Origin of the sequence: Thermoanaerobacter sp. YS13 (assembly GCF_000806225.2) — a bacterium.
In the GTDB taxonomy this organism is placed as follows: domain Bacteria; phylum Bacillota; class Thermoanaerobacteria; order Thermoanaerobacterales; family Thermoanaerobacteraceae; genus Thermoanaerobacter; species Thermoanaerobacter uzonensis.
Genome location: NZ_JOOI01000002.1, coordinates 173,015 through 230,685, shown reverse-complemented (window position 1 = coordinate 230,685; position 57,671 = coordinate 173,015). Strand labels below are relative to the sequence as shown.

The 57,671-nt window shown below is 33.1% G+C and carries 57 protein-coding genes, 1 pseudogene and 1 other annotated feature (2 of these 59 running past the window's edge); of the genes and pseudogenes, 45 read left to right on the top strand and 13 right to left on the bottom strand.

Features of this window, described 5'->3' with window-relative positions; translation table 11 throughout:
* The 20 genes and pseudogenes from THYS13_RS08960 to nagA form a co-directional block, all read left to right on the top strand.
* Window positions 1-595 carry the 3' portion of a sugar ABC transporter ATP-binding protein gene (locus THYS13_RS08960; RefSeq protein ID WP_042834214.1) on the top strand. Its footprint begins 896 nt before the window's first position, so 595 of the gene's 1,491 nt are visible here — the last part of the coding sequence; its start codon lies beyond the left edge, outside the window; the stop codon is at window positions 593-595.
* Between the two features lies 1 nt (window position 596).
* Complete coding sequence (locus THYS13_RS08955) at window positions 597-1,553, top strand: ABC transporter permease (RefSeq protein WP_042834213.1); 957 nt, start codon at window positions 597-599, stop codon at window positions 1,551-1,553.
* Between the two features lie 82 nt (window positions 1,554-1,635).
* Window positions 1,636-2,559 carry a ribose ABC transporter substrate-binding protein RbsB gene (gene rbsB, locus THYS13_RS08950; RefSeq protein ID WP_042834212.1) on the top strand — a complete coding sequence of 308 codons (924 nt, stop codon included), beginning with the start codon at window positions 1,636-1,638 and terminating at the stop codon, window positions 2,557-2,559.
* Between the two features lie 408 nt (window positions 2,560-2,967).
* Window positions 2,968-3,810, top strand: coding sequence for a MurR/RpiR family transcriptional regulator (locus THYS13_RS08945; RefSeq protein ID WP_042834211.1), 843 nt, complete (start codon window positions 2,968-2,970; stop codon window positions 3,808-3,810).
* 13 nt (window positions 3,811-3,823) lie between these two features.
* Window positions 3,824-4,306 carry a PTS glucose transporter subunit IIA gene (locus THYS13_RS08940; RefSeq protein ID WP_009051942.1) on the top strand — a complete coding sequence of 161 codons (483 nt, stop codon included), beginning with the start codon at window positions 3,824-3,826 and terminating at the stop codon, window positions 4,304-4,306.
* Between the two features lie 147 nt (window positions 4,307-4,453).
* Window positions 4,454-5,830: a PTS transporter subunit EIIC gene (locus THYS13_RS08935; protein ID WP_042834210.1), complete on the top strand. Its 1,377-nt coding sequence runs from the start codon at window positions 4,454-4,456 to the stop codon at window positions 5,828-5,830.
* A gap of 48 nt (window positions 5,831-5,878) precedes the next feature.
* Window positions 5,879-6,964: a DUF871 domain-containing protein gene (locus THYS13_RS08930; RefSeq protein ID WP_042834209.1), complete on the top strand. Its 1,086-nt coding sequence runs from the start codon at window positions 5,879-5,881 to the stop codon at window positions 6,962-6,964.
* Between the two features lie 4 nt (window positions 6,965-6,968).
* Window positions 6,969-7,877, top strand: coding sequence for an N-acetylmuramic acid 6-phosphate etherase (gene murQ / locus THYS13_RS08925; RefSeq protein WP_042834208.1), 909 nt, complete (start codon window positions 6,969-6,971; stop codon window positions 7,875-7,877).
* A 166-nt stretch (window positions 7,878-8,043) separates the two neighbouring features.
* Window positions 8,044-8,976: a GntR family transcriptional regulator YhfZ gene (gene yhfZ, locus THYS13_RS08920; RefSeq protein ID WP_042834207.1), complete on the top strand. Its 933-nt coding sequence runs from the start codon at window positions 8,044-8,046 to the stop codon at window positions 8,974-8,976.
* 91 nt (window positions 8,977-9,067) lie between these two features.
* Window positions 9,068-9,442, top strand: coding sequence for a PRD domain-containing protein (locus THYS13_RS08915; protein WP_042834206.1), 375 nt, complete (start codon window positions 9,068-9,070; stop codon window positions 9,440-9,442).
* Window positions 9,439-9,801 (top strand): DUF2620 family protein, encoded by a 363-nt coding sequence (locus tag THYS13_RS08910; RefSeq protein WP_029688192.1) that lies wholly within the window; start codon window positions 9,439-9,441, stop codon window positions 9,799-9,801. Before THYS13_RS08915 ends, THYS13_RS08910 begins: the two co-directional genes overlap by 4 nt.
* Window positions 9,802-9,818: 17 nt before the next feature.
* On the top strand, window positions 9,819-11,102 hold the full coding sequence (locus THYS13_RS08905) for a YhfT family protein (protein WP_042834205.1): 1,284 nt from the start codon (window positions 9,819-9,821) through the stop codon (window positions 11,100-11,102).
* 54 nt (window positions 11,103-11,156) lie between these two features.
* The gene (locus THYS13_RS08900) at window positions 11,157-12,266 is read left to right on the top strand and encodes an amidase (RefSeq protein WP_042834204.1); all 1,110 of its coding nucleotides are present in this window, start codon (window positions 11,157-11,159) and stop codon (window positions 12,264-12,266) included.
* Window positions 12,267-13,166, top strand: a complete 900-nt coding sequence (locus THYS13_RS08895; RefSeq protein ID WP_042834203.1) for a phosphotriesterase — start codon at window positions 12,267-12,269, stop codon at window positions 13,164-13,166. It begins immediately after the preceding gene.
* A 3-nt stretch (window positions 13,167-13,169) separates the two neighbouring features.
* Complete coding sequence (locus THYS13_RS08890) at window positions 13,170-14,261, top strand: aminotransferase class V-fold PLP-dependent enzyme (protein WP_042834202.1); 1,092 nt, start codon at window positions 13,170-13,172, stop codon at window positions 14,259-14,261.
* Window positions 14,262-14,272: 11 nt separating this feature from the next.
* Window positions 14,273-15,469 carry a YhfX family PLP-dependent enzyme gene (locus THYS13_RS08885; RefSeq protein WP_042834201.1) on the top strand — a complete coding sequence of 399 codons (1,197 nt, stop codon included), beginning with the start codon at window positions 14,273-14,275 and terminating at the stop codon, window positions 15,467-15,469.
* Window positions 15,466-16,668 (top strand): phosphopentomutase, encoded by a 1,203-nt coding sequence (locus tag THYS13_RS08880; protein ID WP_042834200.1) that lies wholly within the window; start codon window positions 15,466-15,468, stop codon window positions 16,666-16,668. The genes THYS13_RS08885 and THYS13_RS08880 overlap by 4 nt, the downstream gene beginning before the upstream one ends.
* 70 nt (window positions 16,669-16,738) lie before the next feature.
* Window positions 16,739-16,969, top strand: a pseudogene (locus THYS13_RS08875) (electron transfer flavoprotein subunit beta); the annotation flags it as partial.
* Between the two features lie 6 nt (window positions 16,970-16,975).
* The gene (locus tag THYS13_RS14850) at window positions 16,976-17,047 is read left to right on the top strand and encodes an FAD-linked oxidase C-terminal domain-containing protein (protein WP_369819225.1); all 72 of its coding nucleotides are present in this window, start codon (window positions 16,976-16,978) and stop codon (window positions 17,045-17,047) included.
* 96 nt (window positions 17,048-17,143) lie between these two features.
* Window positions 17,144-18,310 (top strand): N-acetylglucosamine-6-phosphate deacetylase, encoded by a 1,167-nt coding sequence (gene nagA, locus THYS13_RS08870; RefSeq protein ID WP_042834198.1) that lies wholly within the window; start codon window positions 17,144-17,146, stop codon window positions 18,308-18,310.
* 27 nt (window positions 18,311-18,337) lie between these two features.
* Here the strand turns inward: nagA and THYS13_RS08865 are convergent, their stop codons facing one another.
* Both THYS13_RS08865 and THYS13_RS08860 read right to left on the bottom strand, forming a co-directional pair.
* The gene (locus THYS13_RS08865) at window positions 18,338-19,504 is read right to left on the bottom strand and encodes an aminotransferase class I/II-fold pyridoxal phosphate-dependent enzyme (protein ID WP_042834197.1); all 1,167 of its coding nucleotides are present in this window, start codon (window positions 19,502-19,504) and stop codon (window positions 18,338-18,340) included.
* Entirely contained in the window at window positions 19,501-19,989 is a 489-nt protein-coding gene (locus THYS13_RS08860) for an Lrp/AsnC family transcriptional regulator (protein ID WP_042834196.1), read from the bottom strand. The genes THYS13_RS08865 and THYS13_RS08860 overlap by 4 nt, the downstream gene beginning before the upstream one ends.
* Window positions 19,990-20,204: 215 nt before the next feature.
* Here THYS13_RS08860 and THYS13_RS08855 point away from each other — a divergent pair, with 215 nt between their 5' ends.
* The 4 genes from THYS13_RS08855 to THYS13_RS08840 are packed head-to-tail and all read left to right on the top strand — an operon-like array spanning window position 20,205 to window position 22,990.
* Window positions 20,205-20,447, top strand: coding sequence for a FeoA family protein (locus tag THYS13_RS08855; RefSeq protein WP_003869052.1), 243 nt, complete (start codon window positions 20,205-20,207; stop codon window positions 20,445-20,447).
* Window positions 20,448-20,465: 18 nt separating this feature from the next.
* Entirely contained in the window at window positions 20,466-22,436 is a 1,971-nt protein-coding gene (gene feoB / locus THYS13_RS08850) for a ferrous iron transport protein B (protein ID WP_042834195.1), read from the top strand.
* A 31-nt stretch (window positions 22,437-22,467) separates the two neighbouring features.
* Window positions 22,468-22,815 carry a nucleotidyltransferase domain-containing protein gene (locus THYS13_RS08845; protein ID WP_052210511.1) on the top strand — a complete coding sequence of 116 codons (348 nt, stop codon included), beginning with the start codon at window positions 22,468-22,470 and terminating at the stop codon, window positions 22,813-22,815.
* The gene (locus tag THYS13_RS08840) at window positions 22,799-22,990 is read left to right on the top strand and encodes a HEPN domain-containing protein (RefSeq protein ID WP_235603323.1); all 192 of its coding nucleotides are present in this window, start codon (window positions 22,799-22,801) and stop codon (window positions 22,988-22,990) included. The genes THYS13_RS08845 and THYS13_RS08840 overlap by 17 nt, the downstream gene beginning before the upstream one ends.
* A 141-nt stretch (window positions 22,991-23,131) precedes the next feature.
* Here THYS13_RS08840 and THYS13_RS08835 read toward each other — a convergent pair whose 3' ends face one another.
* From THYS13_RS08835 to nikR, 5 genes are read right to left on the bottom strand one after another with little or no spacing between them, the layout of a single operon-like run.
* Window positions 23,132-23,860 (bottom strand): energy-coupling factor ABC transporter ATP-binding protein, encoded by a 729-nt coding sequence (locus THYS13_RS08835; protein WP_042834194.1) that lies wholly within the window; start codon window positions 23,858-23,860, stop codon window positions 23,132-23,134.
* A gap of 10 nt (window positions 23,861-23,870) precedes the next feature.
* On the bottom strand, window positions 23,871-24,686 hold the full coding sequence (gene cbiQ / locus THYS13_RS08830; RefSeq protein ID WP_042834193.1) for a cobalt ECF transporter T component CbiQ: 816 nt from the start codon (window positions 24,684-24,686) through the stop codon (window positions 23,871-23,873).
* Window positions 24,679-24,996 carry a PDGLE domain-containing protein gene (locus tag THYS13_RS08825; protein ID WP_029688208.1) on the bottom strand — a complete coding sequence of 106 codons (318 nt, stop codon included), beginning with the start codon at window positions 24,994-24,996 and terminating at the stop codon, window positions 24,679-24,681. The genes cbiQ and THYS13_RS08825 overlap by 8 nt, the downstream gene beginning before the upstream one ends.
* The gene (gene cbiM / locus THYS13_RS08820; RefSeq protein ID WP_042834192.1) at window positions 24,993-25,685 is read right to left on the bottom strand and encodes a cobalt transporter CbiM; all 693 of its coding nucleotides are present in this window, start codon (window positions 25,683-25,685) and stop codon (window positions 24,993-24,995) included. Before cbiM ends, THYS13_RS08825 begins: the two co-directional genes overlap by 4 nt.
* A 17-nt stretch (window positions 25,686-25,702) precedes the next feature.
* Complete coding sequence (gene nikR, locus THYS13_RS08815) at window positions 25,703-26,119, bottom strand: nickel-responsive transcriptional regulator NikR (RefSeq protein WP_029688210.1); 417 nt, start codon at window positions 26,117-26,119, stop codon at window positions 25,703-25,705.
* Between the two features lie 185 nt (window positions 26,120-26,304).
* Here nikR and THYS13_RS08810 point away from each other — a divergent pair, with 185 nt between their 5' ends.
* From THYS13_RS08810 to THYS13_RS08775, 9 genes are all read left to right on the top strand, one after another.
* Window positions 26,305-26,871, top strand: a complete 567-nt coding sequence (locus THYS13_RS08810) for a PepSY domain-containing protein (RefSeq protein ID WP_235603321.1) — start codon at window positions 26,305-26,307, stop codon at window positions 26,869-26,871.
* Between the two features lie 242 nt (window positions 26,872-27,113).
* Complete coding sequence (locus tag THYS13_RS08805; RefSeq protein ID WP_042834190.1) at window positions 27,114-28,223, top strand: sodium ion-translocating decarboxylase subunit beta; 1,110 nt, start codon at window positions 27,114-27,116, stop codon at window positions 28,221-28,223.
* Between the two features lie 99 nt (window positions 28,224-28,322).
* Entirely contained in the window at window positions 28,323-28,457 is a 135-nt protein-coding gene (locus tag THYS13_RS14805) for an OadG-related small transporter subunit (protein ID WP_255356307.1), read from the top strand.
* Between the two features lie 143 nt (window positions 28,458-28,600).
* Window positions 28,601-29,071, top strand: coding sequence for a tRNA (uridine(34)/cytosine(34)/5-carboxymethylaminomethyluridine(34)-2'-O)-methyltransferase TrmL (gene trmL / locus THYS13_RS08800; protein WP_029688213.1), 471 nt, complete (start codon window positions 28,601-28,603; stop codon window positions 29,069-29,071).
* A gap of 18 nt (window positions 29,072-29,089) precedes the next feature.
* The gene (locus THYS13_RS08795) at window positions 29,090-30,259 is read left to right on the top strand and encodes a DNA polymerase IV (protein ID WP_042834189.1); all 1,170 of its coding nucleotides are present in this window, start codon (window positions 29,090-29,092) and stop codon (window positions 30,257-30,259) included.
* A gap of 1 nt (window position 30,260) precedes the next feature.
* Window positions 30,261-31,631, top strand: a complete 1,371-nt coding sequence (locus THYS13_RS08790; protein ID WP_042834188.1) for an MATE family efflux transporter — start codon at window positions 30,261-30,263, stop codon at window positions 31,629-31,631.
* Window positions 31,632-31,803: 172 nt separating this feature from the next.
* On the top strand, window positions 31,804-32,217 hold the full coding sequence (locus THYS13_RS08785; protein WP_042834187.1) for a bacteriohemerythrin: 414 nt from the start codon (window positions 31,804-31,806) through the stop codon (window positions 32,215-32,217).
* Entirely contained in the window at window positions 32,214-32,612 is a 399-nt protein-coding gene (locus THYS13_RS08780) for a bacteriohemerythrin (protein WP_042834186.1), read from the top strand. Before THYS13_RS08785 ends, THYS13_RS08780 begins: the two co-directional genes overlap by 4 nt.
* A 363-nt stretch (window positions 32,613-32,975) precedes the next feature.
* Window positions 32,976-33,704, top strand: coding sequence for a fumarylacetoacetate hydrolase family protein (locus tag THYS13_RS08775; protein ID WP_042834185.1), 729 nt, complete (start codon window positions 32,976-32,978; stop codon window positions 33,702-33,704).
* 2 nt (window positions 33,705-33,706) lie between these two features.
* Here THYS13_RS08775 and THYS13_RS08770 read toward each other — a convergent pair whose 3' ends face one another.
* Both THYS13_RS08770 and THYS13_RS08765 read right to left on the bottom strand, forming a co-directional pair.
* A complete protein-coding gene (locus tag THYS13_RS08770) occupies window positions 33,707-34,756 on the bottom strand; it encodes a DUF1646 family protein (RefSeq protein ID WP_082990402.1) in 1,050 nt (349 codons plus the stop codon).
* Between the two features lie 74 nt (window positions 34,757-34,830).
* Window positions 34,831-34,885: a sequence feature (sodium ion sensor (DUF1646 type); this cis-regulatory element may regulate processes involved in with the transportation of sodium ions), on the bottom strand.
* A 71-nt stretch (window positions 34,886-34,956) separates the two neighbouring features.
* Entirely contained in the window at window positions 34,957-35,952 is a 996-nt protein-coding gene (locus THYS13_RS08765; protein WP_082990401.1) for a sodium:calcium antiporter, read from the bottom strand.
* A 163-nt stretch (window positions 35,953-36,115) separates the two neighbouring features.
* On the opposite strand from THYS13_RS08765, the gene addB reads away from it, so the two are divergent.
* The 6 genes from addB (at window position 36,116) to THYS13_RS08735 (ending at window position 48,775) form a co-directional block, all read left to right on the top strand.
* Entirely contained in the window at window positions 36,116-39,577 is a 3,462-nt protein-coding gene (addB, locus tag THYS13_RS08760; protein ID WP_042834184.1) for a helicase-exonuclease AddAB subunit AddB, read from the top strand.
* Window positions 39,555-43,241 (top strand): helicase-exonuclease AddAB subunit AddA, encoded by a 3,687-nt coding sequence (gene addA, locus THYS13_RS08755; protein ID WP_042834183.1) that lies wholly within the window; start codon window positions 39,555-39,557, stop codon window positions 43,239-43,241. The genes addB and addA overlap by 23 nt, the downstream gene beginning before the upstream one ends.
* 10 nt (window positions 43,242-43,251) lie before the next feature.
* Entirely contained in the window at window positions 43,252-44,469 is a 1,218-nt protein-coding gene (locus THYS13_RS08750; protein WP_042834182.1) for an exonuclease SbcCD subunit D, read from the top strand.
* Window positions 44,450-47,983, top strand: a complete 3,534-nt coding sequence (locus THYS13_RS08745; protein WP_042834181.1) for an AAA family ATPase — start codon at window positions 44,450-44,452, stop codon at window positions 47,981-47,983. Before THYS13_RS08750 ends, THYS13_RS08745 begins: the two co-directional genes overlap by 20 nt.
* Before the next feature lie 112 nt (window positions 47,984-48,095).
* Window positions 48,096-48,344 carry a hypothetical protein gene (locus THYS13_RS08740; protein ID WP_042834180.1) on the top strand — a complete coding sequence of 83 codons (249 nt, stop codon included), beginning with the start codon at window positions 48,096-48,098 and terminating at the stop codon, window positions 48,342-48,344.
* Window positions 48,344-48,775, top strand: a complete 432-nt coding sequence (locus tag THYS13_RS08735) for a type II toxin-antitoxin system VapC family toxin (RefSeq protein WP_042834179.1) — start codon at window positions 48,344-48,346, stop codon at window positions 48,773-48,775. Before THYS13_RS08740 ends, THYS13_RS08735 begins: the two co-directional genes overlap by 1 nt.
* A gap of 10 nt (window positions 48,776-48,785) precedes the next feature.
* Here THYS13_RS08735 and ltaE read toward each other — a convergent pair whose 3' ends face one another.
* On the bottom strand, window positions 48,786-49,823 hold the full coding sequence (gene ltaE, locus THYS13_RS08730) for a low-specificity L-threonine aldolase (protein WP_042834178.1): 1,038 nt from the start codon (window positions 49,821-49,823) through the stop codon (window positions 48,786-48,788).
* A 209-nt stretch (window positions 49,824-50,032) separates the two neighbouring features.
* Between ltaE and THYS13_RS08725 the strand changes: the two genes are divergently transcribed.
* On the top strand, window positions 50,033-51,205 hold the full coding sequence (locus THYS13_RS08725; protein ID WP_042834177.1) for a MalY/PatB family protein: 1,173 nt from the start codon (window positions 50,033-50,035) through the stop codon (window positions 51,203-51,205).
* A 156-nt stretch (window positions 51,206-51,361) separates the two neighbouring features.
* Here the strand turns inward: THYS13_RS08725 and THYS13_RS08720 are convergent, their stop codons facing one another.
* The 3 genes from THYS13_RS08720 to THYS13_RS08710 are packed head-to-tail and all read right to left on the bottom strand — an operon-like array spanning window position 51,362 to window position 52,664.
* Window positions 51,362-52,024 (bottom strand): peroxiredoxin, encoded by a 663-nt coding sequence (locus tag THYS13_RS08720; RefSeq protein ID WP_042834176.1) that lies wholly within the window; start codon window positions 52,022-52,024, stop codon window positions 51,362-51,364.
* 14 nt (window positions 52,025-52,038) lie between these two features.
* Window positions 52,039-52,470 (bottom strand): Fur family transcriptional regulator, encoded by a 432-nt coding sequence (locus tag THYS13_RS08715; RefSeq protein ID WP_042834175.1) that lies wholly within the window; start codon window positions 52,468-52,470, stop codon window positions 52,039-52,041.
* Window positions 52,471-52,487: 17 nt separating this feature from the next.
* Window positions 52,488-52,664 carry a MarR family transcriptional regulator gene (locus THYS13_RS08710; protein WP_042834174.1) on the bottom strand — a complete coding sequence of 59 codons (177 nt, stop codon included), beginning with the start codon at window positions 52,662-52,664 and terminating at the stop codon, window positions 52,488-52,490.
* 323 nt (window positions 52,665-52,987) lie between these two features.
* On the opposite strand from THYS13_RS08710, the gene galT reads away from it, so the two are divergent.
* The 5 genes from galT to THYS13_RS08685 all read left to right on the top strand — a co-directional run.
* Entirely contained in the window at window positions 52,988-53,959 is a 972-nt protein-coding gene (gene galT / locus THYS13_RS08705) for a galactose-1-phosphate uridylyltransferase (protein WP_042834173.1), read from the top strand.
* Window positions 53,960-53,983: 24 nt separating this feature from the next.
* Window positions 53,984-55,561, top strand: a complete 1,578-nt coding sequence (locus THYS13_RS08700) for a hypothetical protein (protein ID WP_042834172.1) — start codon at window positions 53,984-53,986, stop codon at window positions 55,559-55,561.
* Window positions 55,554-56,720, top strand: a complete 1,167-nt coding sequence (gene glgA / locus THYS13_RS08695; RefSeq protein WP_042834171.1) for a glycogen synthase — start codon at window positions 55,554-55,556, stop codon at window positions 56,718-56,720. Before THYS13_RS08700 ends, glgA begins: the two co-directional genes overlap by 8 nt.
* 83 nt (window positions 56,721-56,803) lie before the next feature.
* A complete protein-coding gene (locus THYS13_RS08690) occupies window positions 56,804-57,424 on the top strand; it encodes a DedA family protein (RefSeq protein WP_042834759.1) in 621 nt (206 codons plus the stop codon).
* Window positions 57,397-57,671, top strand: partial view of a GNAT family N-acetyltransferase gene (locus THYS13_RS08685; protein WP_042834170.1) — the 5' end (the start) only. The gene runs 835 nt beyond the window's last position; the window shows 275 of its 1,110 coding nt (coding positions 1-275); its start codon is at window positions 57,397-57,399; the stop codon falls past the right edge of the window. The genes THYS13_RS08690 and THYS13_RS08685 overlap by 28 nt, the downstream gene beginning before the upstream one ends.

The following is a 57,671-nucleotide window of genomic DNA, read 5'->3' as shown; positions in this document are numbered from 1 at the left end:
ATTTGGTTTTTATAAGAAAACCTCAGGTAAAATTTATCTTGAAAATGAGGAGCTAAAGATAAATAATCCAAAAGATGCTATTGATAATGGAATAATATATTTATCTGAAGATAGAAAAAATGATGGTTTGATATTAAAGCATACTTTAAAAGAAAATATGACGCTTTCGGCATTAAAAAGTATTTCTGATTATATAGGTACTATTTACTATTCTAAAGAGAAATATTTAGTAAGCCAAATGATTGAAAAATTAAACATTAAGACCTCTTCAATAAATCAAAAAATATCTAAACTGAGTGGAGGAAACCAACAAAAAATTGCTATTGCCAAATGTTTATTGACAAATCCTAAATTAATAATTCTTGATGAACCAACTCGAGGCATTGATGTTGGAGCAAAAAATGAAATATATAAATTGATTAATAATTTAAAAAAGCAAGGTATTGGTATAATTTTAATATCTTCAGAATTGCCAGAGGTTTTGAATATTAGCGATAGAATTATTGTAATGCATGAAGGAAGGATAACAGGCGAAATACTTCATGAAGAAGCGACAGAAGAAAAGGTAATGTTAAAAGCTGTAGGAGGGGAATGAGTTGAATTTACCGGAAGAAAAAGTAACAAATATAAATATTAGCGAATTTTTACTCAAAGCAAAATCTTTGATAGGTTTAGTAGGGTTAATCGTTGTATTTTCAATATTATCACCAAGATTTTTAGATTATTATAATCTTACAAATGTTTTAAGACAGACTTCCCTAAATGCAATAATGGCTGTGGGTATGACGTTTGTAATATTAACAGGTGGAATAGACTTATCTGTAGGTTCTATATTAGCCTTTTCAAGCGCAATTACAGCTGGCATGTTAAAAGACGGTTTTCCATTAATTATAGCGGTATTAGCAGGTTTAATAATAGGTACCGGTTTAGGATTTTTTAATGGTTTTGTCATAATTAGATGGAATATACCACCCTTTATTGCGACATTTGCCATGATGACAATAGCAAGAGGTCTAACACTTGTATATACCAATGGACAACCAATAACGGGTTTAGGTGCGGCTTTTGGTTATATTGGCAACGGTTATATTGGGCCGATACCTGTACCAATAATTCTTACGGTTCTTATCTTTGCGGTAGGTTATTACATTTTAAAGAATAATAGACTTGGAAGATATGTTTATGCTACAGGGGGCAATATACAGGCTGCTAAATTGGCTGGTATTAATACTAACAATATAATTCTATTTGTGTATTCTTTAAGTGGCTTTTTAGCAGCAATAAGTGGTTTAATAATTACTTCAAGGTTAAATTCTGCAGCTCCAACAGCAGGGCAGGGTGCTGAACTTGATGCCATAGCTGCGGTTGTACTTGGAGGTACAAGTTTATCAGGTGGCGAAGGGGGAGTAATAGGTACTCTGATAGGTGCTTTGATAATAGGCATTTTAAATAATGGCTTAAATTTACTTAACGTTTCGCCTTTTTATCAGCTTATAGCTAAAGGTGCAGTAATATTACTTGCTATAGCATTAGACAAGAAAGAAAGTAAATAAAGGGGGTGTTTTAGAAAGACTTTAATTTAAAAACAAAAAATTTTAAAAATTAAAAATTTAATTAAGAGGGGAGAGTTTAATTATGAGAAAATCAAAAATTTTGTTCCTTTTATTAACATTTATTTTAACTGTTGTGTTAATTGCTGGATGCAGTACAGGTAATACCAACAATACTTCAAATGCTAAAGGAGAAAAGACAATAGGTTTAGTTATATCGACGCTTAATAACCCGTTTTTTGTAACATTAAAAAATGGTGCAGAAGCCAAAGCAAAAGAATTAGGTTATAAATTGATAGTAGAAGATTCACAAAATGACTCTTCAAAAGAACTTTCTAATGTAGAAGATTTAATTCAACAAAAAGTAGACGTTTTGCTTATAAATCCTGTAGATAGCGATGCTGTAGTTAATGCGATAAAAGAAGCAAATAGCAAAAATATACCGGTTATTACTTTGGACAGGTCTGCAAATGGTGGAGATGTTATTTGTCACATAGCTTCAGATAACGTAAAAGGTGGAGAAATGGCAGCAGAGTTTATTGCAAAGGCACTTCATGGTAAAGGAAATGTGGTGGAACTTGAAGGTATACCAGGTACTTCTGCTGCCAGAGATAGAGGCAAAGGATTTGACGAAGCTATTGCTAAGTATCCAGATATAAAAATTGTAGCAAAACAAGCTGCTGATTTTGATCGTTCAAAAGGTTTATCAGTAATGGAAAATATCCTTCAAGCCCAACCTAAAATTGATGCAGTATTTGCCCAAAATGATGAAATGGCATTAGGTGCAATAAAAGCAATAGAGAGTGCAAATAGGCAAGGAATTTTAGTAGTTGGATTCGATGGGACAGATGATGCGTTGAAAGCTATAAAAAATGGCAAAATGGCTGCAACGATTGCTCAGCAACCAGCTTTAATAGGTTCTCTTGGAGTAGAAATGGCTGACAAATATCTAAAAGGTGAAAAGATAGAAAAATTTATACCAGCTGAGCTTAAACTTATAACGAAGTGATATGATATCAATACAGATAAGGAAAGGGGAAAAACGAACGCGAATCTCAAAAGCCTGCCTTGTGTTGGGCAGGCTTTTTTGTCAATATAAGAAAATAGTAACATGTAAATGATGGAACATAGACTTTAAATAAAATAATGGCATAATATTATAAATACAAGATAAAAAATAGTAGGTAGTGATTATAATGAATAAAATAGATTATCTTATAAAGGAAATAAAGTCACTTCCCCGCAAAGGATTGGCTAAAACCTGAGGAGGACGAGATATAGCAGAACTTATAAAAGGCGATGTGGTGTAAAAGTTTTAAAACATTTTATGAAACTTAATTACAGAGTCATAAAAAATACTTGAAATATTATTTCATAAGTAGTATAATATAAACTAAAAAGGAGTGTAAACATTAACATGCCAGGAGATATAGAGAAAATTAGAGCAGTTATTAATAATTTAAAACCATCAGAAAGAAAAATTGCTGAGTATATAATTGAAAATGCTGATAAGATTTCAGATTTATCCGTAGCTGAACTTGCAAAAAACAGCAATACCAGTGAAGCAAGTGTTGTGAGATTTTGCAAAAGTCTCGGATACAAAGGATATCAAGATTTAAAAATAAAAATTGCTGCAGACTACACATATAAGACAAAAAGTATTCAAGGTTTTGTTAATATAGATGATGATATTAATACCATAATTGTGAAAATATCTAAAAATAATATGGACTCAATAGAAAAAACAATGGATATGTTAGATAGAAACGAAGTAGAAAGAGCTATTATTTCTATTTTACATGCCAATAAAATAGACATTTATGGAGTTGGAGCATCTGCTATTGTTGCACAAGATATGTTGCAAAAATTTATGAGGATAAATAAATCTTGTACGGCATACAGTGATTCTCACATGCAACTTGCATCTGCGGCTAATCTTCGCCAAGGAGATGTGGCAATTGGTATTTCGTATTCAGGTCAAACAGCAGATACTGTTGACGCTTTAAGGATAGCTAAAAATTCGGGTGCTACAACAATTTGTATAACAAGGTTTGGTAATTCACCTATAACAGAAGTTTCAGATATAAAACTTTTTGTATATTCTACGGAAGCAATCTTTAGAAGTGGTGCAATGGCATCAAGGATGGCACAACTTAATGTAGTAGATATATTGTTTTCTATAATAGCCTGCAGGAAATACGATGAGGTAATAAAATATTTAGAAAATACAAGTGAAGCGGTCTCATCAAGAAAATACTGAAGGAGAGGTTTGTATGTTTAATATATTTAAAAAAAAGACTGATAAACTATTAATTAAAGCACCTGTTGATGGAGATGTGGTAGAAATAGTAGATGTTCCAGATGAAGTATTTGCTCAAAAACTTATAGGAGATGGTGTTGCTGTGATACCTGAAGCTGATATATTTGTTTCTCCTGTTGATGGTATTGTAACAGCTGTCTTCCCTACAAAACATGCAATAGGTATTAGGACAAAAGAAGGAATTGAGGTAATGATTCATGTAGGAATTGATACTGTAAAACTAAATGGTGAAGGATTTGTTACGTTTGTAACTGAAGGTGATAAAGTAAAAGTTGGCGATAAACTATTAAAGGTAGAAAGAACTTTAATAAAATCAAAAGCTAAATCACTCGTTTCCCCTATAGTAGTAACTAATATGGATAGGATAAAAGAATTCAAAAAAATGACAGGTAAAGCGACTGCTGGGCAGACCGTTGTAATTGAGGCGGTTATTTAATTTGGTTCAATGTGAAATAAATTTTCATAAATAATTCATATTTATGAAAGAATACAACATATAAGGAGGTGGGAGGTAAGTATATAGATTCATATGTTTAATTATCATTACCATTTAAATACTAAATTGAAGATAGGGGGATTAAGAATGTCAAGAGAAAAAGAAATAGCACAAGGAATTATTAAAGAGTTGGGCGGAAAAGAAAATGTCATATCAATCACGAATTGTATGACAAGATTGAGAGTGCTTGTCAAAGATTATGACAAGGTTAACAGAGAAGCTTTAGGGAAAATTGACGGTGTTATTAAAGTCAATGAAGAGGGTGGAGAGTTACAAGTTATTGTAGGACCTGGCCTTGCTAACAAGGTAGAAAGTGAGGCATCAAAAATACTAGGTGGTACTAAAGTTGGAAAAGCAGAAGAAGTTAAAGCAGCAATTAGTGCCAAAAACCAAACACCTTTTAAACTTCTCTTGAGAAGAATTGCTAGTATATTTATTCCTTTGATTCCAGGTTTAATTGGTGGTGGTTTAATACTTGGCATTACCAATGTTGCGACAAAATTTAATTGGATTGCGGACAAAAATTTATTGGCTATGTTAAGTTTGTTAGGCAGTACTATTTTTACCTATATGGGTATTATGGTAGGTATGAATACTGCTAAAGAATTTGGAGGTTCTCCTACAATTGGAGGTATTCTTGCTGGTATTATTTATAATCCTGCATTAGCTAATATTACAATTGGAGGGAAAGCTTTAGTCGTAGGTAGAGGCGGAATTATTTCTGTTTTAATTGCAGCAGCGTTTGCAAGTTGGCTTGAGAAAAACATTAGGAAAAGAATGCCTAACAGTATAGAATTGCTTGCAACTCCTTTGCTTACAATTTTGATAGCAGGTTTTGCAACTTTATATGTACTACAACCTTTAGGCGGATATATAGCTGATGGTATTGGCAAAGCAGTAACTGTTGCTATTGCAGGAAAAGCTGGTGTATTTACAGGATTTATACTTGCTGGTACATTTTTACCATTAGTTATGACAGGTTTGCATCAGGGTTTGACACCTATCCATGTGCAATTAATTGAGTCGACAGGAGTTACTATATTACTTCCTATTTTAGCGATGGCGGGAGCAGGTCAAGTTGGAGCTGCATTAGCAGTATATGTGAAGACCAAGAGCAAACAACTTAAAAAAATTATAGAAGGTTCAATACTTGTCGGTATTCTCGGCATTGGAGAGCCATTGATTTACGGTGTTACTTTACCACTTGGTAGGCCTTTTATAGGGGCATGTATAGGAGGTGCTTTTGGAGGAGCATTTGAGGCTCTAAACGTAGTTGGTGCAAGAGGGTTAGGTATATCTGGTATACCTTTGGCTGCTCTTATTGAGCCAAATAAAATTATTTATTATGTTTTAGGATTATTGATATCGTATACTGCAGGATTTATAGCTACCTATCTATTAGGATTTGAAGATCCAGTTGATGAAGAAATAGATAATTCACAACCATTTACTTTTAATGTTTGATACAATTAAAAAGGGGCGTTTTGCCCCTTTTTAGAAGGAGATGATGAGGTGGCTGTTGGTATTTCGGTTTATACTACAGAAGACTTTCCACATCAAAAGAACAAAGAATATATAAAAATGGCAAAAGACAATGGGATAAATATGGTTTTTACGTCGATGCATATGCCTGAGGTTGAATATGATAAAAAATTAAATGAGTTTGAAAATTTAATTAAATATATTAAATTACTAGATATGAAATTAACTATTGATATTTCGCCTGTAACAATGAATATATTAAATTCCTCAATAACAGATTTAAAACCTTTTTATGATTTGGGAGTAGATTGTTTAAGACTTGATTATGGTTTTACTGCAGAGGAAATAGCTGAAATGACAAACAACAAATACGGAATTAAAATAGAGTTAAATGCCAGCACAATAACAAAAGAAGAAATAGAAAATTTGATAAGGTTAAAAGCTAACATAGGTAATTTGACAACTTGCCACAATTATTATCCCAAACCATATACAGGCCTTTCATATAAGTTTTTTAAAGAAAAGACAATGATGATAAAAAATTACGGACTTAAGGTATCGGCATTTATTCCTTCTTTGGAAGGTAGGAGAGGGCCAATATATGAGGGATTGCCGACGCTTGAAATGCATAGAAACATAAAACCTTACACAGCAGCGAGACATTTAATTTATTCTGGATTGATAGATGACATATATTTTGGGGATGCATATGCATCTATAAATGAAATAAGAGATGTTATCTCAATAAATAAAGATGTGATTGAATTAAATATCAATCTTATTATGGATATAACAGATTATGAGAAAGACATAATTTTTGCTGGTATTCATACAAATAGGTCTGATGCTTCTGAATACATTATAAGATCAGAGGAGTCCAGGGGTTATGCAAAGATAGGGAAAGCAATAAAGCCGTATAATTGCATTGAAAGAAAGAAATACAGTGTTACAATTGATAATTACGGTTTTAAAAGATATTCGGGAGAGCTTAATATTTGTTTGATTGATATGCCTCAAGATGAAAGAGTAAATGTGGTAGGACATATACCTGAAGAAGAACATATATTGGTAGATTTAATTAGACCGGGGACAAAATTTAAATTTAGAAAGGGCTGATACAATGGATTTAGATAAACTTATAACGGAAGGAAGAAACCCTGATACACTTGATATTGATAGATTAAGTACAGAAGATATGTTAAAAAAAATAAATAATGAAGATAAAAAAGTTCCAATAGCTGTTGAAAAAGAAATACCTAATATAGCAAAAGCTGTTGATATTATAGCAGAAAAATTAAAACAAGGAGGAAGGCTTATATACATTGGTGCTGGTACAAGTGGAAGGCTTGGAATTCTCGATGCATCCGAATGTCCACCAACTTTTGGAGTAGATCCAGAAATGGTGCAAGGGATTATTGCAGGTGGAGATGTTGCAATAAGAAGGTCAGTAGAAGATGCGGAGGATAAAGAAGACCTTGGTAAAGAAGATTTAAAGAAAAAGAATTTGTCAAGTAAGGATGTTGTAGTAGGTATTGCAGCTAGTGGCCGAACGCCTTATGTTTTAGGAGCGCTTAGATATGCTAAAGAGGTTGGCGCACATACAATAGGGATATCCTGCAATCCGGATAGTGAGATGAAAAAAATAGTTGATATAATGATAGCGCCTGTTGTAGGGCCAGAAGTAATTATGGGTTCTACCAGAATGAAAGCGGGAACTGCACAAAAATTAGTATTAAATATGCTATCTACAGGTGCTATGATAAAACTTGGTAAAGTTTACAGCAATTTAATGGTGGATGTAAAAGCTACAAATGAAAAATTAATTAACAGAGCAAAACGCATTGTAAAATTAGCAACGGATGCAGATGAAAAAGTAATTGAAAATATACTTAATGAAACTAATTATAATGTTAAATTAACAATTTTAATGATATTAACAGGACTTAACCAAAATAAAGCAAAAGAACTTTTAGATAGGTCTAATGGTTATATTGCAAAGGCATTAATGCTTAATGAAAATAAGTCTTAAGAATAAATTTGAAGAGAAATTGAATTTATTAGGAAGTTTTATCTAAACTGAAAGGCGGATTAGTTTCCGCCTTTTATAAAAAATTTTTCGAAATCATATTGACACCGATGAATAAAAATGCTATATTATAAATGTACAAAATATTGTATATTGTCCGGGTGATTGAATGATTAAGGATCTATTAACTAAAAATGGGATTGCCGTTACGATGTTGGCACGAGAAATGCTTTCTTTAAAATGTGGAGATAGAATTGAAACGATAGGAGAATACGCCAAAAAATTTGACCTCGGGCGTGGGACAATACAAACTGCTTTAAAGTATTTAGAAGATAATGAAGCAATTGAATTAGAGCCACGAGGGCATTTAGGTACGTATATAAACACTATTGACTACAAAAAATTATGGGAATATGCGGGACTTACTATTGTTTCAGGGGTAATGCCTCTTCCGTATTCAAAAAGATATGAAGGGTTAGCTACAGGTTTATATAAAGTATTTGAAAAGGGGAAAATACCTTTTAATATGGCATATATGAGAGGAAGCGAAAGAAGGTTAGAGGCATTATTGAATGGAAAATATGATTTTGCCATAATGTCGATGTTGGCAGCAAAATTGTATATTGAATCTGGTAAAAATTTAAAAATAGTAGTCGATTTTGGACCAAATACGAACGTAAGTACTCATCGTATAATATTTTCAAATAATGCGAAAAATGCGATTGAAGATGGAATGAAGATTGCTATAGATCCAACTTCATTAGACCAATTTATATTGACTTACTATGAATGTGAGGGAAAGAATGTAGAGTTTATAGAATTACCATATAATCAAATTATACCTCATATAATGGAAGGAAAAATAGATGCAGCTGTATGGAACTATGATGAAATAGTTGACAGAGGACTATCTATTAAAAATGAACCGCTTAAAAGCGAAAAATCGAAAAAAATTAGTGAAGATAATACACGTGCTGTTTTAGTAGTTAAAAAAATAGATAATTGGGGTGTTGATAAAATAATAAATAGAATTGTTGATAAAGAAGAAGTTATAAAGATTCAGGAACAAGTGTTGTTGAATAAAATATTTCCAGAATATTGATTTATAATTATTCATATATTATCTTTGGAAGAGTTTAAAAATAACTTTATATCACAGTACAAAATACTGTATAATGTTTGGAGGGATTTAAGTGAAGGATAATGTTTTAAATAGAATAGATTTGTTAGTACAAGGTAGTGTGATCGATTTTGATACTGGAGAAGCTATCAAAAAAATTGATGAGGAATTAAGAGTAAATTATGAAATTTGCACTGAGGATGAACACTATGAGATGTTTATAACCCATTTAGCAATGTCTATAAAAAGATTAAAAGAAAAAGAAAAATTGGAGTCTACAATAGATGACGAACTTTTTAACGAAGTTAAAAATTCTCCTAATTACTATAGAGCACTTGGTATTTTGCAAAATATAGAAGATAGGATAGAAATAAAATTACCCGAATCCGAAAAAAGATTTGTGTTATTACATTTGTGTAATCTTTTAGAAAGGGGTAAAAGTACATGATAAGATTTGTTGTAGGTGGAGCTGTTGATAAGCAAAAAGTTGCTCAAATGATAAAGGAGATAGGAGGTGATAAAGTAAGTGTTGAAATAAAATCAGATATTGAAGCTGCAATGGCTGTGAAAAATGGAAAGGCAGATTACTATGTTGGTGCTTGTGCAACAGGAGGTGGTGGTGCTTTAGCTATGGCAATGGCTATATTAACAGCTCAAAAATGTGTAACTATCTCTATGCCTGGTAAGCCACCACAGGAAGCCGACGTAAAAAAAGCAGTAGCTGAAGGGAAAGTAGCGTTTGGATTTACTAATGACCATATTGAAAAGGCGGTACCTTACATTGTAAGCGCAATTTTAGAAAAATAGGGATTGGAGGATAAAAAATGAAGATAGTGTTAATTGCTTTAATTGGTGCTTTGGCAGCAATTCTTGCGAATGGTGGTATTGCTGTATTTAATGATGGGCTAAGACCTATAATGCCTGAATATCTAGAAGGTAGAATGAAAAAAGCAGAATTGGCTGCAACGAGTTTTGCTTTATCTTTTGGACTCGTAATCGGTTTTGGAATACCAATTTCAATTGGTGCTACCATATTACTTGTTCATAGTATTTTACTCGGGACAGATATTATAGGAACATGGTCACCAAAAGGTAAAATAGGATATGCTGTTGCTGGAACAATAGGAGCTCTGTGGGGAATAGGACTATTGGTAGGATTGCAATGGATTGTAAATGTATTCAAAAAATTACCTGTTAATGTTTTTAATTCAATGGGACAAATAGGTACACCTGTAATATTTGCTTTTGCAGCATTTCCTGCATTAGCAGTTGCATACCAATATGGTGTTAAAAATGGGCTTATTACTTTAACAATATCGGCATTAGTTAGAGCTGTAGTAGCAAGATTTTCTCCAATAGTTATTGGAACAAGCAAAATAGCTTTGAATCCAGAAGGTATGGCATTAGTTACTGGAATGATAGTTTTACTTATCTATGCTATGAGAGAAAGGAAAGAAGAAAATTCAACAAATATTGCTGCTTTATTTACTGAAAGAGTAGACAGGATAAAAAAGAATGTTTGGGTACTTGCTATAATGGGTGCTCTTGTAGCGGCAGCCACGTCTTTGCATATTTTAGCAGGCGATCCAATTTCTCTATCATTGGTTTCTAAAGGTAATTATACAGATGCTGCTTTAGTTGCATTAGCGAGAGCAATTGGTTTTGTACCTTTAGTTGCAACTACTGCTATTGCTACCGGTGTATATGGTCCTGTTGGGATGACTTTTATATTCGCAGCAGCTTTATTTGCGAACAATCCACTGCTTGCAGCAATACTAGGATTTGTAATAATTTTTGCGGAAGTTTACCTGCTGGGAGGTATAGCGGCATTTTTGGATAAATTCCCAGGGATTAAAAAGTCTTCAGATAACATTAGGACAGCGATGGGACAATTATTGGAAGTGGCATTGTTAGTTGGCGGTGCGAATGCGTCTAATATGGCGTTGCCTGGATTAGGGATATTTATTGTAATTGGGTTATACCTTTTAAATGAAATTGCAGGAAGACCTATTGTGAGAATGGCAGTTGGACCCATTGCAGCAATATTAGTTGGTATTCTTGCTAACATATTGGCGGTTTTTGGACTGTATGTTCCACCGGTTAAATAAAGAGGGGAATTTCCCCTCTTCCATATAATAAATTTATTAGGGTGAATGTTATATATGAATGATAAAATAGTTATGCAAAAAATAAATGAGATGGCAAGACTCGCATATGCGATAAATATAGCACGTGATAATTTAGCTTATTCTGTTAGATATATTAATTATAAGGCAATAAAAAAAGCTGTAGAAGCGTTAAAAGTATATGATAAATTATACTTTTATGGAATAAAAAATACATCACAAATTAAACGCGAATATTTGCAAAAATTATCTAATGTTGGAAATTATATATGGCTTACAGTTGATGAGATGTCAAAAGGCGGTAGAGCAATTGATATTGAGAGAATAAACCCTGTTACTGGCAGGCCGATGACAGGCTCTACAAGTGCTGGTTGTATCAATGTGTTATTAGGAATAAATGATTTTGCTATTGGCACTGATGGTGGTGGTTCTGTGTTGGGGCCTGCGATGTCCTGTAATTTGTATTCTATCATGGCAAAAGGATTAGGTCTTGAAGGTAAAAAATTAAAAAAATCAACAGATGGTATAAATTTCATACCTGGTATTGGAATAATTGCAAAAGATTTATTCGTATGCAAAGATGTATTGAGTAACCTAATAGATTTGGATGATACAATAGATTTTCGTAATTTAAAAGTTGGAATTCCACGAAAAAGCGATATAAACCTTCCGGTTATTGGTGACGTCCGTGAAGATTTATATAATATTGAAAGAGTTTTATCAAAAGAGGGCATTACAGTAATTGATATTGATTTGAAGGATGTATTAAAAAGAGAAGATGCCATATATAAGCTTAATAAAGCTTTTGAAGAGGTAGACATAGTGATAACAAAAGAAGGGCCTATTGATATTTTTGGTTTAGGGGATTCAGTTTTAGGTACTATGGGATATGTCGGAAGTTATATTCAAAATAGTTCAGGAAAATATTTGATAAAAGTTGCTAACATGGTAAATACTACAGCTCTTACAATACCATCAGAGAATTTAGGTGTAGGGATTTTAATAATGGCGAAAAAAGGAAATAAATATGGTACAGGTGCTATTAAGCTGGCAGAGATAGTTGATAGCAATATTAGCCATCCAAAACTATTTTATGAATATTTTAATACTAAAGAATATGATGATATTTTATTTGAGGTGAATTAAATGATTTTAGATAATAATACTGGTTTTAAAGATATAGGTTATACTCTTATACATGAACATTTGACTATTGATTTATCAAGACTCAAAGAAGATGATGATGCCAAACTTGATGATGTAGATAGCTTAATTGAAGATTTAAAAGAACTCAAAAAAAGTGGCATAGATACTATCGTTGATGTTACAAACATAGGTATGGGTCGAGATATTGAAAGAATCAAGTATATTTCTGATATTTCAAATATGAATGTGATTTTATCTACTGGATTTTATAAAGAACCTTTTTTGCCGGAAATAGTTTATAAGAGTTCTGTCGAAGAATTGGCTGATATATTTATTGATGAAATTATTAATGGAATCGATGGTACAAATTATAAAGCATCTGTGATAGGCGAGATAGGTACAAGTAAAGAAGAAATAAAAGAAGTAGAAAGAAAAATTTTTGAAGCTGCTGCAATTGCACATAATGAAACCGGAGTACCGATAATAACTCATACAACGTTAGGTCTTCTAGGATTAGAACAAATTAAAATTTTTAAAAATATGAAAGTAAATTTAGAAAAAGTAGTTATAGGGCATATTGATTTAAACATTGATATGGATTATTATTTAACTTTACTTGATAATGGATGTTATCTTGCTTTTGACACAATTGGTAAAACTAATTATCAACCAGATGAGTTAAGAGCAATATCTATAAAGAAACTAATTGACAAAGGATTTATTAACAAAATTCTTCTCTCATTGGATATTTCAAGAAAATCTTATCTAAAAAATTATGGTGGTTTTGGCCATTCATATATAGTAGAAAAATTTATTCCTCTTTTAAAAAACAATGGGTTAACAGAAGAAGATATAAAAACTATATTATACAGAAATCCATTGGACTTGATTGGAGGATAAAAAATGATTACGTATCCTATTAAACAGATTAGCTTAGAGGAAGCAATTAATTTGCAGTTTAAATTGGTAGATATCATCCAATCAGTTTTTCGAGGACATGAATTACTCGAAGCTGGTGATTATGGTGTATCATTAGAGCTTGGACGACCTAAAACCACCGCGAAAGTTGAGAGAGTTCTTGCTAAATTTTTTGATGCAGAAGACTCTGCTTTAGTGAGAGGTGCTGGGACGGGGGCTATGAGACTCGTTTTTAATAGCTTATTAAAACCTCTTAATACATTACTTGTGCATGACGCACCTATATATCCTACAACACAAAACCTTATAGATATGATGGGCCTTAAGCTTTTAAAAGTAAACATGAATGATTTAGATTCATTTGAGATATTAAAAAACACAAAAGTTGATGCTGTGTTAATACAACATTCAAGGCAAAAACCTGATGACAGCTATGAGCTCGAAAAAGTAATAAAAGCTATTAAAGATATAACTGATGTTCCTATTATTACTGATGAAAATTATGTAGTTATGAAAGCTCCATATATAGGTGTTCAGTTGGGAGCAGATGTTTCAGTATTTTCTATGTTTAAATTGTTGGCACCGGAAGGAATTGGATGTGTAGTAGGCAAGAAATATATTATAGACGAAATTCGAAAATTAACTTATTCAGGTGGGAGCCAAGTGCAAGGACCTGAGGCAATGGAAGCTTTAAGGTCACTTGTATATACACCTGTTTCATTAGCTATCCAAGCAATGCAGGTTGATGAAATAGTAAATAGGCTTAACACTGGAGAAATAAAAGGGGTAAAAAAGGCATATGTAGCAAATGCGCAATCAAGAGTTGTATTAGTAGAATTTGAAGAACCAATTGCGGCAAAAGTATTAAAGTACGCTGAAGAAATGGGAGCAGTGCCTTATCCTGTAGGTTCTGAATCAAGATATGAAATTGGTGCTATGTTTTACAGAGTTTCAGGAACTTTTATTGAAAATAATCCAGATATAAAAAATTATGTAATTCGCATTAATCCAATGAGGGCAGGTGCTGATACTGTTATTAGAATTTTAAAAGAAGCTGTAAAAAAGAGTTTGACTTAGGAGATGAGGCAATGTTTCTTAATATGGTTATTGAAAGAAATCCACAACTTATTATAGAAGTTACCAAATTACACAGAGACGGTGTTATTGAACCAAATACTTATGTGCTAGATGTTGATAGTATTTATGAGAATGCAAGATTAATTAAAGAAACTGCTGATAAATATAATATTAGCTTATATTATATGACAAAACAGTTTGGAAGAAATCCTATTATTTCAAAAATCATTGAAAAGGCGGGAATTGATAAAGCAGTAGCTGTAGATTTTGATGAGGCAAGGGTATTGTTTGATAATAGTCTTAAAATAGGGCATATAGGACATTTAGTACAAGTCCCAAAAAATGACATTAAATTATCTTTACTCATGAAACCAGAAGTTATAACATGTTTTTCATATGAAAAAGCAAAAGAAATATCAGATAACGCAAAAGAGCTTGGAATTACGCAAGATATATTATTAAGAGTGATAGATGAAAATGATGTAATATATCCGGGTCAAGAAGGAGGTATATATCTTGGAAAGTTAAAAGAAATAGTTCATCATATATTAAAATTGAAGAATATAAAAATTACTGGTATTACATCTTTTCCATGTTTTCTTTATGATTATGAGAAGAAAGAAATTACACCAACGCACAATGTATATACACTCTTAAAAGCAAAAGAAATATTGAATGAAATGGGGCTTAAAATCTGGCAAGTAAATGGGCCCAGTGCTACATGCCATAATTCAATACCGCTTTTAAATAAGTATGGTATTACTCATGGAGAGCCGGGGCATGCTTTATTGGGGACGACTCCTTTACATGCATATACAAAACAGCCTGAAAAGCCAGCTATAGTATATGTGTCAGAAATATCTCATGTAAATAATGGGAAAGCTTATTGCTATGGTGGTGGATTTTATCCGAGGTCAAATGTTAAATATGCGTTAGTATCAAATAATCCTGAAGATATTTTAGATAGAATATTTGATGTTGAAGAATTACCACCGGAATCAATAGACTATTATGGAAGTATATTTTTAAACAATAGAAAGGTTAACGTCGGGGACACTGTAATATATTCATTTAGAACACAAATATTTGTAACAAGAGCAAAAGTGGCTCTTCTTGAAGGGTTATCTTCAGGGAAACCAAAATTAACATATATATTTGATTCAAAAGGTAATCTTTTAAAGGATTTAAGAAAGAAGGATAATAAATGAGAGCCATAATTCTTGTAATAGATAGTCTTGGGGTTGGTGAAATGGCTGATGTCCCTGAGGTACGTCCGCAAGATATGGGAGCAAATACTTTAAAACATGTTTCTGAATATAATGATAATTACAGATTAAATAATTTAGAATTAATGGGAGCAGGTTTTGTGGTTGAGAGTAAAAATATAAAAAAAGTTAGCAATCCTATTGCAAGCTATGGGTGTTCAAATTTAGAACATGAAGGAGCAGATACTTTTCAAGGGCATCAAGAGATTGTTGGTTCAAAGCCTAGAAAAGCTTTGGTACAGCCTTTTAAAGAGTGTATGGACAAAGTAAAAACTGAGTTAGAGAAAGCAGGCTTTGATGTTACTATACCAGATTCTAAACACCCATTTTTATTGGTAAATGGTGTTGTAACAATAGCAGACAATATTGAAGCGGATATAGGTTTAAACTACAATGTTACTGCTCCTTTGGATTATATTTCATTTGAAGAAGAATTGAAAATCGGACAAATAGTAAGAGATAACGTTAAAGTTGGAAGAGTTATCGTATTGGGAGGAAAAGGGATCACAATAAATGATATATTAAATGCGGTAGAAGAAAAATCGGATAATATCGTTGGAATAAACTGTACAAAAGCTGGTGTGTATAATAAAGGTTATATGGTGAGACATCTTGGATATGGAATAGACCCAAATGTCCAAGTGACAACTATTTTGAAGAAGCATGGTTTTGATGTATCTCTTATTGGAAAGGCTGCAGATGTTATAAACTGTGATGGTGCAGATTATAATCCATGTGTTGATACAGAAACTGTATTAAGTATATTATTGAATAAGTTAGACAACATATCTGATGGTTTAATAATGGCAAATGTACAAGAAACAGACCTTGCAGGGCATTCACAGGATGTAGAAAAATACGCCGAAAAATTAAAACTTGTAGATGATTATCTACCTAAAATTATTGATAAAATGAAGGGGGATGATATTTTATTTATAACTGGTGATCACGGTAATGACCCCACAATAGGGCATAATCATCACACAAGAGAAAAAGCGCTTCTATTGGTTTACGGTAAAAAATTAAGACCGGTAAAGTTAGGGGAAAGAAAGACTTTATCAGATATAGGAGCTACTATAGCAGATTATTTTGATGTTGAAAAACCAAAAAATGGAGAGAGTTTTTTAAATATGATGAAATAAGGAGATGTTTAAGGAGATGTTCTATCTCCTTATTTCTATATTATTATTTCACTTGAAGGGAGAAGTTTATATGAGAATAATAGTTCCAATAAAACAAGTACCTGAGACGAGCAATGTAAAAATGGATCCAAAAACAGGTACCATGATAAGAGAAGGAGTAGAAAGTATAGTAAATCCCCTCGATTTATATGCTATTGAAACAGCGATAAGGCTAAAGGAAAAATACGGAGGAAAGATAATTGTTATATCAATGGGACCTGAAAAAGCGGTGGAGGCAATAAAAGAAGCAATTGCAATGGGATAGCATATGGAGATGATGAGAGTAATTAAAAAAGCACTTGACCCAAATCTAATACTTAATCCAGGGAAAATTATATAGAGATAACATACGTGATAAATTTAAGAAAACCATAATTTTTGTGATATAATCAAATATAGAAGATTATATGAAATTACTAAAAGGAGTTGTTTTCAAATGAAAAGTATTCTATTAAAGCATGGTGAGATATATACTGAGAAGGAAATAATATACAATGGAGATGTATTAATATCAGAAGGTAAAATTGTAGAGATTGGTAAGGGTTTATATAATGTTGATGCAGAAGTAATTGATTTAAAAGGGAAAAAGGTGGTGCCTGGATTTATTGATATACACATACACGGTGGTGTTGGACATGACACAATGGATGCTACTTATGAAGCATTAAATGCTATTTCAGTTCACCTTGCAAGGCATGGGGTTACATCTTTTTGTGCTACTACCATGACAATGGATATACCCTATATTTTAGATGCTCTCAGAAACATACATGAGACAATGAGAAAGGGTACAGAAGGTGCGCAAGTTTTAGGCGCATATGTGGAAGGACCATTTATAAGCAAAGAACACAAAGGGGCACAGGATGAGAGATACATCTTAGAACCAAACATAGACATAATGGACAAATTTATTGAGGCTTCAAGTGGTAATATAAAAGTGATAGCAGTGGCGCCTGAAAATGATAAAAATGGGGAGTTTATAGAATACGTAACTAAAAAGAACATAAAGGTATCGCTAGGACATACAAACGCTACTTATGAAGAGATGAAAAATGGAGTCGACCATGGAGCAAATATAGCAGTCCATGCTTACAATGCCATGAAGGGTCTTCATCACAGAGAACCTGGTGCTTTAGGAGAAGTTTTTTTGGATGACAGATTATACAGTGAGTTGATATGCGACTTTATACATTCACATCCTGCGGCAGTAAAAATACTTTTAAAAATAAAAGGGACAGATAGAGTAGTATTAATTTCTGATGCTATGGCAGCTTGTGGTTTAGGAGATGGAGAATACAGTCTTGGAGGGCAAAAAGTTTATGTAAAAAATGGAGAGGCAAGACTTGAGAATGGCACTTTGGCAGGAAGTACTTTGACATTGGATAAAGCTGTAACAAATATAACGTCTCTTGGAATACCACTTTTTGAAGCTTGCAAGATGGTTTCAGAAAACCCTTCAAAAGTAATTGGCATAGCTGACAGAAAAGGCAGTATAGCTATAGGAAAAGATGCTGATATAACCATTCTAAACAGTGATTTAACTGTAGATATGACAATGGTTAATGGGAAAATTGTGTATAAAGTAGCAAATAATAACCGCTGATTAGGTGTCAGCGGCTATTATTTTTAGCTACAATATCCTTTCAGCGAAGTGTTTTATTCTTTCAAGTGCTCTTGCTATTTTATCTATAGAATATGCGTATGATACACGAATAAATCCTTCACCGCTTGGGCCAAATGCGTCTCCTGGTACTACAGCTACTTTTTCTTCTTTTAAGAGTTTTTCACAAAATTCCTGTGAAGTCATACCCGTCTTTTTTATTGACGGGAAAATATAGAAAGCTCCTTTTGGCTCAAAGCAGTCAAAACCTATTTCGCGAAATCCGTTTACAATAAATTTCCTTCTCTTATCATATGTTTCTCTCATTTTTACTATGTCTTCTTCACATTGATATATACCCTTTATAGCTGCATATTGTGCTGTTATTGGAGCGCATATAGTTGTGTACTGATGGATTTTATTCATCGCTTCAATGAATCCGTGTTCTGCTGCAATATATCCAAGTCTCCAACCTGTCATGGCAAAAGCTTTAGAAAAACCGTTTATAAGTATTGTCCTTTCTTTCATGCCCGGAAGTGAGGCTATGCTTACGTGTCTTCCTTCATAAGTCAATTCACTATATATTTCATCAGAAATTACTATTAAATCATGCTCGATTATTATGTTTACAATTTCTTCTAATTCTTCTTTTTTCATGATAGCACCTGTAGGGTTATTGGGGTAAGGAAGAATTAATACCTTTGTTTTTGGGGTTATTTTTGATTTTAGGTCATCAGGGGTTATTATAAAATTATTTTTTTCATCAGTAGGAACAAATACAGGGATGCCTCTTGTCAAAGTTACACATGGTGCGTATGATACGTAACTTGGTTCAGGTACTAAAACCTCGTCACCGTCATTTAAAAGAGCTCGCAGAGCAAGGTCAATGGCTTCACTAGCACCAATAGTTACCATTATTTCTTTTTCAGGGTCATAGGTTAAATTATAATGGGTCTTTAAAAAATAGGATATGGCGATTCTAAGTTCGGGCAAGCCTAAGTTTGAGGTGTATGTTGTGCTACCTCTATCTAGTGCGTCAATGCCTTCTTTTCTTATTTCCCATGGAGTTACAAAATCTGGTTCGCCAACTCCCAGTGATATTATGTCTTTTGAATTTGTCACAAGGTCAAAAAATTTTCTAATTCCGGACGGTGGTATGCTTTTTACTACATTAGATATATATTTGTCTGTGTTCATGGTGTTACCACCAGTCTTTTGTCATTTTGTCCTTCTTCGTAAAAAACGCCGTCCTTTTTATATCTTTTTAATACAAAATGGGTTGTAGTGCTTAAGACTCCTTCAATAGGTGCAAGCCTTTCAGCTACAAATAATGCTATTTCTTTCATGGTTTTGCCTTCTACTTCCACAGAAAGGTCATAGGTTCCGGAAATTAAGGAAACTGATTTTACTTCTTCGTACTGGCATATTCTGTGGGCTACTTTGTTAAATCCATGTCCTTGCTGGGGTGCTACTCTCACATCTATAAGGGCAGTTATAACTTCCCGGTCGGTCTTTTCCCAATCCACTAAAGTAGTGTATTTTAATAACACTTTTTTGTCCTCAAGACTTTTTATTGTATTTTTGACTTCTTCTTCACTAAGCCCTGTAATTGTTGCAATTTGTTTTTCTGTAAGACGACTGTTTTCGCACAAAAGGTCAATGATTTCCATAGATTTATCCATATTTCATCCACCCTCCTAAAAAGATATTTTATGCACATTATAATACAAAGATAGGTGTAATTCAATAATTTAATAAATTGAAGCATAAAATTTTAAATAAAAACGTTTGAAATTGAAGTAATACAAGATTGTTGGGTTGACAGATACATGTAAAGAATGCTACAATTTTTATAGGGATATTGATAATTATTTTCAATTATGGAGGCTGCATATAAATGGGAGAAAATACTATTATAAATCTTATAGAATTAAAGGAAAATCATGAAGGAGAGATTGTATTAATAAAAGCAGGAAGAGCAGCTACGCAAAGGTTAAATGAAATGGGACTTGTACCAGGGACAAAAGTTAAGCTGGTTAGAAAAGGTCCTTTAAGGGGCCCTGTGGAATTGGAGGTCAGGAATTCTCACCTTGTGATTGGATATGGTCTTGCTTCAAAAATATATGTAAAAATCGTCTGACAGAAAGGGCGATATGCGATGAAAAAAGAAATAATTATAGCCTTAGCAGGAAATGCTAATGTGGGTAAAAGTGTCATATTTAATCAATTAACAGGATTGACACAGATAATTGGCAACTGGCCAGGAAAAACAGTCGAGAGGGCAGAAGGGGTACTGCGGTTTAAAGGACGAACTATAAAAATTGTTGACCTTCCTGGTATTTATTCACTTTCTGCTTATTCTCAAGAGGAAATTGTTTCCCGTGAGTTTATAGCTTTTGAAAAACCGGATGTTGTAATAAACGTGGTGGATGCTTCTAATCTTGAGAGAAATTTGTTTTTTACAGTGCAACTTTTAGAGCTTCATGTGCCTATGGTTATGGCTTTAAACCAAGTGGATTATGCCCTTAAAAAGGGTATAGATATAGATGTAAAGAAGTTAGAAGAGCTTTTAGGTATTCCAGTTGTAGAAACTGTTGCTACAAAAGGCAAAGGGCTTCAGGAATTAATAAATAAAGTTTTAGAAGTTGTGGATTCGCATAAAGAAGTGGATGTAAAAGGGTATGATATAAAAGAGGAAAAAGTTCTCAAATACAGAAATGAAGTAAGTGAATCTGTAATGAAAATTTACAACATCCTTTTGAAACACAATGTAGACCTTATAAATTTGTTTCATCCTTTGTGGATTTCACTAAAACTGATAGAAGAGGATAGCGATATAGTAGAAAAGTTAAAAAAAGAGCCTAATGGAGAAAAAGCTTATGAAGAAATTCAAAAAGAATTAGAAGGTTTAAAGGCGAAGACAGATAGTCCTCTTGCAACTTTAGTTACAGCAGACAGATATGATATTGCTTCTTTTATCGCAAGCCAAACTGTATCAGAGATTCACCATAGAATTACTTGGACTGATTTAATTGACAATATAGCTCTTCATAAGATATGGGGCTATATATCAATGTTCATTATTGTATTTATATCTTTTTATGGAATATTTAAATTTGGAGAGTATTTCTCAGGTGTGCTGGAGGACTTTTTTGACGGTTTTAAGCCTTTAGTGTACAATTTGAATATTCCAAATATGTATAAAGATTTTCTCTGGAATGGGCTTGCTGAAGGGATTATTTCTGCTATAACTATAGTGCTTCCCTATATATTTCCTTTTTATGTGTTTTTATCAATACTTGAAAACACTGGTTATCTTGCAAGAATTGCATTTTTAATGGATGAGGTTATGCACAAAGTTGGGCTTCACGGTAAAGCTCTTATTCCAGTATTGATGGGGTTTGGGTGCAATGTCCCTGCAGTATTAGGCACCAAAATTTTAGAAACGGATAGAGAAATATTTATTGCGTCTTTTATGTCCACTCTTGTGCCTTGTTCCGCAAGAATTGTAATAATTTTGGGAACAATAGGGGTCTTCATGGGGCCACAATACGCACTCGCTGTTTTTGCCTTAGACGTTTTGGTAGTTTATATAGCGGCGTATTTTTCAAATAAAATAGCGCCTGGAAAGCCTTATGATTTGATAATGGAACTTCCTGGCTACAGAATGCCTGCTTTAAAGCCTACATTGAAGCAGATATGGTTTAGAATAAAAGACTTTTTGTATGTAGCTCTTCCAATAATTGTAGTTGGCAGCTTGGCTCTGGAAATATTGAAGTACTCTGGCATATTTAAATATGTGACTTATATAATGGATCCTATTGTTGTAAAATGGTTGGGATTGCCGTCAATAGTTGGGATAGTATTGATTTTTGGGATACTCAGAAAAGAATTGACACTTATAATGCTTTTAACACTGTCTGGGACAAGTCACATAACACAGATTTTGACGCCGCGGCAGATGATTGTCTTTGGTGTTGTTACAATGCTTTATATTCCTTGTCTTGCTACAATTGCGGCATTAAAAAGGACAATTGGCTGGAGAAAGACATGGTGGGTAGTTTTTGTTAATATTTTTATTGCAATACTAATAGGAGGAATATTAAATCGAATTCTTACTTTTGTATAAGTGTGGTATAATGTGAATAGGTGATAAAATTATGCCTTATATAATGCCTCAAAAAGAAAAAAGATTAAAAGTGTTGAGAGATGAGTTAGAAAAAGCTATTTATTCTATTATATCTTTAAATCCCGAAAAAGTGGTATTATTTGGTTCATTGGAAAGAGAAGATGTACATTTAAGAAGCGATATAGACCTATTGATAATTTGGAAGACTGACCTGCCGTTTTTGGAAAGATTGCAAGTGTTTTATGATGCTATAAATCCAAATGTTGCAATGGATATATTGGTTTATACTCCTGAAGAAATTGAAAAATTATATAGGAAAAATAAATTTATAGCAAAAGTATTAGATGAAGGGCGTGTATTATATGAAAAGAAGCAATGAAGAAGAAGCCAAGAGATGTGAAGGGGGTTCATTAGATAAGTATTATATTCCGACACGTTATCCAAATGGGCTCCCCGGTGGAATTCCTTCAGAGGCTTTTATAGAAGAGGATGCTATTTCAGCTATTAATAAGGCAACAAAAATAATAAAGTTTGTAGAAGAGAAAGTAGAGTAGTGATAAAACCTACTCTACATTTGTTTCATTGCTTTTTATGCCATGAATTATCACATTATTAAAACAAGAAATATGACGAAAATAATGCAGAAAAAATAGGGTAAATAAGATAAAAATTTTCCCCCCATTAAGGGGGGCTCTTTAAATAAGATTAACTTTAAGCAGTAACTCCTCGTCTTTAAGAATTTCATCGGTTTTGCCTATTGTTTCTATTGTGTGATTTTCGTTTAGCACTATTACCCTGTCTGAAAGTGTTGCTGCCATATCAAGGTCATGTGTTGCGATTACTATGGTGGTACCATTTTTGTTTAATTCTTCTAATTTTCCCAAAAGCCATCTTTTTGATCGTGGGTCAAGGCCATTTGTAGGTTCGTCAAGAAGCAAAACTTCAGGATTTATCACCATAACTGACGCTAATGCGACTTTTTTCTTTTCTCCGCCGCTTAATCTGTGAGGGGGTCTATCTTTTAATTTTTCGAGTTCAAAAGAAATAAGAGTTTCTTCCACTATTTTTTGGACTTCGTCTTTCTCTAAGCTCATTTGAAGTGGTGCAAAGGCTACTTCATCAAAAACAGTAGTGTTAAAAAGTTGTACATCAGAATCCTGAAACACAAAGCCTACTTTTTTTCTAAATTCATATTCGTCAAAAGTTTTTTTATCCCCCAGCAATTTGCCAAATGTCCATATTTTACCTTTGTCCGGATAAATTAAATTGTCCATCAATTTTAAAAGAGTGGATTTTCCACTGCCATTTGCACCGAGAAGAACTAATTTTTCTCCTTTTTTTACTTCAAAACTTATGTCAATTAAAGCAGGAACTGATTTATTGTAAGAGTAGTAGACATTTTTTAATTCAAATACTGTGCTCATTTGGTCCTCCTTATGGGTGGATATACCACAAGATGGATAAAAAAGTTATATTAAAACCTATCCATATATAATCATAAAAAGTTATTTTAAAAGTAGTTATTGTTTTGTATTCTCCTTTGTAACCCCGCGAAACCATAGCATTGTAAACATCATCACTCAGTTGTTGAGACCTTATCAAAACATTTGCCATAGCAGAAGCGACAAATTTTCTTCCTTCACTACTATCACTTTTCCCGACATTTCTGCTTTTTCTTGCGAGGAACATGTTTATAGCAATTTCTAAAAGCAAAAAGATATAACGTAAGGCCATTTCAAGTGTAGCAGTAAAAATGCGGGGAATCTTAAAAGTTCTCAATGCTTTTAAGATTTCTACCCATTTTGTTGATAGAGCTAATATATACACAAAAGATAAAGATATAAATGACCTCATCATAAAAACAATGGCACTTTTTAATCCTTCTTTTGTTATATAAAAATTTTTTGTGAAATATACTAAAGGCTGCCCTTCTTTTACTACATTAAAAAGTGAAGGTATCAGGACAATACCTGTAAAAAATATTGAGACTGCTGATACCCTCACAATATATGTTTTTAAAGGAATTTTAGAAAAATAAGCCAACAAAAGTGTATAAATAAGAAATATGGTCATAAAAGGTATTGTCTTTCCAAAATTAACTATAATGAGTAATACAAAAAGAGAAATAAGTTTTATCCTCGTATCAAGAGACTGCATAATACCTTTCTTAACAGAAATTGCATCAGAATAAAACATGTCTTCAAATACACTTTGTATACTTAAGATTGTCTTTTCTAAAAAGTTATCCATTTTTTTTCTGGGGTTTTCCCATAATCCTCCCTAATATTGCAAATATCAATACAATAGCTGCAATTCCTACAACTGCTGAAAAAATATAACCTAAAGCTTGTTGAAAGAAATTAGCATCAAATCCTGGTATACTGTAATCGGGTAATATTGCTTTTATAACTTCTGAAAATCGGTTCATTCCCTCAGGTATATATCCTATCATGCTCTTTATTTCATCTAAGCCCCATTCTCCCCATGCTGAACCAGGAGCTAAAAGTCCGAGAGGAGTGAGAAGTATTATAACTATAGCTGCAATGTAGAACTTTTTCATCTATTATCACCTCTAAGCCTATATGAGAATTTATATAATATATTTTCTTCGTCTACTTTTTGTAAATAATATACTACAAGACCTGTTATAACAGCTTCTACAATACCAGCTACTGTAAGATGAGCAAACATCATTGCAGGTATTGCTACGTTTAATCCATAAGGAAAATATAGGGGTGTTCCATTTGCTGTATGAAAAAGCAATGGCTGAAGCCCAAGTTCTATTGCTGTAGCAAGAGCTGCAGCATTTATTCCTACATATCCCCCTATAGCAGATGATAAAATCTTATTTAGTTTGAGAGATAACATGAGCCTGTAAATTCCATATCCCACAAAAGGAGCTATAAATGCCATATTAAAGCTGTTTGCTCCAAGAGCTAAAATTCCTCCATCGCCAAAAAGCAATGCTTGAATAAATAAGGCTATCGTAAGAGATATACTTGCTGCCCAAGGCCCTAAAGTTATAGCAAGTAGAGTTGCGCCAATTGCGTGGGCAGTTGTACCTCCTGGTATTGGTACGTTAAACATCATTATTGTAAAGGCAAAAGCTGACCCTATTGCCATAGCAGGAACATCCTTTTTGTCAAAACTTTTGTTGACTTTTTTTGCTGCAACTGTCAACACTGGTACCATAGCAGCACCCATAACGGCACAGGTTTGGGGACTTATATATCCCTCTGGTATGTGCATAAAATTACCCCCTTTATTTATAAATTTTCCCCTGTTGTTGTCGTTACTAATTTTCCATGTTTTACCCCTTTTGTGCTTATTATTTCATCTGCAATTTTTGTAATTTCCTTTGCGGTACCTTTTACTACCATTATTTCGAGGCAGTTGTGCTTATCAAGGTGTACGTGCATTGTTGAGATTATGTTTTGATAGTGCTTATGTTGTATGTCTGTCAGTTTGTCACTTATTTCTCTCACTTCATGATTAAAAACATATGTAATTGTTCCAATAGTTTCCACATCTTCTGCTTCCCACTGATTTTCCACTATAAAATCTCTTATCAAATCTCTTATGGCTTCGGATCTGTTGTTGTAGTTTTTTCTCTTTATAAGCTCGTCAAATTGATAAAGAAGTTTTGATTCCATTGAAACTCCAAAACGTATTATTTCTTCCAGACCTATCACTCCCCTAAAATGGTGTCATCTTCTTAAAAATAATAGCACTATTTTATGGCGGAGTCAATTCAAAAAATTAATTTTAGTTTAATTTTCAATTAATATTGCTTTAATGTTTAGGTTATAAAATGAACTTGAAAGTTGATGGTAGACCATCAACTAAAATAAAAGAAAGGGTGGTTCAAATGAACAAAAAATTAATGACTTATGTTGTTACGGGGGCAATGGCTATAGGATTACTAGGAGGAGCATCTTATCAAGGAATTGCTAAGGCTCAAACAAATGCTCCCGCTCCTTCAGCTGTGACGTCTACTGTTACTACACAATCTGACCAACAAAACATAAACGAACAGCAACCAATGTATCAAGGCACAATTAAAGTTGCAAATTCTCAAGACAATGCAATAGACAATGAAAAGAATCTAAAAGACAGCGAGGCTCAGGATAATGCACAATTAGCTTCTCTTGCTAAGATAACTCCAGATCAAGCAAAGGCAGCAGCATTGAAGGTTGTACCAGGTACAGTGACAAAAGTAAATCTTGACAACGAAAATGGATATCTTGTATACAGCGTGGAAATAAAGACAAATACAGGTTTAGTTGATGTAAAAGTTGATGCAGGGAATGGTGCAGTATTAGCGCAAGAGAAAGGTCAAGACAATGAAAAATCTAAAGAAAAGGTTAGTGAAGGCGAAAAAACAAATGCTCCTGACAACGACACTGTACAACTTGAACAACAAGGAGAAAACTAAATAAATCTAAGAAAGGAGGCGTTTTGCCTCTTTTCTTAGTTGAATATGTTAACGATTTAATATATAATGGAACATAAAAGGGGAGTAGCTTGCCACACATTGTGGTTTGACCTGTCGTCAGCACGAGAGATTTTCTCCGGCAGGTCAAAAACTCCATTCGGAGTTTGAGCAAGACCTTTATAGTGTTTACCACTATAAGGGTCTTTTTGTTTATATTGACAAAAGAAGGGAGTATATATACAATGAATACTTTTATAGAAGGTATATTAAATCTAACATTAGGTCATATTATAATGTTTATCATTGGAGGTATTCTCATATATCTTGCAATAAAAAAAGAATACGAACCAATGTTACTTTTGCCTATAGGATTTGGTATAATACTTGCGAATATCCCGCTTTCATCTGCTATAGGTGAAAATGGTTTTCTTACAATTCTATACAATGCTGGAATAAGTACAGAACTTTTTCCTATTCTCATTTTTATTGCAGTTGGGGCAATGATAGATTTTTCACCACTTCTTAAGCAACCTTTCATGATATTTTTTGGCGCAGCAGCACAGTTAGGAATATTTTTAACTATAATTTTTGCTTACATATTGGGGTTTGATTTAAAAGAAGCAGCTTCTATAGGTATAATTGGCGCTGCAGATGGACCTACATCTATTTATGTAGCTAATTTGTTTGCACCAAAGCTTTTAGGGCCTATATCAGTTGCAGCTTATTCCTATATGGCCTTAGTTCCAATAATCCAGCCCCCCGTGATAAGGATGCTGACTACTACGGAAGAACGAAAAATTAGAATGGATTTGCGCATGAATAAAGTTTCAAAAACAGCTAAGATACTTTTTCCAATAGCAGTGACATTTGTTGCAGGAGTTTTAGTACCAAGTAGTGTTCCTCTTGTAGGTTCTTTGATGTTTGGTAACCTCATAAGAGAAAGTGGGGTAGTAGAACGGCTTTCAAAAGCTGCACAAAATGAACTTGCCAATCTTGTGACACTTTTACTTGGGATAACAATAGGTTCTACTATGACTGCCGACAAATTTTTGACACCTACAACTCTTTTGATATTTGGAATGGGACTTATGGCCTTTATATTTGATACAGCAGGAGGAGTATTGTTTGCAAAGTTTTTAAATTTGTTTTTAAAAAATAAAGTCAATCCAATGGTAGGAGCTGCTGGAATCTCAGCCTTTCCAATGTCATCTCGTGTGATACAGAAAATAGCCCAAAAAGAAGACCCTACAAATTTTATTTTAATGGAGGCTGTAGGAGCAAATGTTGCAGGTCAGTTAGGTTCTATCATAGCAGGAGGTATTGTAATAGCACTTGTAAGTTCTGTTATGTAATTGAAAGTTATGCAATTAAAACTGTAGAGTTTGGATTATAGGGAAGAGGTTTTTAGATACTTTCATTAGAGGAGCTAAAATTTGAAAGAGGTGAACAAAATGGACTTACTTAATGTATTTAAAATTGCTATTGTGGGAATAGGAATGACTTTTTTGATGTTAGTAATATTTTTTGTGTTGATTAAAGTTTTAGTGAAAATATTTAAACCGGAAAATATTAAAAAAGGAGAATAAGAGAAAGGACAGCCTGTTCAGTTGAGTGCCGGGAAACTTAGCGAGGCCGAAAGACGAAAATTATTTACCTACTAATTTTTTGATTATATACTCCTTGTGATATAATAAAATTGTAAAGTTGTTACTGCATGGAGGTTTTGGTGATGCCACTTAATGTAGTACTTGTTGAACCTGAAATACCACAAAACACAGGGAATATTGCAAGAACTTGTGTGCTTACAGGCAGCAGGCTTCATCTTGTAAAACCTTTAGGTTTCAGTATAGACGAAAAATACGTAAAAAGAGCTGGCTTAGATTACTGGCCTCTTTTAGACCTTACTGTTTACGATAATCTCGAACAATTTCTTAAACAAAACAAAGGTAAAAAGTTTTATCTTGCTACCACAAAGGCTAAAAAGTATTATCATGAAGTAAAATATAAAGACAATTCTTATATACTTTTTGGCAAAGAGACTGCAGGACTTCCTAAGTGGTTGATTGAAAAATACTACGAAGACTGTATACGGATACCAATGCATGAAGTGATATCTACAAGGTCTTTAAATTTGTCCAACTCTGTAGCTATAGTACTATATGAGGCCTTGAGACAACTGGGTTTTCCTAATATGAAATAAAAAAATTGAGGGATGATTATGAAGAGGAAGATTATCCATGTTGACTTGGATGCTTTTTTTGCATCTGTAGAACAACATGATAATCCAGAATATAGAGGAAAACCTGTTATTGTAGGTGGTTTATCGGAACGAGGAGTAGTTTCAACTTGCTCCTATGAGGCAAGAAAGTACGGAATACATTCTGCAATGCCGATGTATATGGCGAAGAAGCTATGTCCACACGGTATTTTTCTTTCTGTAAGGAGAAAAAGATATGAAGAGGTTTCAGCTCAAATTTTTGACATCCTGTACAGTATAACTCCTTTAGTCGAACCTGTGTCTATTGATGAAGCCTATCTTGATGTTACAGATATTGACAAAAATCCAGAGATTATTGCCCTGGAAATAAAAAAGAAAGTGAAAGAGACGACGGGACTTACCATTTCTGCAGGAGTTTCCTATAACAAATTTCTTGCAAAGCTTGCTTCTGATTGGAATAAGCCAGATGGATTTATGGTCATAACAGAAGACATGATTCCCGACATTTTAAAACCACTTTCCGTTTCCAAAGTTTATGGGATAGGAGAAAAATCAGAAGGAAAACTTAAATCTATGGGAATAAATACAATTGGTGACCTTTTAAAATTGTCACAGGAGAATCTTGTCGAAATTTTTGGTAGGGTAGGTGTGGAAATATATTTAAGAATTCGTGGCATTGATGAGAGGCCTGTTGAAACTATGAGAGAGATTAAGTCTATAGGGAAGGAAAAAACACTGGAAAAGGATACAAAGGACAAAAAGCTTTTGCTTCGATATGCGAAATTATTTTCCGACATAATCGCAGAAGAATTGTTTAGAGAGAGGCTTTATGCCAGAACAGTTACTGTTAAGATAAAAACATCAAATTTTGCTATTCACACCAAAAGCAAAACTTTAAATAAATATATACGATTAAGTGAGGACATATATAATGTAGCCTACGAAATTATTGAAAGTCTAAAATTAGACCAATATATAAGGCTTATTGGTCTATCTGTTTCTAATTTGAGCGCAGTAAAGTATGAACAATTGTCCTTTTTGGATAAAAATGTTGTCAAATCTATTAAGGCAGAAAACGTAGTCAGAGAAATAAATAAAAAAATAGGACAGGAGATAGTGAAAAAAGCAAGTGAACTTCTAAATGAGGGAACGAAGCAACGGAGGGATTAGATTGGAAGCAAAAGAGAGGCATAAGCGCAGTGTTGCTAAAGAAATTGTGGAATTGGCTTGGCCTTCTATAACAGAACAAATGCTTATAATGGCAGTTGGAATGGTGTCAACTATATTTGTAGGACGTGTTGGAACAAATGCGATTGCGGCTGTTGGGATGATTAACTCCCTTATTTTTTTCTTTCAAGCTATTTTTGCAGGCCTTGCCACTGGTTCTACAGTAATTGTAGCAAGGCTCATTGGTGAAGAAAACGAGGAAGGGGCTCGCCTTGCAGTTATGCAGTCACTTATTATGAGTATTGCTATTTTTATAGGACTCACTACTTTGGGATATATTTTTGCAGTACCTACTATTAAAACCTTCTTTGGAAGTGTATCCACTGATGTTTTTAAATTGGCTTTAATGTACTATAGAATAGTGCTTTTTGGGTTACCTTTTGTGATAATTGACATCATCATAGGCGGGGCTTTAAGAGGTGCAGGGGATACAAAAACCCCAATGTACATAACTGCTACAGTAAATGTGATAAATCTTTTGTTAAATAGCACACTAGTATTTGGAGTGACTTATCACGGTAGATATTTAATACCTTCTTTAGGAGTAAAAGGTTCTGCACTTTCTGCTACAATTTCAAGAATAATAGGAGGTTTTTTGCAATTATACATTTTATATTTTGGCAAAAGGCGAATTAATCTTGATATAAAAGAAAAGATTCGACTTGACTTTAACATGATGATGAGGATTATACGAGTAGGAATACCAGCTTCTTTAGAGCAGGTAATAATGCAAGGTGGTTTCCTTGTAATGCAAGTTATCGTTTCCACAATGGGGACTATTGCAATTGCTGTATATCAAATAGGTATGAATGCTAATAGTCTTGCTTTTATGCCTATATTTGGATTTTCAATAGCGGCAACCAGTTTAGTGGGACGGAGTCTTGGTGCAAAACATTTTATGTTAGCGGAAATATACGCAAAAGTTTCAAGAAACATTGCTGTTGTTGTAATTTCTGTCATAGGTGTTTTTATGTTTATATTTTCAAAGCAGCTTGCAGCGCTTTATACTACTGATCCTATTGTAATAAAAATAGCTTCTGATATTATAAAGATTTTTGCTGTTGTGGAACCTTTGCTTGCTATATTAAATGTCATGGCAGGAGTATTAAGGGCTGCAGGCGATATTCCTTATATTGTTCTCACGGCTTTTATTGGATTATGGCTCTTTAGAGTTACTATTGGATATATTCTTGGTAAAGTGCTTGGTATGGGAGTATATGGAATATGGATTGGTATATGTACCGACTTTGTTGTAAGGTCAGTAATGTATAGTTATAGATTTAAAGCCGGTAGATGGAAATATATTAAAGTATAAAATATAATAATGTATTAAAAATTTCTAAAATTGATTATAACCACGGAACGAGTAAAATACAAAAAAGGACAAATTTCTTAGTTTTACTTGAGAGTTTGTACTTTTTAATATTGTTTTTTTGCTGATAAAAGTTTATAATGTAGTTGATGATAACATTGGGAGGAGAGAGTAATTGAAGTGGACTGAATCTTTATCAGTTGGAAATGAACTCATTGACAGTCAACATAAAGAGTTAATAAAAAAAGTAAATGATGTTCTGGAAGCTTGCAATCAGAAAAAAGGAAAAGAAAAAATTGAAGAAGTGATGAAATTTTTAAAAGATTATACCATAGAACATTTTAGCGCTGAAGAAGACCTCATGAAAAAATATCAATACCCTTCCTATGAAGAACACAAAAAAATTCATGAAGATTTCATTAAAAAAGTAGAAGAATTGGACGAAAAAATAAAGAAAGAGGGCATAAATTTATCAATTATAATGCTTGTCAATAAAACGTTGGTGGATTGGCTTATAAATCACATAAGCAAAGAGGACAAAAAGGTAGGAGAACACATAAGAAAAGCAAAGGGGGATTTTTTAAAATGAAGTGGACAGAGTCTTTGTCTGTAGGGAATGACTATATTGATGAACAGCATAAAGAGTGGATAAGAAGAATCAATGACCTTTTAGAAGCATACAATCAAAAAAGAGGCAAGGAAAAAGTTGAGGAAGCAATGGAATTTGTAAAAGAGTACACTGTAACGCATTTTAGCGCCGAACAAGAGCTGATGAGAAAGTATAAATATCCTGAGTATGAAATACATAAACAAATTCATGACAATTTTATTAAAGAAGTCAATGAACTAGATGAAAAAATAAAAAAAGAAGGTCCTACGCTCACTAATTTGATGACTGTTAATAGGACTTTAGTAGATTGGGTGCTAAATCATATAAGCAAAGTAGATAAAAAATTAGGAGAGTACATAAAAAGTCAAATGTAAATAAGCCTGTAAATGCAAGCTACTGTAGACAAACTTTCGAAAATAGGATATTTTGCAATCGGTACGACTTGTGACAAAGCGGCAACAAAACTTAGCAAGACCGAGGGTGAAGGCAGGGCCGAAGCCAAGGATGGTGGAGGCGGGCACTAAGACAAGGATGTCGAATGTGCCCGGTACCCTGCCGGAGCCTGAAGGTCGAGTTTAGTTTTGTCGCTTTGGAACATCGGAGTGACGATGCAAAATATCCTATTTAAAAATTTTTGACTTTGTCAACAAGCTGGAGCCTGTAAATACAGGCTATTTTTTAATCATAGGTTATGTGGTAAAATATTTTTAAATCTAAAAATTTGAGGGGGTTTTATTGTGAGGCTTGTGAGAATAGATAAAGTGTTGAATGAATATGGAATAATTGAAGGGGATAAAGTTATTGCATTGGGAAGTGAAGGCTTTTATTATTACAACTTGGAGGAAGTAAAGCTTTTGCCTCCTTGCCTGCCTACAAAAGCTATATGTGTAGGGTTAAATTATAGGGATCATATAGAGGAAATGGGGGACAAGGAGCCAGAGGAACCGACATTATTCATAAAACCTTCAACAGCAGTTATTGGGCCTGATGATTTTATAGTCCTTCCAGAGATGTCCGAAAGGGTTGACTATGAGGGGGAACTGGCTGTTGTCATAGGCAAAAGAGCGAAAAATGTGTCTTTAAAAGATGCGTTAGATTATGTCCTTGGCTATACGATAGCTAACGATGTAACAGCAAGAGATTTGCAGGCAAAAGATGGCCAATGGACAAGAGCGAAGTCTTTTGATACCTTTTTGCCCATAGGCCCTTGGATTGTGACAGACTTAGACCCATCTTCTTTGGACATAACTACATATGTAAATGATGAAGTAAAGCAGAAAAGTAACACCAGACATCTCATATTTGGTGTTCCAAGACTTGTGAGTTTTATATCTCACATAATGACGCTAAATCCTGGCGATGTCATATTGACGGGAACACCCTCTGGCGTTGGTCCTTTAAAACCTGGAGACGTTGTAACTATTGAAATAGAGGGAATAGGTAAATTAACAAATAGAGTAAAATAAAATCAGACTACAAAATGAATGATAAAATATATAACTAAACCAATTAAAGATAGAGGAATTCCTATCAAAGCCCATTCACGGCTTTTTATATTTAGCTTTCCTGCTGATATGATATTAGGTATGTTTCCCGGAATCAACATTCCGCCACTTATTAAAAGACCCATCAATATTGCTTGGATTTGTTCTGTTGTCATGTGAGGAGAAATTTCGGCTGCTGCCAATGTTGCGTTGTCAAGAACTGCAGATAGCATGTTTATCCAGTATAAAAGTCGGCTATCAAGATGAATTATATAATTATCAATAATAGGTTTGAATCCTGCACCTAAAAGTTCCAATGCCAGAATAAAAACAAAAATTTTAAATGGTTGAATAAAGATAAATTGAAATCTTTCAATTTTTTTAATTTCTTCCGCTTCTTCCACATAATTTTCTTCTATAATGAGACTACTTTTCTCTAATTTATCGATATAGAGTAAACCTAAAAAGCCCAAAGCCAATACAGCTGGTATAATGTAAATGCCTAAGGTAGCAAAAAGGTAAAGGAAGTTTTCATTTAATTTTGAGGTTACTATTGTGGCTAAAGGCTCGCCAATTGGTGTTAGTGCAGCACCAATGCCTATTGAAAGAGAAGCAATGACAGTAATCACCACTTTGTCTTTGTGCTTTAAGGGCAACAAGTGAATTATTTCCACTAATATTATTGAGGCTATTATGGCTGTGATTATACTGGCTGTCAATCCGAGGATGACAATTACCAAAAATATAAATATTCCCAGTGGAATATGAGTTACTACTGTTCCTATAAATCTTTTAAATTTATCTTTAAATATCTCAAATAAAAGTCCTGATAAAAATACGGCTGCTGTTATTAAATACAAAAGATGATTTTTAAATATGTGAGCTATCAGGTCATAAGAAAATACTCCTGATACAAATGCTGCGGCAACCCCCATTGAAAAAAGAAAATATTCGATGTTGTGTTCTATATGCCTATTTACAAGAGGCAAAATTAGGATCATTAATAATATTAGTAAGAGTGCAACAATAACCACAATCCATCCTCCTTTTATATTATTATTTGTATTATTTTGTAAAATAAAAGGTGGGAAAACTCACCTTTAAGATGAGCTTCCCACCCAAGAAGCCGAAAATTCTTGAACAAGTCATAAGACTTGCCAACCGTAAAAACTTTATTTACTTTATTAAAATTATAACATAGAGGTATTTACATAAGCAACAGAGATGATATAAATTAGCTCAGTACAGTGATTAAAAATATTCCGTATAATACTCCTCCAACCATCAGCATAAAAGGATTAACTGACTTTCTCATATTTATCCACATTAAATTTAAAATAGCTGAAGTTAAAGCTAACATGGCACTTAAAAAAGCTATTCCTGTGATGTTCCATGGCGTAAACAGTATACCAACAGTAACTGGTATGGAAGACTGAAACACCATTGCACCTGTTATATTTCCAAGTGCAAGAGTGTCTTTTTTTTGTCCTACCCACACAATAGAATTAAGCTTTTCAGGCAGTTCTGTTGCAATAGGCGTTATGACAATTGAGAGTATTAAAGGTGAAATTCCCATCATGTGAGACAAATCTTTTACATATCCTACAAACAAATGAGCGCCAAAAATTATTCCTAAAAGAGATAGAATTAATTGACTGGTTATCCAAAGTAAATTAGTTTTTACTCCTAAAAACTTTGAAAAGTATAGAGTTCCTATATTTTCATCTAATTGCTGGTCGTCTGAAAAAGTACGTTTTACATAAAAAGCATATGCTAAAAGTACCAATATAACTGCGAATATTCTAATTTCGTTAAATTGATTAAAGACAGAAGCAAAAATTGCTATTGTATATATGATGATAAAATATGTTAAATCTCTTTGAAACACTTTTTTATTTGCATTCATTTTCAACTTTCTTTTTCCAAAAAGAGAATAGATTATGACGGCAGCACCTGTTATCAAAAATCCTAAAGTAGAAAGCATAAAAGGAGCTCCTAAAATAGCACCTGTGGCTATTTGACTTGCCTCTCTTCCTCCATAAAAAAGTATAGCAATAATTGGTATAATTGTTTCGGGAAGTGCTGTCCCTACAGCAGCTAAAATACTTCCCACAACGCCCTGACTTAAGTTTAACTTTTTTCCAAACCATTCTACTGAGTTTGTGAATAAGATACAGGAAAGAAGTATAAAGGCAAGGCTAAAAAGCAACATCACGATATCTTGTGTCAACTTCTACAACTCCTTTTTGAGTAGTGTTTTAGGCCATTTACAGTAATGTATTGTACCACAAAACAAGAATATAATTCAATAGTTTGAGTCTCTTCACCAAACATCAATAATGTGGTAACATTTATATTAGATGTCCTTTCTTTCACTTAAAGGAGTGAGCGATATGAGCGTAAGGTTTATATATGGTAGAGCAGGTACAGGCAAGACTGCCTTTTGCCTTAATGATATAAAGAGAAAATTAAATGATGGAAAATCTCACCCTCTTATACTACTTGTTCCCGAACAATTTACCTTTGAGGCAGAAAAATATCTTTTAAATACAATTAAAAAAGATGAAAAGATAAGGGCACAAGTTTTGAGTTTTAAGACTTTGGCAAATAGAGTATTTACAGAAGTTGGAGGACTCACTCGTCAGCACATGAAATCCTGCGGAAGATCAATGCTTATTTATAAAATAATAGAAGACATACAAAAAGACCTTAAGGTTTATTCTAAAGCCTCCAGGCAGCAGGGTTTTATCAAAAAAGTTTCACAAGTTATAACAGAGCTTAAAAGATTTGAAGTGGCTCCTGAAAAGCTATTAGAGATAACTGAAACAATAGATAATTTAGGATTAAGAGAAAAACTAAAAGACATAAGTTTAATATATTCTAAATTTGAAGAGAGTTTACACCAAAATTATATAGACCAAGAGGATGAGTTGACTCTTTTGGCAGAGAAAATCGAATATTCTTCTCAATTTGAAGGAGCGGAATTTTGGATAGACGGCTTTACGGGTTTTACGCCAAAGCAGTATAGGGTGATAGAAAAGCTTTTAAAGAAAGCTTCAAGAGTAAATGTCACCCTCTGTATGGATACATCACACAACTTATATGAAATTGATACTACAGACCTTTTTTACACTACTAAAAAGACAGAAGATAAACTTTTAGAAATATGCCAAAGAAATAAAATATCTTATGAAAAACCGATAGACTTAAATGGGAAAATACCTGAAAGATTTAGAGAAAGTGAAGAGCTAAGTTTTTTGGAAAAACATCTTTTTTCCTATCCTTACGAAGTATATCCCAGTAAGACAAAGGACATAACTCTTTTTAAAGCTGTCAACGTATATAGTGAGGTTGAAGAAACTGCGAGAGATATCATAAGGCTCGTGAGAGATGAGGGGTTTAGGTATTCTGACATTGTGGTAGCTACTCGCGATTTAAATAGATATCATAAACTCATAAAAGCTATATTTTCTCAATATGGAATTCCCTATTTTATAGACATAAAGATGGAAATAAAAAACAATCCCATCATCGTTTTTATAACCTCCCTTTTTGATATTCATTTAAAAAGATGGTCTTATGAATCTGTTTTTAGATACCTAAAGACAGGTTTTACAGATTTAGAAAAAGAGGACATAAACCTTATTGAGAATTATGTTTTAGCTAACGGTATAAAGGGAGATAAATGGAAAGAGGAAATTTGGAATTACAGGTTAAATTACAGATTTGATAGACTTTCAATAGAGGAAGATGAAAAAGAGATAATAGAGAGAGTGAATGAAATAAAAAGAAAAATCGCAACTCCCTTACAGGATTTTTATAAAAAATTTTCTAAATCAAAGAATATTAAAGAAGCTTGTGGCACTGTGTATGACTTTTTAGTTGAAATGAAATTGTCTCAAAAGATTCAAAAATTGATTGAAAAGTTTAAACAAGAGAAGGAATTTGACACGGCAAATCAATACGCACAGGTTTGGGATATTGTTGTAGATGTTTTAGACCAAATGGTAGAAGTGATGGGGGAGGAAAAAGTTACAGTAGAACAGTTTGCGAAGATACTCAGCATAGGATTTGATGAATATCAAATTGGAAGTATTCCTCCTACTCTTGATGAAGTTTTGGTTACCAGTGTTGATAGGATGAAAAGTCACAATGCAAAAGCCCTTTACATAATCGGCGTAAATGATGGTATATTTCCTGCTGCTCTTTTTGAGGAAGGAATTTTGACAGATGGGGATAGGGAAATTTTAGCTTCCTACAATGTGGAGTTAGACAGAGATACAAAGACTAAAATATTTGAAGAGCAATTTTTAGTCTACACTGCTCTGACTTCCACAAGTAAATTTTTAAGGATAAGCTATCCCATTGCTGACCATGAAGGGAAAAGCTTAAGACCCTCTATAATAATTTCCCGCTTGAAAAAGATTTTTCCTAAAATAAAGCAGTTTAGCAACGTGGTAGAGATAGATACGGAAGAAGAAAATTTAAATCGCGTATCAACACCTTTACCTACTTTTAATGAAATGGTAAGTGCGATTAAGAAATGGGATGTGACAAATAAAATGCATCCTCTGTGGTTGGATGTGTATAAATGGTATGCTAAAAATGAATCATGGAAGCCGAAATTGACAAGGGCTTTAGAAGGACTTTATTACACTAATCAGGTTGAAAAAGTACCTGCCCACAAGGTAAAAAAGTTGTATGGGGATGAAATGTATTTTAGTGTATCCAGACTTGAAAAATACGCAGCTTGTCCTTTTGCTTATTTTGTCCAATACGGGCTTAAAGCAAGGGAAAGAAAAATATATAGTTTCGAGCCTCCTGATTTAGGGACTTTTATGCACAATGTCCTTGACAGATTTTCAAAGGCATTGGAGGAAGAAGGACTTACTTGGCAGGATATTGACAGAGAGTGGTGCGATGAGGCTGTGGCTATTATTGTGGATGACATGATACAAAAAATACCAGGATATATTTTAAACAGCAGTCCCAGATACAAATATCTTGCTGAAAGGTTAAAAAGAGTGCTTTCTAATGCGGTATGGGTAGTATCTGAGCATATAAAGAGAAGTTCTTTTGTGCCTTTAGACCATGAGGTTGCTTTTGGTGATAACCAAAAGTATCCTCCTATAAAGATTGTACTATCAAATGGTGAGGAGATAAATCTCATAGGGAGGATAGACAGGGTTGATATATTTGAAAAAGAGGATGAAGCCTATATAAGGATAATAGATTACAAGTCTGGCAACAAAACTTTAGACCTTTCAGATGTGTTTTATGGTTTAGAACTTCAGCTTTTGATATATTTAGATGCTATATTAGAAAGTGCAATAAAAGAAAACACAAATTTAAATCCGGCTGGGATATTCTACTTTAAAATAGATGACCCGATTATAAAGGCAGATAAAGATATATCAGATGAAGAGTTGCAAATGCAAATTTTTAAAAAGTTGAGATTGGAAGGGCTTGTTTTAAATGATGCTCAAATCATAAAAGAGATGGACAAATCAATTGAAGGTACTTCTTATATAATTCCAGCAGCAATCAATAAAGACGGGAGTGTAGGCAAAAACACCAAAGGAGCTACAAAAGAGCAGTTTGAATTGTTGAGAAAACACGTCAAAAAAACTATACAGCGTTTGACCGAACAGATGCTAGAAGGAGATATTTCAATTTCTCCCTATAAAAAAGATAAAGAGACTCCTTGTAAATACTGTCCTTACGCTTCTGTCTGTCAATTTGAAACGAATTTTAAAGGGAATGAGTACAGGGTTATAAAGAGTAAAGATGTTGAGGAGATATGGAGTATATTGGAACAGGAAGTGAAGTCAGATGGAAACCAAATGGACTTATGAACAACAGCTGGCTATAAATACAAGGGGCAGTAATCTCTTAGTGGCAGCAGGTGCAGGCTCTGGCAAAACGGCTGTCTTAGTTGAAAGAATCATAAAACTTGTCACGGATGACAAAAATCCTGTAGATATTGATAAACTTTTAGTTGTTACTTTTACATATGCTGCTGCCTCTGAAATGAGAGAAAGGATAGCAGAAGCGTTGATTTCTAAGTTAGACCAAAATCCCGAAGACAGGCGGCTTAGCAATCAGCTAACATTACTTAACAAAGCTACAATCACCACAATTCACTCCTTCTGCTTGGAAGTAGTGAGAAATAACTTTTTTCTCATAGATTTAGACCCTAACTTTAGAATAGGGGATGATACAGAAACTTTACTTTTAAAATTAGAGGCGGTAGAGGAGCTTTTTGAGGAATTATATCAAAAAGAGGATAATGAAGATTTTTTGACATTGGTTGAAAGTTATGGAGGCACAAGGGACGATAAACCCCTTGTAGATATTCTTTTAAAATTGTACGATTTTGTAAAATCACTTCCCTGGCCTGAAAAATGGCTTAGAGATGTGTTGTTAAGCTTTGAAGTTAAAGAGGATTTTAATTTTGAAAATTCACAATGGGCTGCAGTCATCTTAGACAGTTTAAAAGTAGAAATGTCAGGGCTTTTAAATGGAATGTATGTGGCAATTGCTAAACTTCATAGTGAAAATAGGCTACAAAGCTATCTTGATAATTTTGAAATAGAGGCGGAAAGCTTGGGAAAACTTCTAGACTGTGAAAATTGGGATGAATTTAAAGAACAGATAAATGCTATAGAGTTTAATAGACTTCCCAGAGCAGGTAAAGAGATAGACCCTAAAGTAAAAGATGAAGTGACAAAAATAAGAAATGAGGTTAAAGCTAAAATTAAGGAGATAAGAAATAAGTTTTTTTCAGATGACATAGAAAAAATTGAAGAAGAAATTAAAGCTTTGTACCCTAACATGAAGGCTTTAGTGGATTTGATTTTACTTTTTGATAAAAAATATACTGATAAAAAAAGGGAAAAAGGCATTATAGACTTTAATGACATTGAACATTTTGCACTGCAAATTTTGACAGAAGTCGATGAAAACGGGAATGTGAAGCCTTCAGAGGCAGCTTTGATGTATAGAGAAAAATTCCAAGAAATTTTTGTGGATGAATATCAAGATTCTAATTTAATACAGGAAGTTATACTAAGCACTATAGCCCGAGAAGACACACCTAACAGGTTTATGGTAGGAGATGTAAAACAGAGCATATACAGGTTTAGGCAGGCAAATCCTTATATATTTTTTGAAAAGTACAATACTTATTCTTCAAAAGAGGAAGATAAAAATAAAAAGATACTGCTTTATAAAAATTTCAGAAGCAGACCCCAAATCATAGATGTGGTAAATTTCATTTTCAAAAAGATAATGTCTAAGAATGTAGGTGAGATAGATTATACAGAGGAAGAAAAGTTAAATTGTGGAGCAGATTTTGGAACACCTCTTCTTGATGCCATTGTAGGTGGACCTGTGGAAATACATTTGATAGAGAAAAATGATGAAACTCCTGAAGAGGAAGAATTAGAGGTTTATGGGGAAGAAGAGGAAGAGATTATTGACAACATACAAGTAGAAGCAAGGGTGGTAGCTCAAAGGATAAAGGAATTAGTTACACAAAATGAGAAAAATACCTTTATGGTTTATGATAAAAACCTCAAAAATTATAGGCCTGTGGAGTATAGGGATATAGTAATACTTTTGAGGGCTACAGAAAGATGGGCACCTGTATTTTTAGAAGAATTTATAAATGCCGGTATTCCTGCTTTTGCGGACACAGGAACGGGATACTTTGAAACAACGGAGATAAAGACTATAATATCCCTCCTTCAGGTGATAGACAACCCAATGCAAGATATTCCATTGTTGGCAGTTTTGAGGTCTCCTATTTTTTCCTTTACCCCAGAAGAATTAATTGACATAAGGTTAGAAGAGCCTAATAGAGCTATATATGAAGCACTTAAAAAGGTATCACAAAGGGAGGATGAATTAGGGCAAAAAGCTAAAAGTTTCTTAGAATCATTGAAAAAGTGGCAAGAGAAAGCCATTTATATACCGGTGGATGAGTTTTTGTGGTATTTATATCAAGACACTGGTTATTATGCTTATGTAGGGGCAATGCCTCAAGGAGCGCAGAGGCAGGCAAACTTGAGGATTTTGTTTGAAAGGGCAAAGCAGTACGAGGAAACAAGTTTTAAAGGGCTGTTTAACTTTATCAATTTTATAAACCGCCTCAAAGTCAGCAGTGGCGATATGGGAAGTGCTAAAATAGTAGGAGAAAATGAAAATGTAGTCAGGATAATGAGTATACACAAAAGTAAAGGTCTTGAATTCCCGGTAGTCATAGTGGCAGGGTTAGGTAAACAGTTTAATTTAAAGGATTTAAGTCAAAGCGTATTGTACCATCATTTATTAGGATTGGGCCCTGAGTTTGTGGACTTCAAGAGAAGAATTTCTTATCCCAGCATTGTGAAAGAGGCAATAAAAAACAAAATAAAGTTAGAAAGCCTTTCTGAAGAGATGAGAGTTTTGTACGTTGCTTTGACAAGAGCGAAAGAAAAGTTAATACTTGTAGGAAGCATTAGAGATATAAAGAAGAATGTGAGGAAATGGGCAAATGCAGCAGTTTTGCAAGATAAGGTTTCTGAATATGATATTTTAAATGGCAAAAGCTACATGGATTGGATTGGTTCAGCTGTTATAAGACACAAAGACTTAGAACCTTTACGTGAGTTTGCAGGCGTTTATCTTTCTGCAGAACAAGATGCTTCAAAATGGGAAATAAAATTATGGAGTAAAAAGGATGTGCTTTTAGGAAAAGAGAAAAATGACAAAATAGATGTGGTGGAAAGACTAAAAGATTTAGACTTGGATGCCCACTACAGCGAGTTTTACGAAGAAGTTGAAAGAAGGTTAAGCTATGTATATCCCTACGAAAAAGCCTGTTACCTACCTGCCAAGCTTTCTGTAACTGAGGTTAAGCGTATTCTAAATGCAGAAATAGTTGACGAAGATACCACATCTATTTTTGAGAGAGAAGTTTTAAAAACACCTGTATTTTTAGAAAAGAAAAAAGGATTAACTGCAGTTGAGAAAGGTATAGCTATGCACCTTGTCATGCAAAAACTTGATTTAAATAAGTACTTATCTTTGGATGGCATTAAAGAACAGGTAAAAGATATGGTAGATAGAGAGATATTAACGGAGGAACAGGCAAAAGAAGTGGATATACAGAAAATTGAAGGATTTTTTAAAACCTCTCTTGGGGAAAGGATGCTAAGTTCAAAAAATGTAAAAAGAGAAGTGCCTTTTCACATTAAATTGAGCAGCAGGGAGATTTACAAAGATTTGCCTGAAGAATACGAAAATGAGTTTATACAGGTGCAGGGAATTATTGACTGTTTCTTTGAAGAAGAGGATGGTTTAGTTTTAATAGATTATAAAACAGACTATGTTCAGGAAGGCAAAGTAGAAGAAATTAAAGAAAAATATAGAGTTCAGATAGAACTGTATTCAAAGGCATTAGAGAATATTACAGGCAAAAAGGTAAAAGAAAAATACATTTATCTATTTTTCAATGGGAACATTTTGGAGTATTAAGGGTGATAAAATGAGGATTTTACATACTTCAGACTGGCATTTGGGGAAAAATCTTGAAAATTTTTCGAGGCTTGCTGAACAGGAGAAATTTTTAGAGGATTTTGTGCAGATGGTGGAGGAAAATAATGTAGACCTGGTCATAATTGCCGGGGATATATACGATTCTTCAAACCCTCCTGCAAGGGCGGAAATGCTTTTTTACACAACTTTAAAAAAACTTTCCAACGGGGAAAGAGTGATTTTGGTTATAGCAGGGAATCATGACAATCCTGAAAGGCTTTCTGCTGCAAGCCCTCTTGCTTATGAGCACGGAGTGATACTTTTAGGTACTCCTAAAAGTATTGCTCCTAAAGGAGATTTTGGAAAGTTTAAAATTTTAGATTCGGGAGAAGGTTTTTTAGAAATTGAGATAAAAGGTCAAAAAGCTGTAATTATAGCTCTTCCTTATCCCAGTGAAAAAAGGCTAAATGAAATTTTTACTCAAGAATTGGAGGAAGAGAAAAGGCAGAAAAGTTACTCTGAAAGAGTTGGTGAAATTTTTAATGACCTTTCGAAAAAATACAGAGAAGACACTATAAACATTGCGGTATCTCATATTTTTGTTGCAGGAGGAGAGGAGTCAGGTTCAGAAAGGCCTATTCAGTTAGGAGGAAGTTTTACAGTAGAAATTTCTCACCTACCACAAAAGGCGCAATACATAGCTCTCGGACACCTTCACAAACCCCAGAGAATTTCTTCTACTCTTCCTGCTTATTATTCTGGTTCCCCACTTCAGTATAGCAAAAGTGAGATGAACCATTCTAAATGTGCTTATTTAGTAGATTTAAAGGTAGGAGAACCTGTGACTGTGAAGGAAATATATTTTAAAAATTACAAGCCTATTGAAGTGTTTAGGTGTAATGGTATAGAGGAAGCTTTAGAGATTTGCAATGAATATAGGGATAAAGATATATGGGCATATTTCGAGATTAAAACTGAGTCTTTCCTGCCTTCTTCAAAGATAAAAGAAATGAAGAGCATATTACCGGATATAGTTGAAATAAAGCCAATTTTGCCAGAGGATGAGATGGAAATTGAAGACTATGAGATAGATGATAAAAGTGTAAAGGAACTTTTTGAAGAATTTTATTTAAAGGAAAACAAAGTTCCTCCAACAGAGGAGGTTTTAGAACTTTTTATGAGTATAGTAAAGGAAGAGGATGAGGAAGATGAGACCTCTGAAGCTTAAAATTGCTGGGCTTAATAGTTTTGTAGAAGAACAAATTATTGATTTTGAAGTCCTAACAGAAAAAGGACTTTTTGGCATATTTGGTCCCACAGGAAGTGGAAAATCCACTATTATAGATGCAATTACTCTTTCAATGTACGGGAAAATTCCCAGAAATAGCAGGGATTTTATAAATACTCAATCTACATCTATGTCTTTGACATACCAGTTTGAAATAGGTGTTGATGGGGCAAGAAAAAGGTATATAGTTGAGAGAAATGTAAAAAGGGACGAAAAAAGCGGTGGTTATAAAACTACATTAGCAAGACTGCGGGAGATAGGGGAAAGTGGAGAAAGAGTTTTGGCAGAAAAAGATAGGGAAGTTCAGCAAAAAATAGTGGATTTAATTGGACTTACAGCGGAGGATTTTACTCGTTCTGTAGTGCTGCCACAAGGGAAATTTAGTGAATTTTTAAAGCTAACAGGCAAAGAAAGAAGGGACATGTTAGAGAGGATTTTTGGCTTAGAAAAGTATGGAAGCAGATTGCTTATTAAAATAAGAGATGTAAAGAGAGAAAAAAATAATTCCTTGAATGAGGTAATTGCGAAGTTGAGTCAGCACGAAGGTGTTACTAAAGAAGCATTGGAAGATTTAAAGAAAAAGTTTGAGATTTTAAAAGAAGAAGAGAAAACTTTAAAAGAACAAAAGGATAAATTAGATAAAGAAAGGGAAAAACTTAAAGGGGTATGGGAAAAACAGCAGGAGTTAAATGAATTTTTGCAGAAGAAGGAACTCTTAGACCGTAAGTTAAAAGAAATAGAAGATAAAAAGGAAAAGTTAAAAAAAGCGGAAAAGGCATTATCAGTAAAACCGTATATAGACTCTTTAGTGGAGACAGAGAAAAAACTCATTTTAAATCAAAAGGATGTGGAAAAGTATTCTAAAGAGTTGGAGGAGGCTTTACAATTACTTGAGAAGGTAGAAAAAGAATATGAGGCTTCATTAAAAGAAAAGGAAGAAAAAATTCCTCTCATAATTGAAAAGGAAGAAAGGCTTAAAAGGGCTTTTAAACTGAGAGATGAGATAAAAAAGATTAATAGTGAAAGGGAGAAACTTGTAAAGGAGTATAAAGATTTAAAAAAACAGATAGATGGGATAGAAAGAGAAATAAAAGCCCTGTCCGATTCTATAGATATAGCAAAAAAAAGCTTAAGTGAGAAGGAAAAAAGAATTAATGAAATTAAAGTTGATTCGAATAAAAGGGAAAAAATTTTTGCTGCTTTTGAGATTCAGAAAGAGTTTGAAAGAAAAGATAAAGAGAAAAAAGAAAAGGAGAAAAGAATTTTAGAATTAAAAGAGCTAATAGGTAAGCAACAGAAAGATATTGAAAAAATAGATAATTTATTGAAACGAAAAGAAAAAGAAATACAAGAGGTTGACAATAATATAAAAAACCTTGAAATGCAAAAGCCTCCCACAAATGAAGACCTTCTTAACCTGCAAAAAAGTTTAGAAAGAAAAAGAGTAGAAATTTTAGAATTGAAAGAAAAAGAAAAGTTAAAAAATGAGGCGGAAAATAATTTAAAAGAAATTTTAAAAATAAAAGAAGAAATAAATGATGAGATAAAAGAGATTGAAGAGAAATTAAAAAATAAAAATAATAGTTTGGAAGAAGTAAAAAAAGATATAGAGGAACTTGTAAAAAACAACATGGCAGGTGAACTGGCAGAGGGATTAAAAGAAGGTGTTCCCTGTCCTGTCTGTGGTTCGATTCATCATGTAAGATTGGCACAAAAGGTAGAGGAAGACTTAATAAAAGAGAAGCAGGAAATAAAGGCAAACTTAGAAAAGGATATAATGGACTATCAAAGTAAGCTTTTTAAGTTAAAAGGTGAATTATCAGGAATAGAAGTCAAAGAAGAGATGTATAAAAAAGAATATGATAAACTGTGGGATATATTAAAGGACATTAATCTTTTAAAATTAGAAGAAGAATTAAGTAAGATGGAGTCTTTATTTATACAGGGGAAAGAAAAATTAGAAAAATGGAATAAGAGTAAGGAAGGATTAGAGACTTTAATTAAAAAATTAAAGGAGGAAAAAGCAAGTTTAGATGTAGAACATACAAGATTAAAAGAAAGTATAAATAAAGATATTAGCCTTTTGAAAGAGTTTGAGTCTTCTCTTGAGGCTATTAGTATAACTTACAGTGAATTAGAAGGTCAGTTAAGAATATCAAGGGAAGAATTGGGGGTTTCAGATTTTAAAGAAAAAGTGGAGGAAATAAATCAAAAAGAGAGGGAAATAGAAGGGCTGAGGAATGAAATAGAGAATTTTAAAAATACGATTGAAGAATTGACAAATAAAAAGGAAATCCTTGCAAACAATCTCAATACTCTTTCAATAAGGAAAGGCCAGATAGAGGAAATAGGTAAGGAAAAAAGTAAAAACCTTCGGGAGATGCAGCAGGAGTTTGATTCTTTATCAGAAGGTAGAGACATAGAAGAATATTTAAAAGAAATTCAGTATAATAAAGAAAAAATTATAAAAATGGAGAGCGTTTTAAAAGAAACTTTAGAAAAGGCAAGAAAGGATAAACAAAATATAGAGAGTAAAAAGATATCTGCCCTTGAGAGTCGGGACCTTTTAAATAATATGTTTAGGGAACAAAGTGAAAAATTAGAAAATGCTCTATTAGAAAAGGGATTTAAGGATAAAAAAGAGGCTTTGGAGTATTTATTAGACAGTGAAAATATTAAAAAAATTGAGGAAGAAATTAAGAATTTTGAAAATGAATATGTATCTGTAAACAAAAGTATAGACAGGCTGAAGGAAGTTTTAAAAGGGCAGAAAATTAATGAAGAAGAATGGAATCAATTAGAAGAAAGCATTAAAGGTTTGGAACAGGTCTTAAACGAAAAAAGGAAGCAAATAGGTGCTACAGAAAAGGCTATTTCAGATATGCAAGAAAATTTGCAAAAAGTAGAAGAATTTACAAAACAGAAAAAGAAATTAGAGCGTGTAGTGGATATATTAAGTGAATTGGACAATCTTTTTCAGGGAAATAAATTTGTAGATTTCATCGCCTCAAAACAGCTAAAATATATAACTTTTACTGCTTCAAAAAGACTTAAAGAAATAAGTAGAGGTAGGTATGCATTAGAGATTGATTCAGAAAATAATTTTGTAATGAGAGATGACTTCAATGGCGGAGTAAGGAGGTCTGTAGACACTTTATCTGGCGGTGAAACTTTTTTGACATCCCTTTCTTTGGCTTTGGCTCTTTCTTCTCATATACAATTAAAGGGAAGAGCCCCTTTAGAATTTTTTTTCTTAGATGAAGGTTTTGGAAGTCTTGACGCGGAACTTTTGGATATAGTGATGACCTCTTTAGAAAGGCTTAAAAAAGACAAAATGGTAGTGGGCATAATAAGCCATGTAGAAGAATTAAAAGACAGGGTACCTGTAAAACTGATTGTTACACCGCCTGCCGCTTCTGGAGAAGGGAGTAAGGTGAGGATAGAATATACATAGAGAGAAGGGGCAACCTTCTCTAATTTGTATTTTTATTATGTTTTCATGTTATTAATGTAAATTATATGATAAAATATAAAGTAGAAAACTAATTAAATGGTGGTGTAATTGTATGGCTAAATCAATTTCAGATATACAAAAAATTAATAAAATTATAATTCCTCTTGATACTATAAAATTAATAATTGAAAGATTAGGTGATGATTTAATTTGGGATTATGATGAAATAAAAGGTGAATTGATAATTATGAAACGTCCAACTTCTTATGTTGACGCATTAGCTGGCTTGGGTGCAGATATGTGGAAAGAAGCAGGGGGAACAGAATATATTAAAAAAATCAGAGATGAATGGGATAGATAATGGAGAGGTTAAATAACAAATATCTAGCTTTAGATGTTAATCTTTTTATTTATTTAATGGAAAAAAGTCAGATATATTTTCCTCCTGCAAAAATAATTTTTGAAAAAATTCAGAAGGGTCAATCATTTGGAGTTACTTCGTCATTAATTTATACGGAAATATTATCTAAACCATTACAAGAAAAAAATCAATTATTAGCAGATATGTACCGTGTTTTTCTTGCTACTTTTCCTAATTTAAAAATAAAGGATGTTGATAAAAATGTTGCAATAATAGCAGCCGAATTAAGGGCTAAACATAAATTAAAAACACCCGATGCCATATATATAGCATCAGGTATTATAGAAAAAGCTGATTTTTTTGTAACTAATGACTTAAGATTAAAGGTAGTTAATGAAATAGAAGTAATAACTTTGGATGAATTATTATAATTATGCTTTTTTATAACTGTCTTACAATTTTCTCAATTGCATCAAGAGTTTTTTCAATATCTTTTTTACTTATGTAATAATGAGTTACAAATCTTACTGCAAAATCATTTCCGCCGTTTATTAAAATTCCGTACTCTTTTAGTTTTAAAGATAGTTCCTTACCTGTCATTCCTGTGCCTGAAATGTCTGTCATTACAATATTAGTCTGCACTGTTTCTAGGTCGAGATTTATTCCCGGTATATCTTTTAGTCCTTCTGCTAAAAATCTTGCATTATCATGGTCTTCCTGTAGCCTTTTTGTCATTTTTTCAAGGGCTACAATGCCAGCAGCAGCGATAAAGCCAGCTTGTCTCATTCCACCACCTAACATTTTGCGGTATTTTCTTGCTTTTTCAATGAAATCTTTTGTGCCGACGACTACCGACCCAATAGGGGCGCATAAGCCTTTGGAGAGACAAAACATTACACTATCGGCGTATTTGGCTATTTCTCTTACATCTACTTTAAGATAAGTAGCAGCATTGAATATTCTTGCTCCATCTAAATGAACGGGTATATTGTGATTTTTAGCTATTTCGTAAATTTCCTTCATGATTTCAATTGGGGTTACAGTGCCTCCAGCTCTATTGTGAGTATTTTCAAGGCAGATAAGACTTGTGACGGGGTAATGTATGTCCTTTGGCCTTATGGCCTTTTCAACATCTTCAGGATTTAATACACCTTTATTACTTTTAAGGGCTTTTGTTTGAACACCTGAGAGATAACCTATTCCTCCAACTTCATAGGTTATTATATGACAGTTTTCTTCAACAATGATTTCTTCTCCGGGATGAGTATGTGTCATTACTGATACTTGATTACCTTGAGTTCCGCTTGTTACAAGTAATGCTGCTTCTTTTCCCAGCATCTCTGCTGCCATTTCTTCAAGTTTTCTTACAGTAGGGTCTTCGCCGTAGACGTCATCACCTACTTCAGCCTTGTACATGGCTTCCCTCATTTCTTCAGTGGGTACTGTTACAGTGTCACTTCTTAAATCAATATATTGCATTTGTAATCCCCTCTCGCCAATATGATTCATAAAAACTTCTTTTGTTCTTATTATACCATATAATACCTGAAATTTTTAATAATTTACTCTTATTTATAGTATGGTATCAAAATATTTTAAACAAAGAAATTTAGTATAGGAATAAAACGTTTAACATGATAAAATATATATGTATGGTAGACATTAAATTAAAAGGTGGGAGAGTTGATATGAAATACAATTTTGATGAAATAGTAGATAGGAGAAATACAGATTCAATTAAATGGGGGAATTTAAAACAGACTTTTGGTGAGGAAGACCTTTTGCCAATGTGGGTTGCGGATATGGATTTTAAAGCCCCTATTGAAGTTATAGAAGCATTTAAGGAAAGAGTCCAACATGGAGTATTTGGATATACATGGATACAAGATTCTTTTTACGATGCGATTATAAATTGGGTCAAAAGAAGGTTTAATTGGGATATAAAAAAAGAATGGATTTTATTTATTCCTGGAGTGATTCCAGGGCTTAGTATTGGAGTTAGAGAATTGACAAATGCAGGAGAAAAAGTTTTAATACAGCCGCCAGTATATCCACCATTTTATGAAGTTATCAACAATAATAACAGAGTTATAAATAAAAATCCTTTAAAACATAATGGGAAAAAGTTTGTTATGGATTATGAAGATTTGGAAAAGGAAATAGATGAAGAAACAAAATTAATGATACTTTGCAATCCTCATAATCCTGTCGGAAGGGCGTGGACAAAAGAAGAACTTGAAATATTAGGACATATATGTGTCAAAAATGATTTAACAATTGTATGCGATGAGATACACAGTGATTTTATTCTAAAAGGTTATAAACATACACCTCTTGCGACAATTTCCAAAGAATTAGAACAAAGGACTATAACTCTTATGGCTCCCAGCAAAACTTTTAATATTCCGGGACTTGCTACAGCATTTGCCATCATTCCAAATCCAGACTTAAGAAATAAATATCAAAAGGCTATTAAGGCCTTAAGAATAGATAATATAACTATTTTTGGAGCTTTGGGATTAGAGACGGCATATAATAAAGGGGAAGAATGGTTGGAAGAGTTACTAAAATATATTGAATATAATGTAGATTTTGCTATAGATTATATCCATAAGAATATACCTGAGGTGGAAGTAGATAGACCAGAAGGCACGTACTTACTTTGGCTTAATTTTAAAAAATTAAATAAAACTTCTGATGAGATATACAAAGCTTTAATAGAAGTAGGTAAAGTAGCATTAAATGATGGAAGGCAATACGGAGAAGAAGGAGATGGATTTTTTAGGCTTAATGTAGGTTGTCCAAAGGCTACGTTAGAAGAAGGTTTAAAAAGAATAGAAAAAGCAGTAAAAAGCTTATAAATTTAAGCGGGTTTATTAAAAAACCCTGCTTTTAGACTGTAGACAAACTTTGCAAAATATCCTATTTTAAAAATTTTTTTGACTTTGTCAACAAACTAAAGCGGGCCTATTAAAAGACCCGCTTTGTCGAAAAGAAGGGATATTTTATGAGTGACTTTATTTCAAAGGCTTGTATACAAACCACCAGTCAAAAGCATCAATTTCTTTTGATTTAATCTTTTCTTTTCTTTCATTTGCAGAAGCTTCATCAGTGGATGGTGGGACTATTACATGGTCTTTAATTAAGTAGTTATTTGGCCATTTTTCAGGGAGTGCCACGCCGTATTGGTCTGCTGTTTGCAATGCTTTTAATGCTCTTAATATTTCATCTACATTTCTTCCAACTTCTTGTGGATAATACATTATAAGTCTTATTGTTCCTTTGTCGTCTACTATAAATACTGCTCTTACAGTATTGGTACCTTTGCCTGGATGAATCATTCCTAATTGATTAGAGACTTTTCCTAAGTCATCAGCTATAACTGGGAAAGGAATAGCTATGTTTGTGTTGTCCTTTATCCACTCTACCCATTTTATGTGGGAGAAAACTTGGTCAACTGATAGACCTATTAATTCAGTGTTTAATTCTTTAAAGTCATTGGCTTTCCTTGCGAATTCTACAAATTCTGTTGTGCAAACTGGCGTAAAATCTGCTGGATGGCTAAAAAGCACAAACCATTTTCCTGCATAGTCTTCAGGGAGTCTCTTCACTCCGTGAGTTGTCATTACCTCCATTGATGGAAATTTTTCTCCTAATAATTTCATTCTAATTTCCTCCATTTTACTTTTCCTCCTTATTTTTTATTTTTTTCATTGCATTTTTTACATATGCCGTAGACATTTATGTCAACATTTCTAATTACAAAGCCTTTTAATTCTTCTACAGCTATAATTTTTTCCGATACTGGAAAATCATAAACATTTCCACATATCTCACACCTAAAATGCCCGTGAAAGTAAGTGTTTATATCATATCGCAGTTCTTTTTCCTTCAAGGACAAGGCATTTACAACACCTTTTTTCATAAACAATTCTAGTGTGTTGTAAACACTTGTCTTTGAAAGGGTAGGGATATCGTTTATTAGAGATTGATAGATGTCATCAGCTGTGGGATGTATTCTATTGTTCAATAAATACTCTAATACCTTTATCCTTATAGTAGAGGGCTTTATGTCATGTCGTTTTAAATAATCTCTTAACTCCACAATTGTATAAGTCATTTTCATTTACTTCTTTCTCACAATTATTTTGCTGTATAATAGCATCTTTTAGGAGATATTATTAAATCCTCTTTTTTTAGCTCTTTTATGATTTTATCTACTTCTTTTTTGTCTAAATTAGCTTTTTGTGCAATATCTCCTGGTCTTAGAGGATCAGAGGATTCTTTTAAAGTTTTTAGTACTAATTCTTTTACTTCCATTTATCCCACCTCATTTGTATCAAATTTAATTTTGTATTAAGTACAATTTTATTATAATATCAATTTTTATTTTTGTCAACAATTTTTTGTTTTATTTTTTCCTTCATGAGGAGAAATTATTAAAAAATGAAGCAGTAATCTTCAAAAAAACATTGACAATTTTAAAGGAAAAGTATATTATAATAATAGAATGCATTCGGTTGCATAAAAGTTCTTGACATTTCTCCCCGATTTGATTAATTTTCAAAATTAATCAAATTCTTTTTTTAATGTATGATGCATCCGATTGCATTTACTAAAAAGAATAGGAGAGGTCTTATAAAATGTCCGAAATAAGATATGACCTTATAAGTGGTAAAATGGTAGTTATAGCTACAGAGCGAAGTAAAAGACCTCATGATTTTAACATAACTCATGGGGAAAAGAAAAATAATAATAATTGTCCTTTTTGCCCCGGAAATGAAGAGATGACTCCTCCTACTTTAGTTGAAATTAAAGATGAAAAAGGGAATTGGTTAGTGAGAGGTTTTGAAAATAAATTTGCAGCTGTGAATAGAGATTTAAAAAGTTTTGAGGTGCCATCCCTTTATAAAGCGGAATATGGCTATGGTGTAGCAGAAGTGATAGTAGAGTCACCAGAACACGATGTAACTTTTGGAAGTTTATCTTTAGGGCAAATGCAAAAAGTTTTTATGGCAATAATTGAGCGTTATAAAAAAATTGCTCAAGACGATAAAATAAAATACATTCAGGTGTTCAAAAATTTTGGAGCAAGAGGAGGAGCTTCCTTAGAACACGGGCACTGGCAGATTATAGCTGTTTCTTTTGTTCCAGATGTAGTAGAGAAAGAGGTAACAGGTACACAAGAATATATTAAGAAGCAAGGCAAATGTCCTTATTGTGAAATTATCAAATATGAAAAAGAAGAAGGTAAAAGGATAATAGGTGAAAATGAGAATTTCATTGTTATTGCTCCTTATGCATCTCAATATCCTTATGAGTCATGGATAATACCAAAAGAGCATCAGGAGCGATTTGAAGAGTTAAAAGAAGAAAATATTGAAAATTTAACCGAAATTTTAAAGCATCTTATAGAAAAGTACGAGAGAGAATTTAACTTTCCGCCATATAATATTGTAATTCACACATTACCAATTTCTGATATAAGAAATTACCATTGGCATATTGAAATTGCTCCAAGGCTTACTGTGGCAGCGGGTTTCGAGTTAGGGACGGGAGTTTATATAAATCCTGTGCCACCAGAATTGACGGCATCAGTTTTAAAAATAGATTGAGATTCTATTGAAAGAAGTGGTCAAATGTATATTGGTGAGACCTTCAACTTTGAAAATATACCTACAAAAATGAAAGATATAATTAAAAATATAGATAAAGATAATTTTAAAAAGTTTAGATGGTTTCAGGAGAAGGCTTATAATATTTTAGATATATTTTTATTTGATTATGCAATGTTGTCTAAAAAGGAAGCGGAGATTATAATTGCAGCTATTATAGCTTTTGTGGTGAAAGCTCCAACGAGTAATAAGGAGATTACTTTGCTTTATTATGTGCCTTTAATTATAACTCCTTATTTTAGGAATAATGATTTAATAGATATTATCGAGAGTCCAAATTTAAAAGTTTTTATATATGATGGAATTGACGATATAAATTATGTTAAGTTTTTAAATAAAGTGTTAAGTGAAGAAACAGTTATAAAATTTGAGTCTGGTGCCCAATTAATTCCTTATAATCTTAAAAAAGACGATATATACAGTTCAAGAAGGCTGAGCAATAAGTCAAGTAATAGTTTAACATTTTTACAAAAAGATGAAATAATAAAGACTTATAGAAAATTTGTAAAAGGAATTAATCCTGACCTTGAAATGACTTTTGAACTTAAAAATGCAGGTTTTGGAAATGTTCAAGATATAAGAGGTTATTTTTTATATGAAGATAGGAACAAAGAAAGGTATACTGTTGCTATAATAGTGGAACACATTAAAAATATGGGAGACATGTGGCAATATACGCAAGAGTATTTGTCTTCTGTAATTTCTACTTTATCAGATTATGATGAAATTGAAGAAAGTTACGTAGAAGAATACTTAAGCAATTACATTGAAGAGGTAAGAGAGATAGCAAGGATAATTGCCGATATGCATATTAAATTGTCTTATATTGATAAAGAAGATTTTGCTAAAAGGAATGTGGAAATATCAGATGTTGAAGAAGTGTTGAAAAGCATAAAAAATAATTTCGCTAAACTTTTAAATTTTGTAAAATTGTCTACTTTTGATGAACAAATAACTTCAATGATAGAAGAGATTATAAAGCAACAAGAGTTTTTAATGAGCAAATTAGAAGAATTTAAAGATACTGCTGTTTTTGGCAAATATATAAGATGCCATGGAGACCTACACTTAGAGCAAATTTTAAAGACCGAAGAGGGCTATGTGATAATAGATTTTGAAGGAGAACCGACAAAACCTATTGAGATGAGAAGAAAAAAAATATCTCCCTTAAAAGATGTGGCAGGCATGGTACGTTCTTTTAGTTATGCTGCTTATGCTGCTTATTTTAATTATCTTAATGCAAAAGGTAAGTTGCAGGATGAAAAAATAGAAAAAGTGCTGTCAGTGTGGGAAAAAGCTGTCACGGAGACTTTTATAGAGAACTATTTGGAATTGGTGGTAAGGGAAGCACCAGACATTATACCAGAGGGTGAAAATTTCGATAAGGCTTTAGCTATTTTTAAATTAGACAAAGCTCTTTTTGAGGGAATTTATGAGGTAAATAATAGACCTTCTTGGTTTAGAATACCTTTAAAAGGCATTTTAGGATGTATTGAGGATTTAAAATTAGAAAAATACGGATCGGAGGTAAATTATGGATAAGTTAAAAGTTACGATGTTTACAAATGAATACCCTCCTAATATTTACGGTGGAGCTGGCGTTCATGTAGATTATCTTGTCAAGGAATTGTCTAAACTGATGGAAGTAGACGTGAGATGCTTTGGTGAGCAAAATTATACGGCTGATAATCTAAAAGTCCGTGGATATAAAGAGTGGGATAAGTTAAAGGAAAATTCAGATCCAAGATATCATAAAATTTTAGGGCCTTTTTCCATTGATTTGGCAATGGTGAAGGATGATATAAACTCAGATATTTTGCACTGCCATACCTGGTATACTTTCATGGCGGGTTTTTTAGCTAAAAAATTGTATGATAAACCCCTTGTAGTTACAGTTCACAGCCTTGAGCCTTTAAGGCCATGGAAAGAGGAACAGTTAGGTAATGGATATAAATTAAGTTCTTGGATGGAAAGAACAGGGATTGAAGCCGCCGATAGGGTTATAGCAGTATCACAAGGTTCGAAAGAAGATATATTGAAGTATTACAATATTTCAGAGGAAAAAGTTGAAGTTATATATAACGGCATAGATTTAAACCAATACCAGAAAACAGATAGAAATATTGCTCGCAAAAAATATGGAATTGAGGGTAAATACATTCTCTTTGTAGGAAGAATATCAAGGCAAAAGGGCATTACTCATTTAATAGATGCAGTAAAGTATCTACCTAAGGATATAAAGGTTGTACTATGTGCTAGTTCTCCAGATACACAAGAGGTTTTAGAAGAAGTAGAGCAAAAAGTTAAACTTTACGACAATATTATTTGGATAAATAGAATGGTGGGAAAAGAAGAAATTATAGAGTTATACAGCAATGCGGAAGTTTTTGCATGTCCTTCTATTTATGAGCCTTTTGGCATAATAAACTTAGAAGCAATGGCTTGTAAAACTCCTGTTGTGGCAAGTGCTACAGGAGGAATTAAAGAGGTTGTAGTTCATGAAGAGACAGGATTCCTTGTAGAACCAGGAAATCCTGAAGAATTAGCAAAATATATAAACATACTTTTAAATAACAAAGATTTAGCTATAAAATTTGGAGAAAATGGGAGAAAACGTGTTGAAGAGATGTTTAGTTGGGAAAGCATTGCTAAAAAGACTTATGAGATGTACAAGGATGCAATAGAGAAATATAAAAAATAAATGCACTAAGGCAGGGGTGACAATTGCCCTGCTTTGTTTTTTTGTGTTATAATAAACTTAAAAAAATAATGGATGGTGTGACGATGGAAGGACAATCTTTTCTTTATAATGCGATAATAAATTATGGATATATAGCGCTTTTTATAGGGCTTATGATTGAAGGAACTGGAATGCCGGGACCAGTGGAAATATTATTTTTTGCTGCTGCGTATTTAGTTACAAAAGGGGATATGAATCTTTTTTATGTTATAGTCATCGCTGCATTAGGTAACGTAACAGGAAATGTAATAGCTTATTTGGTAGGCTATTATAAAGGTAGGCCTGTTGTTGAAAAATATGGCAAATATTTAAAAATAACAGTAAAGGACCTTGAAGCTATGGATAAATGGTTTGCTAAATATGGAGGATTTACGGTTTTATTAGGTAGGTTAATAGGACTTCCGCGGACCCCGGCTATTTGGGCTTCAGGAATAACCCGTATGAATTTTACTGTGTATGTGGTATTTTCTGCTGTTGCTGATTTTATATGGTCTACTTTCTGGGCAGGAGTGTCTTATCTTGCTGCTATGCAATTGATTAGAATAGACTTTTTTACGAAAAGTCAACCACCTTGGGTATATTTTGCTTCTACAGTAGGTTTCATGATATTTTTATATGTAGTTTGGAGGGTAGTGCTTTGGATGAAAGAAAAGTATTTAACGTAACTATTGAAAAGATAACAAGTGTTTCTGACCTTTTAGATATAGAGGATATATGGCATGAATTAGAGGATGTGGCGGAAATTTATCCTTTCAATACTTTTGAATGGGTATTAAACTGGTGGAAATATTTTGGCTATGGTAAAAGACTGTGGATATTGCTCTTTTATGAAGGAAATACACCTATTGGTATTGCACCTTTTATGATGACATATTTTGAAAATGGGCTTTTGGCAAGAAGGATAAAGTTTAT

Coding starts and splice junctions, on each gene's coding strand:
- rbsB (WP_042834212.1), top strand. CDS start 1,636: ATGAGAAAATCAAAAATTTTGTTCCTTTTATTAACATTTATTTTAACT.
- THYS13_RS08945 (WP_042834211.1), top strand. CDS start 2,968: ATGCCAGGAGATATAGAGAAAATTAGAGCAGTTATTAATAATTTAAAA.
- THYS13_RS08940 (WP_009051942.1), top strand. CDS start 3,824: ATGTTTAATATATTTAAAAAAAAGACTGATAAACTATTAATTAAAGCA.
- THYS13_RS08935 (WP_042834210.1), top strand. CDS start 4,454: ATGTCAAGAGAAAAAGAAATAGCACAAGGAATTATTAAAGAGTTGGGC.
- murQ (WP_042834208.1), top strand. CDS start 6,969: ATGGATTTAGATAAACTTATAACGGAAGGAAGAAACCCTGATACACTT.
- yhfZ (WP_042834207.1), top strand. CDS start 8,044: ATGATTAAGGATCTATTAACTAAAAATGGGATTGCCGTTACGATGTTG.
- THYS13_RS08910 (WP_029688192.1), top strand. CDS start 9,439: ATGATAAGATTTGTTGTAGGTGGAGCTGTTGATAAGCAAAAAGTTGCT.
- THYS13_RS08905 (WP_042834205.1), top strand. CDS start 9,819: ATGAAGATAGTGTTAATTGCTTTAATTGGTGCTTTGGCAGCAATTCTT.
- THYS13_RS08900 (WP_042834204.1), top strand. CDS start 11,157: ATGAATGATAAAATAGTTATGCAAAAAATAAATGAGATGGCAAGACTC.
- THYS13_RS08895 (WP_042834203.1), top strand. CDS start 12,267: ATGATTTTAGATAATAATACTGGTTTTAAAGATATAGGTTATACTCTT.
- THYS13_RS08890 (WP_042834202.1), top strand. CDS start 13,170: ATGATTACGTATCCTATTAAACAGATTAGCTTAGAGGAAGCAATTAAT.
- THYS13_RS08885 (WP_042834201.1), top strand. CDS start 14,273: ATGTTTCTTAATATGGTTATTGAAAGAAATCCACAACTTATTATAGAA.
- THYS13_RS08880 (WP_042834200.1), top strand. CDS start 15,466: ATGAGAGCCATAATTCTTGTAATAGATAGTCTTGGGGTTGGTGAAATG.
- nagA (WP_042834198.1), top strand. CDS start 17,144: ATGAAAAGTATTCTATTAAAGCATGGTGAGATATATACTGAGAAGGAA.
- THYS13_RS08865 (WP_042834197.1), bottom strand. CDS start 19,504: ATGAACACAGACAAATATATATCTAATGTAGTAAAAAGCATACCACCG.
- THYS13_RS08860 (WP_042834196.1), bottom strand. CDS start 19,989: ATGGATAAATCTATGGAAATCATTGACCTTTTGTGCGAAAACAGTCGT.
- THYS13_RS08855 (WP_003869052.1), top strand. CDS start 20,205: ATGGGAGAAAATACTATTATAAATCTTATAGAATTAAAGGAAAATCAT.
- feoB (WP_042834195.1), top strand. CDS start 20,466: ATGAAAAAAGAAATAATTATAGCCTTAGCAGGAAATGCTAATGTGGGT.
- THYS13_RS08845 (WP_052210511.1), top strand. CDS start 22,468: ATGCCTTATATAATGCCTCAAAAAGAAAAAAGATTAAAAGTGTTGAGA.
- THYS13_RS08840 (WP_235603323.1), top strand. CDS start 22,799: ATGAAAAGAAGCAATGAAGAAGAAGCCAAGAGATGTGAAGGGGGTTCA.
- THYS13_RS08835 (WP_042834194.1), bottom strand. CDS start 23,860: ATGAGCACAGTATTTGAATTAAAAAATGTCTACTACTCTTACAATAAA.
- cbiQ (WP_042834193.1), bottom strand. CDS start 24,686: ATGGATAACTTTTTAGAAAAGACAATCTTAAGTATACAAAGTGTATTT.
- THYS13_RS08825 (WP_029688208.1), bottom strand. CDS start 24,996: ATGAAAAAGTTCTACATTGCAGCTATAGTTATAATACTTCTCACTCCT.
- cbiM (WP_042834192.1), bottom strand. CDS start 25,685: ATGCACATACCAGAGGGATATATAAGTCCCCAAACCTGTGCCGTTATG.
- THYS13_RS08810 (WP_235603321.1), top strand. CDS start 26,305: ATGAACAAAAAATTAATGACTTATGTTGTTACGGGGGCAATGGCTATA.
- THYS13_RS08805 (WP_042834190.1), top strand. CDS start 27,114: ATGAATACTTTTATAGAAGGTATATTAAATCTAACATTAGGTCATATT.
- THYS13_RS14805 (WP_255356307.1), top strand. CDS start 28,323: ATGGACTTACTTAATGTATTTAAAATTGCTATTGTGGGAATAGGAATG.
- trmL (WP_029688213.1), top strand. CDS start 28,601: ATGCCACTTAATGTAGTACTTGTTGAACCTGAAATACCACAAAACACA.
- THYS13_RS08795 (WP_042834189.1), top strand. CDS start 29,090: ATGAAGAGGAAGATTATCCATGTTGACTTGGATGCTTTTTTTGCATCT.
- THYS13_RS08780 (WP_042834186.1), top strand. CDS start 32,214: ATGAAGTGGACAGAGTCTTTGTCTGTAGGGAATGACTATATTGATGAA.
- addB (WP_042834184.1), top strand. CDS start 36,116: ATGAGCGTAAGGTTTATATATGGTAGAGCAGGTACAGGCAAGACTGCC.
- addA (WP_042834183.1), top strand. CDS start 39,555: ATGGAAACCAAATGGACTTATGAACAACAGCTGGCTATAAATACAAGG.
- THYS13_RS08750 (WP_042834182.1), top strand. CDS start 43,252: ATGAGGATTTTACATACTTCAGACTGGCATTTGGGGAAAAATCTTGAA.
- THYS13_RS08745 (WP_042834181.1), top strand. CDS start 44,450: ATGAGACCTCTGAAGCTTAAAATTGCTGGGCTTAATAGTTTTGTAGAA.
- THYS13_RS08740 (WP_042834180.1), top strand. CDS start 48,096: ATGGCTAAATCAATTTCAGATATACAAAAAATTAATAAAATTATAATT.
- THYS13_RS08735 (WP_042834179.1), top strand. CDS start 48,344: ATGGAGAGGTTAAATAACAAATATCTAGCTTTAGATGTTAATCTTTTT.
- ltaE (WP_042834178.1), bottom strand. CDS start 49,823: ATGCAATATATTGATTTAAGAAGTGACACTGTAACAGTACCCACTGAA.
- THYS13_RS08725 (WP_042834177.1), top strand. CDS start 50,033: ATGAAATACAATTTTGATGAAATAGTAGATAGGAGAAATACAGATTCA.
- THYS13_RS08720 (WP_042834176.1), bottom strand. CDS start 52,024: ATGGAGGAAATTAGAATGAAATTATTAGGAGAAAAATTTCCATCAATG.
- THYS13_RS08715 (WP_042834175.1), bottom strand. CDS start 52,470: ATGAAAATGACTTATACAATTGTGGAGTTAAGAGATTATTTAAAACGA.
- THYS13_RS08710 (WP_042834174.1), bottom strand. CDS start 52,664: ATGGAAGTAAAAGAATTAGTACTAAAAACTTTAAAAGAATCCTCTGAT.
- galT (WP_042834173.1), top strand. CDS start 52,988: ATGTCCGAAATAAGATATGACCTTATAAGTGGTAAAATGGTAGTTATA.
- THYS13_RS08700 (WP_042834172.1), top strand. CDS start 53,984: ATGTATATTGGTGAGACCTTCAACTTTGAAAATATACCTACAAAAATG.
- glgA (WP_042834171.1), top strand. CDS start 55,554: ATGGATAAGTTAAAAGTTACGATGTTTACAAATGAATACCCTCCTAAT.
- THYS13_RS08690 (WP_042834759.1), top strand. CDS start 56,804: ATGGAAGGACAATCTTTTCTTTATAATGCGATAATAAATTATGGATAT.